The 53930-nt window shown below is 68.8% G+C and carries 52 protein-coding genes, 1 tRNA gene and 1 riboswitch (1 of these 54 running past the window's edge); of the genes, 21 read left to right on the top strand and 32 right to left on the bottom strand.

What is annotated here, in order from left to right; genetic code table 11:
• The 21 genes from BLP62_RS05570 to BLP62_RS05470 all read right to left on the bottom strand — a co-directional run.
• Positions 1-183: the 5' portion of a DUF2283 domain-containing protein gene (locus BLP62_RS05570; RefSeq protein WP_093006698.1), read on the bottom strand. 21 nt of this gene lie to the left of the window's left edge; the window shows 183 of its 204 coding nt (coding positions 1-183); the start codon lies at positions 181-183; its stop codon lies beyond the left edge, outside the window.
• Positions 180-446 (bottom strand): DUF4258 domain-containing protein, encoded by a 267-nt coding sequence (locus BLP62_RS05565; protein WP_218121478.1) that lies wholly within the window; start codon positions 444-446, stop codon positions 180-182. Before BLP62_RS05565 ends, BLP62_RS05570 begins: the two co-directional genes overlap by 4 nt.
• Before the next feature lie 97 nt (positions 447-543).
• The gene (locus tag BLP62_RS05560; RefSeq protein ID WP_093006695.1) at positions 544-1296 is read right to left on the bottom strand and encodes a WD40/YVTN/BNR-like repeat-containing protein; all 753 of its coding nucleotides are present in this window, start codon (positions 1294-1296) and stop codon (positions 544-546) included.
• A gap of 3 nt (positions 1297-1299) precedes the next feature.
• The gene (locus tag BLP62_RS05555) at positions 1300-1818 is read right to left on the bottom strand and encodes a CueP family metal-binding protein (RefSeq protein WP_093006693.1); all 519 of its coding nucleotides are present in this window, start codon (positions 1816-1818) and stop codon (positions 1300-1302) included.
• A 10-nt stretch (positions 1819-1828) separates the two neighbouring features.
• A complete protein-coding gene (locus tag BLP62_RS05550; RefSeq protein WP_093006691.1) occupies positions 1829-2950 on the bottom strand; it encodes a sensor histidine kinase in 1122 nt (373 codons plus the stop codon).
• Entirely contained in the window at positions 2934-3611 is a 678-nt protein-coding gene (locus BLP62_RS05545; RefSeq protein ID WP_093006689.1) for a response regulator transcription factor, read from the bottom strand. The genes BLP62_RS05550 and BLP62_RS05545 overlap by 17 nt, the downstream gene beginning before the upstream one ends.
• The gene (locus BLP62_RS05540; protein WP_019551341.1) at positions 3608-3820 is read right to left on the bottom strand and encodes an SHOCT domain-containing protein; all 213 of its coding nucleotides are present in this window, start codon (positions 3818-3820) and stop codon (positions 3608-3610) included. Before BLP62_RS05540 ends, BLP62_RS05545 begins: the two co-directional genes overlap by 4 nt.
• Positions 3821-3857: 37 nt before the next feature.
• On the bottom strand, positions 3858-6236 hold the full coding sequence (locus BLP62_RS05535) for a heavy metal translocating P-type ATPase (protein WP_093006687.1): 2379 nt from the start codon (positions 6234-6236) through the stop codon (positions 3858-3860).
• On the bottom strand, positions 6221-6721 hold the full coding sequence (locus BLP62_RS05530) for a DUF305 domain-containing protein (protein ID WP_093006685.1): 501 nt from the start codon (positions 6719-6721) through the stop codon (positions 6221-6223). The genes BLP62_RS05535 and BLP62_RS05530 overlap by 16 nt, the downstream gene beginning before the upstream one ends.
• 10 nt (positions 6722-6731) lie before the next feature.
• Positions 6732-7016, bottom strand: a complete 285-nt coding sequence (csoR, locus tag BLP62_RS05525; protein WP_093006683.1) for a metal-sensitive transcriptional regulator CsoR — start codon at positions 7014-7016, stop codon at positions 6732-6734.
• Between the two features lie 2 nt (positions 7017-7018).
• Positions 7019-7219 carry a CopZ family metallochaperone gene (locus BLP62_RS05520; protein ID WP_093006681.1) on the bottom strand — a complete coding sequence of 67 codons (201 nt, stop codon included), beginning with the start codon at positions 7217-7219 and terminating at the stop codon, positions 7019-7021.
• 118 nt (positions 7220-7337) lie between these two features.
• The gene (locus tag BLP62_RS05515; protein WP_093006678.1) at positions 7338-7640 is read right to left on the bottom strand and encodes a Rieske (2Fe-2S) protein; all 303 of its coding nucleotides are present in this window, start codon (positions 7638-7640) and stop codon (positions 7338-7340) included.
• Between the two features lie 2 nt (positions 7641-7642).
• Complete coding sequence (sufD, locus tag BLP62_RS05510; RefSeq protein ID WP_093006676.1) at positions 7643-8935, bottom strand: Fe-S cluster assembly protein SufD; 1293 nt, start codon at positions 8933-8935, stop codon at positions 7643-7645.
• 60 nt (positions 8936-8995) lie between these two features.
• Entirely contained in the window at positions 8996-10402 is a 1407-nt protein-coding gene (sufB, locus tag BLP62_RS05505) for a Fe-S cluster assembly protein SufB (protein WP_093006674.1), read from the bottom strand.
• The gene (sufC, locus tag BLP62_RS05500; RefSeq protein WP_093006672.1) at positions 10399-11151 is read right to left on the bottom strand and encodes a Fe-S cluster assembly ATPase SufC; all 753 of its coding nucleotides are present in this window, start codon (positions 11149-11151) and stop codon (positions 10399-10401) included. The genes sufB and sufC overlap by 4 nt, the downstream gene beginning before the upstream one ends.
• A gap of 86 nt (positions 11152-11237) precedes the next feature.
• On the bottom strand, positions 11238-14000 hold the full coding sequence (locus tag BLP62_RS05495; protein ID WP_093006670.1) for a tetratricopeptide repeat protein: 2763 nt from the start codon (positions 13998-14000) through the stop codon (positions 11238-11240).
• Positions 14001-14107: 107 nt separating this feature from the next.
• Complete coding sequence (aceA, locus tag BLP62_RS05490) at positions 14108-15424, bottom strand: isocitrate lyase (protein WP_093006668.1); 1317 nt, start codon at positions 15422-15424, stop codon at positions 14108-14110.
• A 96-nt stretch (positions 15425-15520) separates the two neighbouring features.
• Positions 15521-16852 carry an FAD-dependent oxidoreductase gene (locus tag BLP62_RS05485; protein ID WP_093006666.1) on the bottom strand — a complete coding sequence of 444 codons (1332 nt, stop codon included), beginning with the start codon at positions 16850-16852 and terminating at the stop codon, positions 15521-15523.
• A 47-nt stretch (positions 16853-16899) separates the two neighbouring features.
• Positions 16900-17583 (bottom strand): ABC transporter ATP-binding protein, encoded by a 684-nt coding sequence (locus BLP62_RS05480; protein WP_093006664.1) that lies wholly within the window; start codon positions 17581-17583, stop codon positions 16900-16902.
• Positions 17584-18726: an ABC transporter permease gene (locus tag BLP62_RS05475; RefSeq protein ID WP_093006662.1), complete on the bottom strand. Its 1143-nt coding sequence runs from the start codon at positions 18724-18726 to the stop codon at positions 17584-17586.
• Positions 18727-18771: 45 nt separating this feature from the next.
• A complete protein-coding gene (locus tag BLP62_RS05470; RefSeq protein ID WP_093006660.1) occupies positions 18772-19056 on the bottom strand; it encodes an NIPSNAP family protein in 285 nt (94 codons plus the stop codon).
• Positions 19057-19079: 23 nt separating this feature from the next.
• Between BLP62_RS05470 and alaS the strand changes: the two genes are divergently transcribed.
• The 4 genes from alaS to mltG are packed head-to-tail and all read left to right on the top strand — an operon-like array spanning position 19080 to position 23806.
• Positions 19080-21728, top strand: a complete 2649-nt coding sequence (alaS, locus tag BLP62_RS05465) for an alanine--tRNA ligase (RefSeq protein ID WP_093006658.1) — start codon at positions 19080-19082, stop codon at positions 21726-21728.
• A 9-nt stretch (positions 21729-21737) separates the two neighbouring features.
• Positions 21738-22424: a hypothetical protein gene (locus BLP62_RS05460; protein WP_093006656.1), complete on the top strand. Its 687-nt coding sequence runs from the start codon at positions 21738-21740 to the stop codon at positions 22422-22424.
• The gene (gene ruvX / locus BLP62_RS05455; protein WP_093006654.1) at positions 22405-22812 is read left to right on the top strand and encodes a Holliday junction resolvase RuvX; all 408 of its coding nucleotides are present in this window, start codon (positions 22405-22407) and stop codon (positions 22810-22812) included. The genes BLP62_RS05460 and ruvX overlap by 20 nt, the downstream gene beginning before the upstream one ends.
• Positions 22796-23806 (top strand): endolytic transglycosylase MltG, encoded by a 1011-nt coding sequence (mltG, locus tag BLP62_RS05450; RefSeq protein ID WP_176758148.1) that lies wholly within the window; start codon positions 22796-22798, stop codon positions 23804-23806. The genes ruvX and mltG overlap by 17 nt, the downstream gene beginning before the upstream one ends.
• Here the strand turns inward: mltG and BLP62_RS05445 are convergent.
• The gene (locus tag BLP62_RS05445) at positions 23791-24630 is read right to left on the bottom strand and encodes a carbohydrate ABC transporter permease (protein ID WP_093006650.1); all 840 of its coding nucleotides are present in this window, start codon (positions 24628-24630) and stop codon (positions 23791-23793) included. The two genes, mltG and BLP62_RS05445, sit on opposite strands and share 16 nt — an antisense overlap.
• Before the next feature lie 3 nt (positions 24631-24633).
• The gene (locus tag BLP62_RS05440; RefSeq protein ID WP_093006648.1) at positions 24634-25125 is read right to left on the bottom strand and encodes a bioflim formation protein; all 492 of its coding nucleotides are present in this window, start codon (positions 25123-25125) and stop codon (positions 24634-24636) included.
• A 32-nt stretch (positions 25126-25157) separates the two neighbouring features.
• On the opposite strand from BLP62_RS05440, the gene BLP62_RS05435 reads away from it, so the two are divergent.
• Together BLP62_RS05435 and BLP62_RS05430 are read left to right on the top strand one after the other, a co-directional pair.
• Complete coding sequence (locus BLP62_RS05435; RefSeq protein WP_093006646.1) at positions 25158-25877, top strand: DEAD/DEAH box helicase family protein; 720 nt, start codon at positions 25158-25160, stop codon at positions 25875-25877.
• A gap of 10 nt (positions 25878-25887) precedes the next feature.
• Entirely contained in the window at positions 25888-26973 is a 1086-nt protein-coding gene (locus BLP62_RS05430; protein WP_176758147.1) for an enolase C-terminal domain-like protein, read from the top strand.
• Here BLP62_RS05430 and BLP62_RS05425 read toward each other — a convergent pair.
• A complete protein-coding gene (locus BLP62_RS05425; RefSeq protein WP_093006642.1) occupies positions 26959-27585 on the bottom strand; it encodes an HAD family hydrolase in 627 nt (208 codons plus the stop codon). The two genes, BLP62_RS05430 and BLP62_RS05425, sit on opposite strands and share 15 nt — an antisense overlap.
• Complete coding sequence (locus BLP62_RS05420; RefSeq protein WP_093006639.1) at positions 27578-28627, bottom strand: MFS transporter; 1050 nt, start codon at positions 28625-28627, stop codon at positions 27578-27580. Before BLP62_RS05420 ends, BLP62_RS05425 begins: the two co-directional genes overlap by 8 nt.
• 38 nt (positions 28628-28665) lie before the next feature.
• Here BLP62_RS05420 and BLP62_RS05415 point away from each other — a divergent pair, with 38 nt between their 5' ends.
• The 15 genes from BLP62_RS05415 to BLP62_RS05345 all read left to right on the top strand — a co-directional run bounded on the left by BLP62_RS05415 (position 28666) and on the right by BLP62_RS05345 (position 48513).
• Positions 28666-29442: a YgfZ family protein gene (locus BLP62_RS05415; protein WP_176758146.1), complete on the top strand. Its 777-nt coding sequence runs from the start codon at positions 28666-28668 to the stop codon at positions 29440-29442.
• A complete protein-coding gene (locus tag BLP62_RS05410; protein ID WP_093006635.1) occupies positions 29415-30599 on the top strand; it encodes a CinA family nicotinamide mononucleotide deamidase-related protein in 1185 nt (394 codons plus the stop codon). Before BLP62_RS05415 ends, BLP62_RS05410 begins: the two co-directional genes overlap by 28 nt.
• Positions 30596-31189, top strand: a complete 594-nt coding sequence (gene thpR / locus BLP62_RS05405; RefSeq protein ID WP_093006633.1) for an RNA 2',3'-cyclic phosphodiesterase — start codon at positions 30596-30598, stop codon at positions 31187-31189. The genes BLP62_RS05410 and thpR overlap by 4 nt, the downstream gene beginning before the upstream one ends.
• On the top strand, positions 31140-32162 hold the full coding sequence (gene recA / locus BLP62_RS05400) for a recombinase RecA (RefSeq protein WP_093006631.1): 1023 nt from the start codon (positions 31140-31142) through the stop codon (positions 32160-32162). Before thpR ends, recA begins: the two co-directional genes overlap by 50 nt.
• The gene (gene rny / locus BLP62_RS05395) at positions 32163-33854 is read left to right on the top strand and encodes a ribonuclease Y (RefSeq protein ID WP_093006629.1); all 1692 of its coding nucleotides are present in this window, start codon (positions 32163-32165) and stop codon (positions 33852-33854) included.
• Positions 33855-33865: 11 nt separating this feature from the next.
• Positions 33866-34897 carry a rod shape-determining protein gene (gene mreB, locus BLP62_RS05390; RefSeq protein ID WP_093006627.1) on the top strand — a complete coding sequence of 344 codons (1032 nt, stop codon included), beginning with the start codon at positions 33866-33868 and terminating at the stop codon, positions 34895-34897.
• A gap of 5 nt (positions 34898-34902) precedes the next feature.
• Positions 34903-35328 (top strand): 3-hydroxyacyl-ACP dehydratase FabZ, encoded by a 426-nt coding sequence (gene fabZ / locus BLP62_RS05385; protein WP_093006718.1) that lies wholly within the window; start codon positions 34903-34905, stop codon positions 35326-35328.
• Entirely contained in the window at positions 35329-35967 is a 639-nt protein-coding gene (locus tag BLP62_RS05380; RefSeq protein ID WP_093006625.1) for an RNA-binding protein, read from the top strand.
• A gap of 179 nt (positions 35968-36146) precedes the next feature.
• Positions 36147-39506 carry a DNA-directed RNA polymerase subunit beta gene (gene rpoB, locus BLP62_RS05375; RefSeq protein ID WP_093006623.1) on the top strand — a complete coding sequence of 1120 codons (3360 nt, stop codon included), beginning with the start codon at positions 36147-36149 and terminating at the stop codon, positions 39504-39506.
• A 14-nt stretch (positions 39507-39520) separates the two neighbouring features.
• Complete coding sequence (gene rpoC, locus BLP62_RS05370) at positions 39521-44095, top strand: DNA-directed RNA polymerase subunit beta' (RefSeq protein WP_093006621.1); 4575 nt, start codon at positions 39521-39523, stop codon at positions 44093-44095.
• A 123-nt stretch (positions 44096-44218) separates the two neighbouring features.
• Complete coding sequence (locus BLP62_RS05365; protein WP_093006619.1) at positions 44219-44797, top strand: fuculose-1-phosphate aldolase; 579 nt, start codon at positions 44219-44221, stop codon at positions 44795-44797.
• Positions 44794-45033 (top strand): hypothetical protein, encoded by a 240-nt coding sequence (locus tag BLP62_RS05360; protein ID WP_093006617.1) that lies wholly within the window; start codon positions 44794-44796, stop codon positions 45031-45033. The genes BLP62_RS05365 and BLP62_RS05360 overlap by 4 nt, the downstream gene beginning before the upstream one ends.
• Positions 45003-45851 carry an alpha/beta fold hydrolase gene (locus BLP62_RS05355; protein WP_093006615.1) on the top strand — a complete coding sequence of 283 codons (849 nt, stop codon included), beginning with the start codon at positions 45003-45005 and terminating at the stop codon, positions 45849-45851. Before BLP62_RS05360 ends, BLP62_RS05355 begins: the two co-directional genes overlap by 31 nt.
• Positions 45852-45865: 14 nt before the next feature.
• A riboswitch (TPP riboswitch) is annotated at positions 45866-45958 on the top strand.
• Between the two features lie 31 nt (positions 45959-45989).
• Complete coding sequence (locus BLP62_RS05350; RefSeq protein WP_093006613.1) at positions 45990-47024, top strand: thiamine ABC transporter substrate-binding protein; 1035 nt, start codon at positions 45990-45992, stop codon at positions 47022-47024.
• 1 nt (position 47025) lies between these two features.
• The gene (locus BLP62_RS05345; RefSeq protein ID WP_420918351.1) at positions 47026-48513 is read left to right on the top strand and encodes an ABC transporter permease; all 1488 of its coding nucleotides are present in this window, start codon (positions 47026-47028) and stop codon (positions 48511-48513) included.
• Between the two features lie 35 nt (positions 48514-48548).
• On the opposite strand, the gene BLP62_RS05340 is transcribed toward BLP62_RS05345, so the two are convergent.
• The 7 genes from BLP62_RS05340 to BLP62_RS05310 all read right to left on the bottom strand — a co-directional run bounded on the left by BLP62_RS05340 (position 48549) and on the right by BLP62_RS05310 (position 53630).
• Positions 48549-49343, bottom strand: coding sequence for a DNA-formamidopyrimidine glycosylase (locus BLP62_RS05340; RefSeq protein ID WP_093006611.1), 795 nt, complete (start codon positions 49341-49343; stop codon positions 48549-48551).
• Positions 49336-49647 (bottom strand): DCC1-like thiol-disulfide oxidoreductase family protein, encoded by a 312-nt coding sequence (locus BLP62_RS05335; protein ID WP_093006609.1) that lies wholly within the window; start codon positions 49645-49647, stop codon positions 49336-49338. The genes BLP62_RS05340 and BLP62_RS05335 overlap by 8 nt, the downstream gene beginning before the upstream one ends.
• Positions 49631-50008, bottom strand: a complete 378-nt coding sequence (locus BLP62_RS05330; protein WP_093006607.1) for an acyl-CoA thioesterase — start codon at positions 50006-50008, stop codon at positions 49631-49633. The genes BLP62_RS05335 and BLP62_RS05330 overlap by 17 nt, the downstream gene beginning before the upstream one ends.
• 11 nt (positions 50009-50019) lie before the next feature.
• Positions 50020-50259: a 4a-hydroxytetrahydrobiopterin dehydratase gene (locus BLP62_RS05325; RefSeq protein ID WP_093006605.1), complete on the bottom strand. Its 240-nt coding sequence runs from the start codon at positions 50257-50259 to the stop codon at positions 50020-50022.
• A 51-nt stretch (positions 50260-50310) separates the two neighbouring features.
• Positions 50311-50387, bottom strand: a tRNA-Met gene (locus BLP62_RS05320).
• A gap of 9 nt (positions 50388-50396) precedes the next feature.
• Entirely contained in the window at positions 50397-51773 is a 1377-nt protein-coding gene (locus BLP62_RS05315) for an FAD-binding oxidoreductase (protein WP_093006603.1), read from the bottom strand.
• A 78-nt stretch (positions 51774-51851) separates the two neighbouring features.
• Entirely contained in the window at positions 51852-53630 is a 1779-nt protein-coding gene (locus BLP62_RS05310) for an ABC transporter ATP-binding protein (RefSeq protein ID WP_093006601.1), read from the bottom strand.
• Positions 53631-53930 lie beyond the last annotated feature (300 nt).

Raw genomic sequence — 53930 nt, 5'->3', positions numbered from 1 at the left:
AAACCTTTGCAGCTCCGCTTCAGGGGCCCGCTGGCTGAGGTAGAGTACCTCCACCCCCACGAGCCGGCCCTGCTCGTCGTAGTCCACGATGATCCCGGGGGCCACTTCCTCCGAGCGGCTGGCCGGTCCTTCAGTTAGCGTCAAGTAGAGCGCATCCGCTTCACGGTCTATCTTTAGCCTCATAAGACTACCCTCCGGTCCAAAAACGCCGTTACCACCCGCATGGGGTGGGACTTAGGGTTCACGACAACTCGGAGCACTTTCCCCCTCTCCGGAATCCGGACGAGGCGGTGCTCCAATGAGGGGTCTACCCGGTCCTTTTCCACGGCTTCTGGAAAGGCCAGCGCCCGCTCTATCCACTCTAGGGGGATGCCCCTCTTCTCCAGAACCTCCCGTGCGTGCTGGGTGAGGACGTACTCCGGGCTCCCCATGCCGGGCTTCGGCACCCTAAGGCTAGGGTAGCCTCCCTTGGGCTTCCCTTCAAGCAGAAGGAGATCTGGGGGCAGCCTTCGGGATCCTTGGGCTTTCGGCAGGGACGCGCCCTTACGGAAGCTTCCAGACCCGCCCTTGGCCGTCTATGAAGACGAGCCTTCCCGCCTCCTGGGGATGGGCGGCGAGGGCCAGGACCGTGCCCTGCCAGAGCCTTTTCCAGCCCGCCGGGGTCCTCTGCCAGAGGCCCGTCTTCCCTCCGAGATAAAGGGTCCCCGCCCCTGCCGCGAGGGCGTAGATCTCCCGCTCCGGGGTCGGTACCTGGGTGAAGGTCTGGCCGCCGTCTGGGCTTTGGTAGAGGCCCTGGCCCATGGGGGCCACGTAAAGGGTCTTCCCCTGGAAGACCATGGCCGCCATGCCCGCCTTGGGAAGCCCTTTAGGGGCGGTGGACTTGAAGGTTTTCCCGCCGTCTTCGCTGACGAAGTAGCCGTGGGTGGCCTCGAGGGCGAAGTGGAGGCCCCCTGAGGCGGCGTAGCCGTGGAGGTCCAGGGCGGGAAGCCCCCTGGGGCGGAGGTTCCGCCAGGTCCTGCCCCCGTTTCGGCTTTCCGAAAGCACCCAGTGTCCGGCGGCGAGGATGCGGTCCCTCTCCAGAACGAGGCCCATGGCGTCAAAGCCCGTTTTGCGCACCAGGTCCCGCCAGGTCCGGCCTTCGTCCTCGGAGGCCTGGATGCCATCGTGGTGGCCGAAGAGGAGGCGGCCGTCGGGAAGCCACAGGAGGGCGTGGACGTCCCGGGTGGCCACCTGGCCCACGGGAACCTGGGCCAGGGCGCCCAGTCCCAAAACCCAGAGGGTGAGGAGGCGCCGCATCCCTCACCTCCGGGAAAGCCTTAGCTCCGTGAGGCAGGTGGGGCTTTGGGCGAAGGTGGTGAGGGCACCTTGGGCCACCCAGTCCCCCTGGCGGACCTCGAGGGTATAGCGGCGGTTCCGGGGAAGCCAAAGCTCAAAGAAGCCGTCCTTGCCGGTGCGCACCTGGGCTTTTAGCACCTCCTTACCTTCCTCCAGAACCCGCACCGCAAAGGTTTCCTCCCGAAGCTCCGCCGTGCAGCTGGAGAAGTAGTGGACCTGGCAGGGGTGGGTCCTTTGGCGGTAGGGGGCCACGGCCACCAAGAACCGGTCCCCCAAGGCCACCTGGGCTTTGCGGCCGTCGGGGAACTCAAAGAAGAAGGCTTCAGGGGTCACGTAGCTTATCACCTGGGCGCCCGCTTCCCGGAAACGCTTGGCAAGGAGCAGGGCTTCCTCGGGAGAGGCGCCCCTTAGGGCCTCTGGAGAGAGGGTTTGGGCCAGCCCCAGGGCCAACGCCACGCCTAGGAACGCCAGGATCCTTCTCATGCCCCAAACCCTAACCCTTGAGCGTTAAGCCCGTGTAAAGGGGGAGGGTGAAGGTGAAGGTTGTTCCCTCGCCCACACGGCTTTCCACAAAGATCCTCCCCCCCATGGCCTCCACCAGGCCCTTGGCGACGGTGAGCCCCACCCCGCTTCCCCCTTCCTTGCGGCTACGCGCCTTGTCCACCCGGTAGAAGCGCTCAAAGATGTGGGGCAGGTGCTCCTCGGGAATGCCGGGGCCGGTGTCCGCCACCTCAAAGGCCACGGCCTCTCCCTGGCGGAAGGCCCTGAGGCGCACCTCGCCGCCTTGCGGGGTGTGGCGGAGGGCGTTGGTGAGGAGGTTGGCCAGCACCTGGAGGACCCTTTCCTCGTCGGCCCACACCTGGGGAAGGGGGTCTTGGGCCTCCAGGGAAAGCGCCACCCCCTTGGCCTGGAAGGCGCTTTGGAAGCGGGCCAGGGCCTCCTCGAGGAGGCCCTTGGGGTCCAGGGGCCTGGGACGGATCTCCACCGCCTTCGCCTCCACCCGGGAGACCAAGGAAAGGTCCTCCACCAGGCGGCGCATGGCCTTCACCTCCCGCAGAATCCCCTCCGCGGCCTTCTCCTTGGAAAGGACCCCGTCCATAAGCCCCTCCGCGTACCCCTGGAGGGCGGCCAGGGGGGTTCTGAGCTCGTGGGCCACGGTGCCGATCAGTTCGGCCCGGGTCTTCTCCACCTTCTCCAGGGCCTCGGCCAGGCGGTTGAAGTGGAGGGCGAGCTCCCCGAGCTCGTCCCGCTCCAAAAGGGGAAGGCGGACCCCGTACTCCCCCTCGGCCATCCGGCGGCTCCCCTCGGCGAGGAGCCTTGCGGTCCTGGCGAGGCGCAGGCTGGCGAAGGAGGCGGTGAGGAGGGCGCCCAGGGCGGCGAGGGGTAAAGCGGCGAGAAGGGCGGCGGTGAGGGTGGAGCGAAGCCCCTCCTCCAGGTCCCGCCTCAGGGCCTCGCCCATCATGCCGCCCCCCATCATGGAGAGGGCGTGGAGCATGCGCTCCACGTGCCCCCGGTAGAAGGCGGGGGCGAAGGCCTCCGCCAGCAGCAGGAGGAGCACAAGGGCAAGGAGGGCCACCAGAAGGTGGCTTAGGAAGAGCTTAAGGAAGAGGCGCATCCGGGTCCTTGAAGCGGTAACCCACGCCCCGCACCGTTTCAATGAAGCGGGGGTTTTCCGGATCGTCCCCGAGCTTTTTTCGGAGAGAGGCAATGTGCACGTCCACCACCCGGTCCACGCCCGGAAAGTCCGGTCCCCAGACCTTCTCCAAAAGCCTTTCCCGGCTGAAGACCATCCCCGGGTGCTGGGCGAGGGTCAAAAGGAGGTCAAACTCCAGCCGGGAAAGGGAGAGGGGTCTGCCCTCCAGGTAGGCCTGGCGGGCCTTGGGGAGGATGCGTAAGGGGCCGTAAACGAGCTCTTCCTTAAGCCCGGCCCGGCGCAACAGGGCCTTGACCCGGGCCACCACCTCCCTGGGGCTGAAGGGCTTGACCACGTAATCGTCCGCCCCAAGCTCCAGGCCCAGGACCCGGTCCTCCTCCTCCCCCTTGGCGGTGAGGATGAGGAGGGGAAGCTCGGGGCGCTCCTGGCGGATGAGGCGGGCCACCTCGAGGCCTCCCACCTTGGGGAGCATCAGGTCCAGGATGACCAGATCGGCCTGGGGAAAGAGTTCCAAGGCCTTTTCCCCGTCCTCCGCCTCCAAGACTTCAAACCCGGCCCCCCTCAGAAAGGCCCCGAGGACCTCGAGGATGGCCGGGTCGTCGTCCACCAAAAGGACCTTCATGCGAGGTCCCGCTTCATCCGCTCAAAGGTTTCCTTGTCGATCTCCCCCCTGGCGTAGCGCTCCCTTAGCACCTCTAAGGCCCGGTCCCGCCGCTCAGGGGCTAAGGTCCTGACGATCCAGTAGACCAAGAGGCCTAGGAGGGCGAACCAAAGGAGGCTTAAGAGGGGCCCCCACCAGCCCAGGTACCCACCGTGGTCGCACCACCACATACCTTTCACCTCCTAGTTCCAGCTTAGCCTCGGCGGATTAAGCTACGGTAAAGCTCCTTGGCTGGAACCCTTTTAGCCTCAAGGAGTTGCTGAGCACGAAGAGGCTGGAGAGGGTCATGGCACCGGCCGCCAGCATGGGGTTTAGCAGTAGCCCGGTGAAGGGGTAGAGGATGCCGGCCGCCACGGGGATGAGGAGGATGTTGTAGGCGTAGGCCCAGAAGAAGTTGAGGTAGATGGTCCGAAGGGTACGCCGTGCCAGAAGGATGGCGTCCACCAAGCTTTCCAGGCTCGGAGAAAGCAGGATGACATCCCCTGCCTCCACGGCGATGTCCGTGCCCGTGGCCAGGGCGATGCCCGCATCGGCCTGGGCCAAGGCGGCGGCGTCGTTGATGCCGTCCCCCACAAAGATCACCTTCCGCCCCTGGGCCTGGAGGTGCCGTATGGCCTCCACCTTACCCTCAGGGCGCACCCCGGCCAGCACCTCCTCTATGCCCAAGGCCTCGGCCACCCGCCTGGCCGGGATGGGGTGGTCCCCGGTGAGGAGGACGGGTTTGAGGCCCAGGGCCTTTAAAGCGGCCACCACCCTTCGCGCCTCGGGCTTGGGGGGGTCAAAGACCCCGAAGGCGGCCAAAAGCCTCTCCCCATCCGCCAGGTAAAGGGGAGTGTAGCCCTTTTCGGATAGCTCCCAGGCCTCCTTGGGAAGCGCCACCCCAAGCCTCTCCATCAGGGCTGGGCCCCCCAGGTAAAGCTTCTTCCCCTCCACGACTCCCTCGATCCCCTCCCCGGGAAGAGCCCGCACCGCCTGGGCCTCGGGTATGGAAAGGTCCTTGGCGGCATCCAAAACCGCCTTGGCGATGGGGTGTTCGCTCCCTCGCTCCAGAGCCGCGGCCAGCCGCAGGGCCTCGAGGGGGTCCAGGGCAAACCCTAAACGTTCCGTGAGGGTGGGCTTCCCTTGGGTCAGGGTCCCGGTCTTGTCCAGGACCACGGTATCCGCCCGGGCCAGGGCCTCGAGGGCCGTCCCCTTGCGGAAGAGGAGGCCGAGCTGGGCCGCCCGCCCCGTGGCCACAGCGATGGCCGCTGGGGTGGCGAGGCCCATGGCGCAAGGGCAGGCGATGAGGAGAACGGAAAGGAGGGCCACGAAGGCGTAGGAGAGGCCGGGGCCATAGAGAATCCAAAGGGTAAAGGTGATAAGGGCGATGATGAGCACGATGGGCACGAAGACGCTGGCGATGCGGTCCGCCACCTCCTGCACCCGGGGCTTGTAGGCCTGGGCTTCCTCCACCAGGCGGGCCATCTGGGCCAGGACCGTGGCCTCCCCCACCCGGCTTACCCGGATGAGGAGGGGACCTTCCCCGTTCACCGTTCCCCCCACCACCTCATCCCCGGGCTTTTTGGCCTTGGGGATGGGCTCCCCGGTGAGCATGGCCTCGTCCACGTGGCTAAAGCCCTCCACCACCACCCCGTCGGCGGGGATGCGCTCGCCGGGAAGGACCCGCACCAGGTCGCCAGGGATGAGGGCTTCGGCGGGGATCTCCTTTTCCTCCCCTTCCTGCACCACCCGGGCGGTCTTGGGCCTCAAGGCCAGGAGCTTGCGGATGGCCTCCGAGGCCTTCCCCTTGGCCTTTTCCTCCAGGTGCTTGCCCAAAAGGATCAGGGCCAGGATCACCGCCCCCGCCTCGAGGTAGAGGTGGCGGGCCTCCTCGGGGAAGAGGCCAGGCAAAAAGAGGACCAGGAAAGAGTAGAGGTAGGCGCTTCCCGCCCCCAGGGCCACCAGGGTGCTCATGCCGAAGGCGAGGTGGCGGGCCTCGGCCAGGGCCTGCCGGAAAAACCGCCTTCCCGCGTAGAGGACGGGGAGGGCGGCGAGGGCCTGGAGGAAGCCGGGGAAGCGGGGCAGGGGGAGGAGCATGGGCCCCATGGCGAGGAGGAGGGTGAGGAGGGCGAAGGGGAGGGCCAGGAGGAGGTCCTTGCGGTAGGTGGGCGCCTTTTCCTGCGCCTCCTCCGCGCCCTCCAGGGGCTCGTAGCCCGCCTCCCGGATGGCCTGCCGGATCCGGGCAAGGCTCACCGTGTCCGGCAGGTACTCCACGAAGGCCTTTTCCGTGGCCAGGTTCACGCTCGCCGCGAGTACCCCGGGAAGCTTGGCCAGGGCCCTTTCCACCCGGGCCACGCAGGCGGCGCAGGTCATGCCCTTCACGGGGATCTCGGCCCGGGCCACCACGGGCTCGTACCCGGCCTCCTCCACCCGCTTTAGGATTTTCCGGAGGTCCACGCCCTCCTGCAGGCGCAAGAAGGCCTCCTCGGTGGTGAGGTTGACCCGGGCCTCCTCCACCCCTTCCGCCCGCTTCAAGGCCCTTTCCACCCGGGCCACGCAGGCGGCGCAGGTCATCCCGCGGACCCCCACCTTCACTTCAAGAGCCATAGCCTGAAGGTGTGCATCTCCTTCGCCTGGGCCAGGACGATGTCCCGGGCCAAGTCCAAGACGCGGCGGTCCTTGGCGGTGGAAAGGGCTTCCAGGGCCATCTCCACCGCTCCTTTGTGGTGCAGGAGCATGAGGGCCACGAAGGTCCGGTCAGGGTCTTGGGCGGCCTTAAGCTCCTGGAGCATGGCCGCCATCTCCTTTTCCATGGCGGCGTAGGCCGCCTGGTCCAGTCCGCCCAGGCTCCCCAGCCAGCTTCGCATGAGGGCGATCTCCCGTCCTTGGTCCTTGAGGATGGCCTCGGCCCAGGCCCGGACTTCCCGGTCCTTGCCCTTCTCCAGAATGAAGCGGGCCATGGCCAAAGCCCCCTCGTGGTGGGCGATCATGGCGGAGAGAAAGGCCCTCTCCCCGGAATCGGCAGGGGCGTGGTGGGCGTGTTGGGCGAAAACGGGCACGAGCCAAAGGAGAACCAGGGTCAGGTGGCGCACGCTTGACCTCCTAGCGGTACTTGAGGGCTTCCATGAGCTCCTCTACGATCTCCTCCACGTCCCCCCGCTCGTGGGCGGTGGCCACGTGGTCCCTGAGGTGGGCCCTTAAGACCATCTCCCCCACGCGGTCCAGAGCCCCCTGGACGGCCTTGAGCTGCTTGAGGACGTCCACGCAGTAGACCCCCTCGTCCTCCAGCATGCGCAAGACCCCCTCCAGGTGCCCCTTGGCGGAGAGGAGGCGCCTTCTCGCCTCCTCCCTCACCTTGGGGTCCAGGTGCAGATGGGCATGGGGCATGGCTAGGCCAGGACCTCGGCCTTGTACCCCTCCTCCTCCACCGCCTGGACGAGGGCCTTGGGGTCGGCCGCCCCCTCCACCAGGGCCTCCCCCTTTTCCAGGGAGACCTCCACCTTCTCCACGCCGGGCACCTTCTTGAGGGCCTTCGCCACCGCCATGACGCAGTGGTTGCAGGTCATGCCTTCCACCTTGAGCCTGAGCATCCTTCACCTCCCCCCACCCCTGGTGGGGTGGGTATCTCCACCCTACCCCCTCTTGCCCGGAAAGGTCAAGGACAAAAGGCCCAAGGGAAACCCTTGGGCCTTCGCCACCGCCCTTGGGCTAAAGGTCCAGCAAGACGGTGTCCCCCTCCACCTTGGCCGGGAAGACCTTCACGGGCCTCGGGGCGGGGAGGGTCTGCCGCCCCGTCCTCAGGTCAAACCGGGCCCCGTGCCGGGGGCAGACGATGGCCCCGTCCTCCACCTCCCCCTCGTGGAGGGGGCCGTCGTCGTGGGTGCAGACGTCTTCCAGGGCGAAGACCTCCTCCCCCGTGTAGAGGAGGAGAATGGGCTTTTTGTGCTCGGGCCGCTTCACCACGAGGCGGCCGTTTCGGAACTCGCCGAGCTTGGCCACGGGGGTCCACATGGCTAGATCCGCACCTTCTCCTCAATGACCGCCTCAATGTGGGCCCGAAGCGCCTTCAAGGGGATGCGGGTGAGGACGTCCGCCAGGTGGGCCTTGACCAGGAGCTCCTGGGCGAGGCCTCGAGGAAGCCCCCGGGACTGGAGGTAGAAGAGCTGCATCTCGTCCACGGGGGCGGTGGTGCTCCCGTGGGTGCAGCGCACGTCGTTGGCCCCGATCTCCAGCTGGGGGATGGAGTCCACCCGGGCCGTGGGGGAGAGGAGGAGGTTGCGGTTCGCCTGGTAGGCGTCCGTCTTCTGGGCGCCCTTTTCCAGCCGGATGAGGCCGGAGAAGACCGCCCGGGCCTCGTCCTTCACCGCCCCCTTGTAGAGGAGGTCGCTTCGGGTGTGGTGGGCCACGTGGTGCTGCAGGGTGTAGTGGTCAAACTGCTGCTTCCCGTGGCCGAAGTAGAGGCCGAGCATCTCGCTTTCCGCCCCCGGGCCCAGGAGCTCCGAGGCCACCTCGCTCCGGGCGTAGGCGCCCCCGAGGTTCACCACGAGGTCGTTGAGGCCCGCGTCCCGCTCCAAGAGGGCCCTTTGCCGGTGGAAGTGCCACACCCCCTTGCCGAAGGTCTGGACGTGGGCGTGGCGCAGGCGGGCCCCGGGCCTCAGGACCATCTCCGTGGCGGAGAGGTGGAGGGTGGGAGGGAGGTCGGAGGAGAGGTACTCCTCAATGTAGGCGGCCTTGGCGTTGTCCTCCAGGAAGAGGAGGGTGCGGCCGAAGGAGGCCTTCCCTTCCGGGAGCACCTTGAAGACCCCCAGGGGCTTTTCCACCTCAAGCCCCGCGGGGACGTAGAGGAAGGCCCCGTGGGTGAAGAAGGCGCTGTTCTGTGCGGCGAACTTGTCCTCGGTGTAGACCGCCTGGAAGAGGGCCGCCGCCACCTTTTCCGGGTGGGTCTTCAGGGCCTCGGCCAGGGAGGTGAAGACCAGGCCCCTTTGCGAAAGCTCCTCGGGCACCTCGGCGTAGACGAGGTCCGGCCCCACGAAGACGAGAAACCCCGAGGCGTCCGTCTTCTCCAGGCGCTGCCGCACGCTTTCGGGAAGCTCGTCCCGGGAGAGCCTGAGCCCTTTAGGGGCTTCCGCCTCCTGCTCCAGGGGAGCCTCGGAGAGGTCGGTGTAGCGCCAATTCTCGTCCTTCTTGCTGGGGTAGGGGAGGCGGCTGAAGGCCTCGAGGGCCTTGAGCCTTTGCTCCAGCACCCAGGCGGGCTCGCCCAGGGCTTGGGAGAGGGCCTCCACTTGGGTTTTGTCCAGTACCTGCATCCTGCCTCCTTGCGCGGGAAGGGGGGAGGCCCGCAAGCCTCGCCCCCCGGACCGGGCCCCTTAGCCTACGGAGCCCTCCATCTCCAGCTCAATGAGCCGGTTGAGCTCCACGGCGTACTCCAGGGGGAGCTCCTTGGCGATGGGCTCAATGAAGCCGCGCACGATGAGGGCCGCGGCCTCGTCCTCCTTCAGGCCACGGGACTGGAGGTAGAAGATCTGCTCGTCGTTGATCTTGGAGACCGTGGCCTCGTGGCCCACGTGGGCGGTTTCCTCCTCAATCTCAATGTAGGGGTAGGTGTCGGTGCGGCTTTCGGGGTCAATGAGGAGGGCGTCGCACTCCACGTTGACCTTGCCGTGCCGGGCCCCTTCGGTCACCTTCACCAGGCCGCGGTAGCTCGCCCGCCCCTCCCCCTTGGAGATGCTCTTGGAGACGATGGTCCCCGAGGTGTGGGGGGCGGCCAGGATGAGCTTGCCGCCGGTGTCCTGGTGCTGGCCCGTCTTGGCGAAGGCGATGGAGAGGATCTCGCTCCTCGCCCCCGGCTCCAGGAGGTAGCTGGAGGGGTACTTCATGGTGACCTTGGAGCCCAGGTTGCCGTCCACCCACTCGTGGTAGGCCTCCCCGTAGACCAGGGCCCGCTGGGTTACCAGGTTGTACATGTTGGTGGACCAGTTCTGGATGGTGGTGTAGCGGCTCCGCGCCCCCCGCTTCACCACGATCTCAATCACCCCCGTGTGGAGGCTTTCCGTGGAGTACATGGGGGCGGTGCAGCCCTCAATGTAGTGGACCTCGGCCCCCTCGTCCACGATGATCAGGGTGCGCTCAAACTGGCCGAACTCGGGGGTGTTCACCCGGAAGTAGGCCTGCAGGGGGAGCTCCACCTTGACCCCGGGGGGCACGTAGACGAAGGACCCCCCGGACCAGGCGGCGGAGTTCAGGGCGGCGAACTTGTTGTCCTCAGGGGGCACCACCTTGGCGAAGTACTCCTTGAAGAGGTCCTCGTACTTCTTCATCCCCTCCTCAATGGCCACGAAGATGACCCCCTGGCGCTCAAGCTCCTCCCTGACCCGGTGGTAGACCATCTCCGAGTCGTACTGGGCCCCCACCCCGGCCAAGACCTTGCGCTCCGCCTCGGGGATGCCCAGGCGCTCGTAGGTCCGGCGGATCTCCTCGGGGACCTCCTCCCAGCTCTTGGCGTCCCGCACCTCGGCGGGCTTCACGTAGTAGACGAGGTCGTCCAGGTCCAGGCCCGAGAGGTCGGGGCCCCAGGTGGGCATGGGCTTCTTCTGGAAGATCTCAAAGGCCCGCAGGCGGAACTTCAGCATCCACTCGGGCTCCCCCTTGTGGTAGCTGATGGCCTCAATGACCCTGCGGCTTAGGCCCCGCTCGGCCACGAAGACCGGCTTGACCTCGTCCACGAAGTGGTATTTGTACTCCTCCCCCAGCGTCCTCAGATCGGCCTCGCTCATGCGCCCTCCTTCACCTTTTCCTTAAGCCACTCGTACCCCTTGGCCTCGAGCTCCAGGGCGAGCTCGGGGCCGCCCTCGGCCACCACCCGGCCGTCCATCATCACGTGCACCCGGTCGGGGACGATGTAGTTCAGGAGGCGCTGGTAGTGGGTGATGACCAACGCGCCGAAGTTCGGCCCCCGCATGGCGTTCACGCCCCGGGCCACCACCTTGAGGGCGTCAATGTCCAGGCCCGAGTCGGTCTCGTCCAGGACGGCGTAGGTGGGCTCGAGGACCAATAGCTGCAGGATCTCGTTCCGCTTCTTCTCTCCGCCGGAGAAGCCCTCGTTGAGGTAACGGGAGAGGTAGCTTTCGTCCCAGTCCAGAAGCTCCAGGGCCTTCTTCACCTTGGCCCAGAACTCCGCCACCCCCACCTCCCGGCCGAGCCTGGCCTGGAGGGCGAGGCGGAGGAAGTTGGCGATGGTCACCCCGGGCACCTCCACGGGGTACTGGAAGGCGAGGAAAAGCCCCTTCCGCGCCCTTTCGTCCGGGGAGAGCTCCAGGATGTTCTCCCCGTCCAGGAGGATCTCCCCCTTCTCCACGGTGTACTCGGGGTCCCCGGCCAGGATCTTGCCCAGGGTGCTCTTCCCGGCCCCGTTGGGGCCCATGAGGGCGTGGACCTCCCCCTTGGGAACCACCAGGTTCACGCCCTTGAGGATCATCTCCCCGTCAATGGAAGCCCAGAGGTCGCGGATTTCTAGCTGGTTCATCTTCCCTCCTGAGGTCGGGCCGGCCTCCTACTGCGACCCGTTCGCAAGTAGGAGTATACCGCCCTTCCCTCCAAAAGTATAGTGGTTTAGTCAGGATTGGCCAGGTGGAAGCCCAGGGCCTCGGGAAGGGCCAAGGGCGTGGGGGGAAGCCGCTTTCCCAGTTCCGGGCAGAACCGCCCCAGGGCGCGGCCAAGCTGGAAGCGGAAGGCCTGGGGGAGGGGGCTTTGCCGCACCTCCAGGAGCTTCTGCCAGGCCGCCTCCCGCTCCCCCAGGCCCAAAAGGGCCAGGACCTCCACCGCCCGGGCCTGGGCCAGAAGCCCGGGGTCCTCCAGAGGGGGGAGGGCCACGATCTGGGCCAGGGCCTCGCCAAGGCTTCCCTCCCGGGCCAGGCACTCGGCGTAGCCCAGGCGGGCCTGGGCCCGGAGGTAGGGGTTTTCCAGCTCCAGAAGGGGCTTTAAGAGGGCCTTCCCTTCTTCCGGGGGAAGGAGGAGGGCGAGGAGGCTTGCCGTGTCCAGCCTGAGGGCGGTGTAGCGGTCGGTGGGTTCCTCCGGGATCTCCGCCAGGAGGCTTTGGAGGAGGTTTTGGGCCGTGGGGGCGTTTAACCCGCCCAAGAAGGGGGCCCGGTAAGGTTGGCCCGCCTCCAGGAGGAGGTAGGCCGCCCCCAGGCGGAAGAGGGTGCGGAGGTGCCGGTAACGGGCCTCCTTGGGGCGCTCGGGGGTGGTGCGGAAGTAGGCCTCCGCGGGCACCAGGTGGGCCAGAGCCTCAAAGGGCCGGCCCCGGGCGGCCTCGAGGATGCCCGCCTCGCTTTGCACCCGGGCCCGGGTGAAGGGGTCCTCGGCCTCGGCGAGGGCCTTTTGGATGGCCTCCTCCGCCTCCTCGTAGAGGCCGAGGCGCCTTAGGAGGGTGGCGTAGCGGGCCCGCACCCGGGCCACCTCGTCCTTGGGGGCCCCTGCCTCTTCCAGGGCCTTCAGGCCCTCCTCCATGCGCACCTTGGCCTCGAGGCGGCCCAAGCGCATCAGGAGGTCCCCCATCTGGTAGCGGGCCCGGCCCAGGAGGAGAGGGTCGTGCCCCACCTGGCCGAGGGCGGCGAGGGCCTCCTCGTACCGCCCCAGGTCCTTGGCCACCAGGCCCCGCCAGAGCTGCACCCGGTCCTTGAGGAAGGGGGCCACGGGGAGCCCTTCCGCCTCGGCCACGAAGCGGGCGGCCCGCTCGTAGTCCCCCTTCCACCGCTCCACGGCGGCCATCACCAAGAGGCCTTCCGCCTGGGCGGTCTCGTCCAGGAGGGCCAGGTCCTCCTTGGGGGGAAGGAGGCCCTCCGCTTCCTTGTAGAGGGCGGCGTCCGCCTTGGCCTCCGCGGCCTTGATCCGGGCCCAGGTGCGCAAGGAGGGGTTTTGCGACTCCGAGAGCACCCGGAGGGCGGCCTCGGCCTCGGGGTGGGCGTACTGGCCGAGGACCGCCCGGTAGCGCACCACCACCCCCGCCAGGGCCTCCAGGTCCTCCCGGGGCCAGGCCTGGGCCTCCTCCCAGAGGCCGGGGAGGAGGGCCAGGCGGGCGGGGTCCTCCTGCAGAAGCTCCAGGAGAACCCCCCGCTCCCCCGCCTTCCGGGCGTGGTAGAGCTTGCGGAAGGTGTTCTCCCGGGGGAAGTGCTCCAGGGCCAGGAGGTGGAGGGCCTTCGGGGCCTCCTCCGGGAGGAGGCTCCTCAGGGCCGGGCGCACCAGGCCCTCCCCCACCCAGTCCAGGAGGGCCCGCTCCGCCTGGGAGAGCTTCTCCAGGGGTTTGCCCAGGGCCTTTTCCAGGAGGACCAGGGGGAAGGCGGGGTCGGCCTCGGGGCTGAAGGCGGCCAGGGCCTGGAGGAGGGGCCTCAGGGTGGGGTCGTCCTGCAGGGGGGTCTGGGGGTCGTGCTTGGCGGCCTCCAGGAGCACCAGGCGGGAAAGCTCCCCAAAGTTCCGCCCCGCCTGGTTCACCAAGGCCTCGAGGCGCTCCGGGGGCAGGTGGGGAAGCTTCTCCCGCACGAAGCGCCGGGCCTCCTCGCGGCTTGGGGGGGAGAGGGGCTGGTAGGGCAGGGTGGGCGGGGCCTCGGAGAGGGCGGCCAGGTAGGGCCCTTTGAGCTTGCGGAGGAAGGGCTCGAGCCAAGCGGCAAGCCCCCTCTGGCCCCCGTCGGGGCCCCGGAGGGGAAGGCCCTCCAGGGTGCCCTCCGCCTCGGCCCGGAGGAGGAGGGGGCGGCCCTCCCGGTTCAGGGCCTCGGCCAGGAGGGCGAGGACCTCCTGCTGCAAGGCCCCCTGGAGGGCGTAGGGCTGGGTGGGGGAGAGCTGGGCGAGGAGGGCCCGCACCTCCTCCCCCACCCCGAGGCCTTCCGCCAGGGGGATGAGGGCCTGGGCCACCTCCCCCCCCAGGTTGAGGACGTGGGGCTCCTGGTGGGGCAGGGCGGAAAGGGCCCGGGCCAGGGCGGAGAGGAGCACCCCCTTGCCCGTGGCCGGCCCCCCCACCACCACCATCTGGGGCCTTCCCCCCACCTCCAGCTCCCGGAGGAAGCGGCGGAAGATGCGGCGCTTGTCCCGGCCCAGCACCTTGCGGGCGCTTTCCAGGAAGAGCTCCGCCGGGGGGGGCGGGGGCTTGAGGCCCGCCTCCCGGTAGAGGTCGGCGATGAGCCCGTAAAGCCTTTCCTTTTCCTCCGGGCTTCCCAGGTCCTTGTAGAGGATGTTGCGCACCGTCCCTGCCCGGCCTCCCCGCTCGGCCATGAGGGCCTCGAGCCAGCGCAAGGACCCCCTCTTCCCCCGGTGGTCCTGGCCCCGGAGGTGGGGGCGGAGGACCTCCAGGTAGCGAAGCCAGGGTGTAGAAGCTTCGCGCATGATGCCTACACTCTATCTAGGCGGTGTGCCTTCATGCAACAAGGACTAGGGCCTGGGGTAGGAAAACCGCTCCCCGGGACCGGGGAGCGGCCTATGGGGAAGGGCCCTTAGTGCACGGGCTCGTTGAACTGGGCCTCCTCCGTGGAGCCCTTGAGGGCCAGGGTGGAGGCCTCCCCTTGGGTCAGGGCCAGGACCACCTCGTCAAAGTAGCCCGCCCCCACCTCCCGCTGGTGCTTCACCGCGGTGAAGCCCTGGGCCTGGGCCAGGAACTCCTTCTGCTGGAGCTCCACGAAGGCGGGCATGCCCCGGGCCTTGTAGCCCTTGGCCAGCTCCCAGGTGTAGTAGTTCAGGGTGTGCCAGCCCGCCAGGGTGATGAACTGGAACTTGTACCCCATCTCCCCGAGCTCCCGGTTGAACTTGGCGATGGTCTCGTCGTCCAGGAACTTCTTCCAGTTGAAGGAGGGGGAGAGGTTGTAGGCGAGGAGCTTGTCGGGGAACTCCCGCTTCACCGCCTCGGCGAACTTCCGGGCCTCCTCGAGGTCGGGCTTGGAGGTCTCCATCCAGATCACGTCGGCGTAGGGGGCGTAGGCCAGGGCCCGGGCGATGCCCGCCTCAATCCCGTTCTTGAAGCGGTAGAAGCCCTCGGGGGTGCGCTCGCCCGGCAGGATGAAGGGCCGGTCGCGCTCGTCAATGTCGCTGGTGATGAGGGTGGCGGCCTCGGCGTCGGTGCGGGCGATGATCACCGTGGGCACGCCCATCACGTCCGCGGCGAGCCTGGCCGCCTGGAGGGTGCGGATGTGCTGGCTTGTGGGCACCAGGACCTTGCCCCCCAGGTGGCCGCACTTCTTCTCGCTGGCCAGCTGGTCCTCGTAGTGGATGCCCGCGGCTCCCGCCTCAATCATGGCCTTGGTGAGCTCAAAGACGTTGAGGGCCCCGCCGAAGCCCGCCTCGGCGTCGGCCACGATGGGCACGTACCAGTCCCGGGTCACCTTGCCCTCGGAGCGCTCAATCTGGTCGGCCCGCATGAGGGCGTTGTTGATGCGCTTCACGATCTGGGGCACGGAGTTGTAGGGGTAGAGGGACTGGTCGGGGTAGGTCTGCCAGGCCAGGTTGGCGTCGGCGGCCACCTGCCAGCCGGAGAGGTAGATGGCCTCCAGCCCGGCCCGCACCATCTGCACCGCCATGGCCCCGGTGTAGGCCCCGAAGGTGTGGACGTAGGGGCGCTCGTGGAGGAGCCGCCAGAGCTTTTCCGCCCCTCGCTTGGCCAGGGTGTGCTCCACCATCACGCTGGGGCGAAGCCGCACCACGTCTTCGGGCCGGTAGTCCCGCTTGACCCCTTTCCAGCGGGGGTCGGTCTCCCACTCCTTGCGGAGCGCCTCGGCCTCCTGCCGCATCTCCGGGCTGAGCATGCTGAGGGGTTCCATAGCCCACCTCCAGGTTCCAGTCTGGAGGCGGGGGAGGGATTGGTGTAGGGTGTAAGCCCCGGGGCTTGACACCCTGGGGCCGTGTAGCTACACCACCTAGCGCACCTGCTGGGCGGCGATGAGGAGGGGGTCCCAGACGGGGCTAAAGGGCGGGGCGTAGGCCAGGTCCAGGGCCAAAAGGTCCTCCACCCTTCCTTCCCGGTGGAGGAGGGCGGCGAGGACGTCTATGCGGAGGGCGGCGTGCCCCCGGGCCACCACTGCGCCGCCCAGAAGCCTCTCCGTCCCCTCCTCGTAGACGAGCTCCACCCAGAGGGGCCCGCTTCCCGGGTAGTAGTGGGCCCCGTCCCGGCTTTGGATGAAGACCTTCTTGGCCCGGAACCCCTCCTTGAGGGCCCCCTCCAGGGAAAGCCCCGTGGTGGCCACGGCTAGGTCAAAGGCCTTGAAGATGGCCGTGCCCACCACGCCCAGAAAGCGGGCCTCCTTGCCGGCGATGACGCTTCCCGCGGTGCGGCCGTGCTTGTTGGCCACGTCCCCCAAGGGGAGCCAGTAGGGGCGCTTGAGGAGCCGGTGGAAGCTTTCCGCCACGTCCCCGGCGGCGTAGACCCCTTCCAGGTTGGTGCGCATCTTTTCGTCGGTGGCGATGGCCCCCGTGGGCCCCAGGGCCACCCCCATGGCCTGGGCGAGGGCGGTGTTGGGCCGGACCCCCGTGGCCACCAGCACCAGGTCCGCGGGCACCACCCCTTCCGAGGTCTCCACCGCCTCCACCTGGCCCGTTCCCCGGAGGGCCTCCACCTTCACCCCGGTCCAGACCTCCACCCCGTGCCGTTCCAGCTCCTCCTTGAGGAGGGCCCCCACCTCGGGGTCCCAGTGGGGGAGGGGGCGGTCCTTGGCCTCCAGGAGGGTCACCTCCAGGCCCCGCTTGCGGAAGGCCTCGGCGGCCTCGAGGCCGATGTACCCCGCCCCCAGGATGGCGGCCCGCCGGGCTTGAGGAAGGGCCTTTAGGAGCCTCTCCCCGTCCTCCATGCTCCTCAAGGTGTACACCCCCGCCTGCTCCGTGCCGGGGATGGGGGGGAGGAGGGGCCTTGCCCCCGTGGCCAGGACCAGGTGGTCAAAGCGGTCCTGGAAGGTCCTTCCCTCGGCGTGGTCGTGCACCGTGAGGGTGCGGAGCCCGTAGTCCACGTCCACCACCTCGTGGCGGGTGTGGACCAGGACGCCTTGCTTGCGGAACTCCTCGGGGGTGCGGGCCACCAGCCTTTCCAGGCGGGGGATCTCCCCGGAGAGCACGTAGGGCAGGCCGCAGGCCCCGTAGGAGACCCACCCCGACTTCTCGTAGACCACCACCTCCAGCTCGGGGTTTTCCCTCTTGGCCTTGGCGGCGGCGGAGGCCCCGCCCGCCACCCCGCCCACGACCACCAGGCGCTCGCCCATGGGGGGTATTCTGCCACGGAAGGGGTGGGCGGAATGTCCCAGGGGCCTTAGCCCTTGGCCTGAGGCGCCTCCTCCCGCACGAGCCGCCCGCCTTTTAAGTGGAGGATGCGCCCCGCCCTTTGGGCGAGTTCCAGGTCGTGGGTGACGAGGACCAGGGTACGCGCCTCGCCCAGGGCGAAGAGGAGGTTCGCCACCTGCTCCCGCGCCTCGAGGTCCAGGTTCCCCGTGGGCTCGTCGGCGAAGAGGATGGGGGGGTCCAGGGCCAAAGCCCGGGCCAGGGCCACCCGCTGCTGCTCCCCGCCGGAGAGGCGGCTTGGCAGGTGGTGGAGGCGGGCTTCTAGGCCCACCTTCTCCAAAAGCTCCGCCGCCCGCTTTAGCCTCGCCCTCCTCGGCCAGCCCGCGAGGAGAAGGGGAAAAGCCACGTTCTCCAAGGCGGTGAGGGTGGGGATGAGGTTCCACTGCTGGAAGACGAAGCCCATGTGCCTAAGCCGCACCCCCGCCCGCTCGTCCTCCGAGAGGGCGTGAAGGGGGGTGTCCCCCAGGTAGACCCCGCCCTCCGTGGGCAGGTCAAAGCCCGCGAGGAGGTTTAGGAGGGTGGTCTTCCCGCTTCCCGAAGGCCCCACCACCGCCGTGGCCCCCGGGGGGAAGGCGTAGGTGAAGCCCGAAAGGGCCACCACCTCCTTCTCCCCTTGCCGGTAGCGCTTGGTGAGGTTTTCCGCCCTTAGGGTCATCTACACCCTCCCCAAGGCCTCCACCACGGGGATGCGGCTTGCGTGGTAGGCGGGAAGAAGCCCGGCGAGAAGCCCTAGACCGAGGGCCACCCCCAGGGCGAAAAGCCCAAGCCTCGGGGTCACCGCGGAGAGGGCCAGGCCCACCTGGTCCAGGGTGTAGAGGTTGATGGCGTAGGACGCCGCCCCTCCCAGGCCCAGGCCCAAGGCCCCGCCCAGGAGGGCCAGGAGAAGGGCCTCCAGGAGCACCAGGCGGAAGATGAACCCCCGCCTCGCCCCCAGGGCCCGCATCACCCCGAACTCCCGCACCCGCTCGTACACGGACATCATCACGGTGTTGGCCACGAGAAGCCCCCCCACCACCAGGGCCACCAGGCTGATGCCGAAGCGCACCAGGTCGCTGATCCTTAGGGCGCGCTCGGCGAAGCGCATCACCTCGCTCGTGGTCTGGGCCTTGACCCCGGGCACCGCCTCCTCCAGGGCCCGGGCCACGGCTTCCGCCTTCTGGCCGGGGCTTAGGGCCACGAGCACCGCGGTCACGTTCTCCGTGCCCAAGGCCTCCTGGAGCACCCTCAAGGGGACGAAGATCAGGTTGTCGGCAAGACCACCCGTCTCCTCCAAGACCCCCTCCACCTCAAGCGCGAGCCTCGGGGAAAGCCTCAGGAGGCTTCCCAGGGCGAGGCCGCTCCGCTTGGCCACCTTGGCCCCCACCACGGCGCCCCCTTCCGAGGGGATGAGGCGGCCTTCCCTGGCCTTTAGCCCCGGGTAGAGAAGGTCCGGGGGGGTTCCCTCGGGCAGGCCCTGGAAGAGGAAGCTGGTGCTGGGGTCAAAGCCTCCCCGGGTGAGGAAGAGGGTGGGGACCACCGCCCGCACCCCCAGGGCCCTTCCCGCCTCCTCCAGGGCCTTCAGGGTCTCGGGGGAAATCTCAGGGAGGCCGCCGAAGACGAAGCCCTCCGCCCCTTCCGGCACCACCTGGATGGCGGGGCCCACCCGGGAGAGCTCCTGGAAGAGGGCCCGCCTCAGGCCCTCCCCGAAGGAGAGGAAGAGGACCATGCTCGCCGTGGCCACCAGGACCCCAAGCAGGGTGAGGAGGCTCCGGACGGGCCTCGCCAGGAGGTTGCGGAGGACGAGGAGGAAAAGCTCCATCCCCACCGAGCCTACCCCAAAGCGGGGCTTTAGGCGTGGCCCGGCCTACAGAAGGCGCTCCACGAAACGGGTCTCTATGGCCTCCAGGTAGGCCCTGGGGTCCACCTTCTGCCTTTCGGGGTGGGCGTAGTAGGCCTTCTCCGCCTCCTCAAAGGCCTCGTGGGCCACGAACCAGAGGAACTCCCGCTCCGAAAGCCAGTAGGCCCCGAGGACCCTAAAGCCCAGGGCCTGCCTCAGGGGGACGATGGTCTCCAGGAAGACCCTTTGGAAGGCCTCCTTGGCCCCTTCCTTCAGGGTGTAGCGGCGCATCTGGACCTTCATGGGGCCCATTGTAAGCCCCTATAATCAAAGCCATGCGCACGGCGGAGATCCGCGAGAAGTTCCTCTCTTTCTTTGAGGGCAAGGGGCATCTGCGCCTCCCCTCCTTCAGCCTCATCCCCGAGAACGACCCCTCCCTCCTCTTCACCTCCGCGGGGATGGCCCCCCTAAAGCCCTATTTCCTCGGGGCGAAGCCCATCTTCGGGGGCAGGGAGTGGCGCCGGGTCACCACCTGCCAGGAGTGCCTGAGGGTGGGGGACATAGAGAACGTGGGCCGCACCAGCCGGCACAACACCTACTTTGAGATGCTCGGCAACTTCTCCTTCGGGGACTACTTCAAGAAGGAGGCCATCCTCTGGGCCTGGGAGTTCCTCACGGAGCACCTCAAGCTGGACCCCGGGCGTCTTTGGGTCACGGTCTACGAGGACGACGACGAGGCCTACGGGATCTGGCGCGACCTCGTGGGGGTCCCCGAGGAAAAAATCGGCCGCTTCGGCGAAGACGAGAACTACTGGCCGGGCGGGGCCATCACCCACGGGCCCAACGGGCCCTCGGGGCCTTGCTCCGAGATCTTCTACGACCGCGGGCCCGCCTTCGGCACCCCGGACGAGACCGGGCCCAACACCGGAAGCGGGGACCGCTTTGTGGAGATCTGGAACCTGGTCTTCACCCAGTACGACCGCCAGGGGCCCATCCCGGGGCCCGGCATCCTCAAGCCCCTTCCCCAGAAGAACATCGACACCGGCATGGGCCTTTACCGGGTGGCGGCCATCCTGCAGGATGTGGAGGACTTCTACCGCACGGACACCTTTTACCCCATCATCGAGCGGGTGGCCCTCTATAGCGGCAAGCCCTACGAAGGCAAGGCCTCGGTGAGTCACCGGGTGATCGCCGACCACATCCGGGCGGTGGTGGCGGCCCTCTCTGACGGGGTGACCTTCTCCAACACCGGGCGGGGCTACGTGATCCGCCGCCTCCTCCGCCGGGCCCTGAGGCACGGCTACCTCCTGGGGCTACAGGAGCCCTTCCTCCACCGCCTGGCCCCGGTGGTGGCCGAGGTCCTGGGGGACTTCTACCCGGAGATGCGGGAGAACCTGGAGGCGGTGGAGCGGCAGATCAAGCTGGAGGAGGAGCGCTTCTTGGAAACCCTTGAGGGCGGGCTGAAGCGGCTGGACGCCCTTCTTTCCGGCCTCAAACCCGGGGAGGTCCTCCCGGGGGGGGAGGCCTTCCGGCTATACGACACCTACGGCTTCCCCTTAGACCTCACGGTGGAGATCGCCGCCGAGCGGGGGTTCGGCGTGGACACGGAGGGTTTCCGAAAGGCCTTAGAGGAGCAGCAGGAGCGCTCTCGGGCGGCCATGGCTTTTGAGCGGGACATCTTCAAGAAGGGGGCCCAGGTCCTCGAGGAGCTCTACGCCGAGCGGGGGGCCACGGAGTTTTTGGGCTACGCCGCCCTCGAGGCCGAGGCCGAGGTCCTGGCCCTCCTCGCCGGGGACCAAAGCCTTTTGGAGGCGGGGCCCGGCACCGAGGTCCAGGTGGTGCTGGACAAGACCCCCTTCTACGCCGAGGGGGGCGGGCAGATCGGGGACTTCGGCCTTTTGGAGTGGCCGGGGGGCCGGGCCCGGGTGGAGACCACGAAGAAGACGGAGGGGGGAATCTTCCTCCACAAGGCCCGGGTGGAAGAGGGGGTATTGAGGGTAGGGACGAGGGTGCGGGCGGTGGTGGACCCGAGGAGGCGGGACACCGAGAGGAACCACACCGCCACCCACCTCCTCCACGCGGCGCTGAGGGCCGTCCTCGGCCCCCACGTGCGCCAGGCGGGAAGCCTCGTGGCCCCGGATAGGCTCCGCTTTGACTTCACCCACCCCGAGCCCCTGAAGCCCGAGGAGCTTGAGCGGGTGGAGCTTCTGGTGAACCGCTGGATCGTGGCCGACTTCCCCGTGAGCTGGCGCTACATGCCCCTGGAGGAGGCGCGGAAGGAGGGGGCCATGGCCCTCTTCGGGGAGAAGTACGGGGAGGTGGTGCGGGTGGTGCGGGTGGAGGGAAGCCCCCTAGAGGGCCTCGAGTCCAAGGAGCTCTGCGGCGGCTGCCACGTGCGCCGCACCGGGGAGATCGGGGCCTTCCTCATCCGGAGCGAGGAGGCGGTCTCCGCCGGGGTGCGCCGCATAGAGGCGGTGACGGGGGAGGAGGCCATCCGCTTCGCCCGGGGGAGCCTGAACCGCCTGAAGGCCCTCGCCGAGCGCCTCGAGGTGGGGGAGGCCGCCCTGGAGGAGAGGCTGGAGAAGCTCCTCGCCGAGCTCAAGGAGAAGGAGCGGGAGGTGGAGCGCCTCAAGGCCCGCCTGGTCCAGGCGGCCTTGGGGGGCGGCGGGGGGCTTTCCCTGGAGGAGAAGGGGGGCCTCACCTGGACGGTGGCCGAGCTTCCCGGCCTGGACGCCAAGGCCCTCCGCCAGGCGGCGGACGACCTGGTGGCCCGGGGGGCGGACGTGGCCTTGGTCCTAAGCGAGGGGCAGGCGGTGCTGAAGCTCTCCTCCCGGGCCCTGGAACGGGGCCTCGAGGCGGGGGCCCTCTTCCGGGCCCTCACGGAGAGGGCGGGGGGCCGGGGCGGGGGCAAGGGGGCTTTGGCCCAGGGAGGCGGCCTGGACCCCAAGAAGGCCCGGGAGGCCCTCCCCGGTCTTCTCCCCTAGAATGGGGGCATGGTCCTCCTAAGCCTTTTGGCGGTGGCCCTCTCCTGGGCCCTCTTCGCCCTCACCTTCACCCGGTACCGCAGGCGCCCTAGCCTGCACAACGCCTTTTACTCCCTGGGCCTCCTCTTCTTCGCCCTCGGGGTTTCCGCCGAGCTCCTCGCCCGGCTCCAGGGGGCCTGGAGCCCCTTCCTCTACCGCCTCTGGTACTTCACCGGGGCCATGCACGGGGTGACCTTTTTGGGCTTAGGAAGCCTCGCCCTCCTCAACCCCAGGGCGGCCCGGGGCCTTTTCCTCGCCCTAAGCCCCCTCTTCCTCTGGGGCCTTTACCTGGTGGCCTCGGCCCCCTTGGACCTCGCCCGCCTCCCCGAGCCCTACGCCCCCCTGGGGGTGGCCTTCCCCCCGCCCGGCCTCACCTCGCCCAGGCTTTGGACCATCCCCTTTAACCTCCTGGGCACGGCCCTCATGGCCGGGGTGGCCCTCTACACCACCCTCCTCTTTTGGCGCAAAAACCCCTTGCGGGCCCAGGGCACAGCCCTCATCTTCCTGGCCGCCCTGGTCCTCGCTTCCACCAGCACCCTAAACCGCTTCGGGGTGGTGGGCCTCGAGGAGGCGGGGAGGGCCTTGGGCGTGGCCCTCCTCTACCTGGGGGTGGTCTTGGCGGACCGGAGCGTTCAGTATGCGGGTGGGCGCGCTTGACGTGGGGGAGGCCCGGATCGGCCTCGCCGTGGGGGAGGAGGGGGTGCCCCTGGCCTCGGGCCGGGGGTATTTGGTGCGCAAGACCCTGGAGGAGGACCTCGAGGCCCTCCTGGACTTCGTGCGGCGGGAGGGTTTGGGGAAACTCGTGGTGGGCCTCCCCTTGCGCACCGACCTCAAGGAGAGCGCCCAGGCCCAGAGGGTCCTTCCCTTGGTGGAGGCCCTGAGGGCCAAGGGGGTGGAGGTGGAGCTATGGGACGAGCGCTTCACCACCAAGCTCGCCCAGGAGCGCCTCAAGCACGCCCCCAAGCGGCTTCGCCGGGACAAGGGGAAGCTGGACGAGCTGGCCGCACAGGTGCTTCTGGAGGACTACCTTGCCCGAAGGGTCTAGAAGGTGGCTTTGGCGGGGGGTGGTGGCCCTCTTCCTCACCTTCGCCCTCCTCCTCCTCTACGCCCTCTGGCTCCTCGGCCCCACGGGCAAGGAGGCCCTGGTGCGCATTCCCCGGGGGGCCACGGGGGCCGAGGCCGCGCGGGTCCTCGAGGAGGCGGGCCTTTTGCGCTCGGGCCACCTCTTTTCGGTGTACCTCCGCTTTTCCGGGCGGGCCAAGCGCATCGTCCCCGGGGTCTACCGCCTGAGGGGCGAGGGGGCCTTCCGCCTGGCCCGGGCCCTCACCGGGGGGGAGAAGCCCCTAAGCGTCACCCTCACCTTCCCCGAGGGGGAGAGGGCGGTGGACTACGCCCGGAGGCTTTCCGGGGCGGGGCTGGACGGGGAGGGGTTCCTCAGGCTCGTGGAAGGCCCGGGGGCCCTCAAGCCCCCCTACGTGGAGGGGAAGACCCTGGAGGGCTACCTCTTCCCCGCCACCTACACCTTTGACCTCCTCGCCACCCCCGAGGAGGTGGTGCGGGCCATGCTCCGCCGCTTTGAGGCGGAGCTCACCCCCCCGGTGCAGAGGCTTCTATTGGAGCGGGGGCTTTCCGTCCACGCCTGGGTCACCCTGGCCTCCATCGTGGAGAAGGAGGCGGGAAGCGCCGAGGAGATGCCCTTTATCGCCGGGGTCTTCCTGAACCGCTTGGAGCGGGGCATGCCCCTCCAGGCCGACCCCACCGTGGCCTACGCCCTGGGGAAGAGGCTCCCCGAGCTTTCCCGCCCCGCCGGGGACTTCCAGGTGGACTCCCCCTACAACACCTACCGCTACCCCGGGCTTCCCCCGGGGCCCATCGCCAACCCCGGGCGGGCCGCCCTCCTCGCCGTCTTGAACCCCGTGCGCCGGGACGAAAGGGGCCGCCCCTACCTCTACTTCTTCCACGCCCGGGGGAGGCTTTACCTGAACACCGACTTTGAGGCCCACCTCCGCGAGCTCCGCCAGCGCTACTCCTCCCCGTGACGGAGGAGCCGGAGCTGGGCGTAGGCGAAGAGGAGGGTGAGGAGGAGGAGGACCACGGTGACCGCCGCAGCGTACCCCAGGCGGAAGTTCTCAAACCCCGCCTCGTAGAGGTAGTAGCCGAGGACCCGGGTGGCCCCGTAGGGCCCGCCCCGGGTGAGGAGGAAGACGGCGGCGTAGGACTGGAGGGCGAGGATGGTGCCCACCACCACCAAAAAGGCCACCGCGGGCCGCATCAGGGGGAGGACCACGTGGCGGAAGGCTTCAAAAGGCCCGGCCCCGTCCACGTAGGCGGCCTCCAGGAGGGTCTTGGGGATGGCCTTGAGCCTGGCCGAGGCCACCAGGACCCCGTAGCCCAGGTGGCGCCACAGGGTGAAGGCCACGACCATGAGAAGCGCCCAAAACCCCTCCCGGTCCCAGGGGGGGATGGGGAGGAACTGGGCCAAGGCCCCGTACTCCGGGGTGAAGAGGGTGTACCAGGAAAGCGTGGCCCCGCCCAGGGTGACGAGGCCCGGCAGGAAGAGGAGGCTTTTGGCGAAGCGCTCGTAGGGCAGGCCGTCCAGGGCCACGGCCAGGGCCAGGGAGAGGCCCACGAAGAGGGGCAGGGCCAGGAGCATGAACTTGAGGGTGACCCCGAGGCTTCCCCAGAAGGCGGGGTCTTGTAGGAGGTCCCGGTAGTTCTTGAGCCCCACGGGCCTGGGCTCGGAAAGCCCCGACCAGTCCCAGGTGGAGAAGCGGAGCACGTCCAAAAAGGGGTAGAGGACGAAGAGGAAGAGGGGGAGGAGGGCGGGGAGGGAGAAGAGGAGGAGGGGAAGCTTCTTCCTCACGGGCTACCAGAGGTAGAGGAGGGAGAGGAGGAAGGGGTGGCGGTCCGAGGCGGAGACCTCGAGGGCCAAAGGCTCCAGGTAGAGCCTGAACCCCGCCCCCCAGGCCAGGTGGAAGCCTCCCTGGTAGCCTAGGCCGAGGCCCAGGGAGAAGGCCCCCCCGGGAAGCTCCACGCTCGCCAGGGGGCCCAGGTGGACCCCGAAGGGGTAGCGGAGGTCCAGGCCCAGGCCCAAGGAGGTGTAGAGGTCCGCCAGAACGAGGCCGGGGAAGAGGTTGGCCTTGAGGAGGGCGTAGGCCTCGAGGCTTTGCGCCAGGAGGACCTGGAGGTCCAGGCCGGTGTCTATTCCCAAGGGGCTGAAGGGCAGGAGGGCGCTTCCCTGGAGGTAGATGCCCTTGTCCGGGGCGTAGCCCAGGCCCAGGGTGTTCTCCGGATAGGCGGGGGCCTGGGCCAGGGCAAGGCCCAGGGCGAGGCCGAGGAGGGCGAAAAGCCGCTTCATGGCCCCTCCATCCTACCAGGTAGCATGGGGGCATGGAGGTGGCCTTCTCCCTGGAGCCCGCCCCCTCCCTCGTCCCCGCGAGGGAGGCGCCTTTGCTCGTCCTCGTGGGCCTCACCGGGGTGGGGAAGAGCACCCTGGTGGAGGCCCTGGGCCTTCCCCGGCTCCCCGACCGCCGGGAGCTCGTGGACCGCTACGTCCTCCCCCGCTACGGGGCCACGCCCCCCATCCCCCGGGAGGAGCGCTTCCGCCTCACGCGGCGCTTCCGGGAGGAGTTCCCCGGGGGGGTGGCGGAGGTCCTGGCCCGGGGGTACGTGCCCCCAAGGCCCCTCCTCCTCTTTGACGGCCTGAGGGGGGAAGGGGAGGTGGCCTACGCCCTGGATAACCTCCCCAAGGCGCTTTTCGTCCTCCTCCACGCCCGGGAGGCCACCCGGCTCAAAAGGCTCCTTTCCCGGCGGGACGCCTTTGACCGCGTGGAGCTCCGCCCCGAGGAGATGGCGGAGCTAAAGGCCCTGGCGGAAGGCGTTCTCTCCCCGGAGGAGCTGGAGGAGGCCTTGGCCCTGGCCCCCCTGGAGGAGGTCCTCGCCAAGCTCAAGATCGTGGCCGAGGAGAAGCGGAACTACGACCCCCAAGGCCCCTTGCGCCTCCTTCAGGGCCACCCCCGGGCCCTGGTCCTGGACACGGAGGCCCTTTCTCCTGAGGAAGAGGTCCTGGCGTTGCGGGCCTTTCTCCGGGGGCACGGCCTCGGCCCATAGAATGGGGGCTATGCCGACGGTACGGGACCTGCGCCTCATCCCCTTCCGCATCCCCCTGAAGGCCCCCTTGCGCTGGGGGAAGGCTTCGGAGCTTGCCGCCTTGGAGCACGCCCTTTTGGAGGTGGAGCTCTCCGACGGCTCCCTAGGCCGGGCCGAGGTGGCCATCCGCCCCACCATCTACGGGGAGACCCTGGGGAGCGTGAGGGCGGGGTTGGACTACCTGAGGCCCAGGCTTTTGGGCCTCGAGGCCGACGACCAGGAGGGGATCCGGGCGGTCCTCGAGGGCTTCCCCTTTAACTTCGGCCTCAAGGGCGCCCTGGACACCGCCCTCTGGGAGGCCTGGGCGCGGAGCGAGGGGGAGGAGCTTCACCAGGTCCTCAAGCCCGCCAAGCACCGGGTGCGGGTGGCCTACATCCTGGGCCTCGGGGAGGAGGACGAGGTCCTGGAGGACGCCCGCATGGCCTTTGGGGCGGGGGTCCGGGTCTTCAAGGTGAAGGTGGGGCAGGACCTGGAGGCGGACACCCGCCGCATCCTCCGCCTGAAGGAGGCCTTCCCCGAGGCCGAGCTCTACGCCGACGCTAACGAGTCCCTTCCCCCCAAGGAGGCCGAGCGCTACCTTCTGGCCTGGAAGGCGCTCGGCCTCCGCTACGTGGAGGAGCCCTTGCCCGTGGAGGAGGTGGAGGCGAGGCGGGCCTTGAGGGAGAAGGGGATCCTCCCCCTCATCGCCGACGACGCGGCCATGACCCCGAAGGACCTCAGGCGGGAGCTTGCGCTCAACACCTTTGACGTCCTCAACCTTAAGCCCGCCCGCACCGGGGTCACCTGGACCCTGGAGATGCTCGCCCTCGCCCGGGAGAAGGGCAAAAAGGCCATGGTGGGGAGCCAGGCGCAAAGCGCCTTCGGGGCCTACCAGTCCGCCCTCCTCGCCTTCCAGCAGGGGGTGACGGAGCCTTGCGAGCTCGCCTTCCACCTCAAGGCCGAGGGCGGCTTCTTCCCCTTTCCCCCCTTCCGCGAGGGGTGGCTTTACTGGGAGGACCTGGTGGAGGGCCGCTTTGACGAGGAGGCCTTCGCCCGCTACGCCCTAAAGGAGGCCTAACGCCTCCCGGAAGTCCCGGAAAACCCCCCTCGCCCCCGCCTCCCGAAGGGCCTCCGCCTCGTGCCCCGTGAGGAGGCCGTAGGTGGGGATCCCCGCCCCCACGGCGCTTTTCACCCCGGAAGGGGAGTCCTCAAAGGCCAGGGCCTCCTCGGGGGCCACCCCGAGGCGCCTTAGGGCCACCCGGTAGGGAAGGGGGTCGGGCTTGCCACGGCCCACCTCCTCCGCCAGGACCAGGAGGGGAGGCCTCAGGCCCAGGGCCTTCAGCACGTGAAGGGCGTTCTCCTTGGGGGCGTTCGTCACCACGCCCCAGAGAAGCCCCTTTTCCTTGGCCTTCGCCAAGAGCTCCGGGAGGCCAGGGGTGGGCTTAAGCCCCCTGGCGAGCTCCCGGAAGCGGGCCTCCTTGGCGGCGATGAGCCTTGCCGCCTCCACCCCTTCCAGGCCCAGGAGGTCCCGCACGATCTCGGGGTTCAGCCTCCCCGAGATCCTCGCCCGGTAGAAGGCGGGGTCCACCTCCAGGCCGTAGGGCGCCAGGGCCTCCCGCCAGGCCAGGAGGTGCAGGGGGTCCGTGTCCGCCAGGGTGCCGTCCAGGTCAAAGAGGAGGGCCTTAAGCACGCCCTTCCCCCCTTTCCAGCCCCCGCACCAGGGCGAAGAGGCCGAGGACGAGGAGGAGAAGCCCAAAGGGGATCCCCTCCGGGGGCAGGAGGGCGAAGAGGGCGGGGATAAGGGTGCTTCCCGCCGCCCCGGCGTAGAGGAGCCCCCCCAGGGCCCGGTGGCCGAAGCGGGCCTGGACCAGGGCGAAGAGGGTGGAGAAGAAGGGCCCGAGGAGGAAGCCCGCCAGGGGGAAGAGGAGGGCGGTGGGGGGCAGGAGGTTGAGGCCGAGGAGGGCGAAGACCCCAAGGAGGAGGCCCCGGAGGGCTCCCAGGGGGCGCTTCGCCACCCGCTCCGCCAAAAGGAGCCTTCCCAGGGCCAAAAGGAGCCAGTAGAGGGAGAGGAGCACCCCGCCCACGCCCACGGGGTGGCCCAGGCGCTCCAGCCAGACCCGGTTCCAGGTGGCCAAGGACCCCTCGAGGCCCGTGTAGAGGGCCGCGGCCAGGAGGAAGGGCCAAAGGCGCTCCCCCTTCTTTCGGGGGGTGTGGGCCACCTCGGGGGCCCGCCAGACGAGAAGGGCCCCCAGGAGGGAAAGAAGGGCCACCAGGAGGAGGACGGAGGCGTAAGGCCCCAGGGTGAGGGCCAGGGGGGTGAAGACCGCCCCGAGCCCGAAGGCCACGTTGACGCGGTTCAAAAGCTCCACCCGCCTTTCCGGGTAGAGCTCCCCCACGAGGCTGTTTCCGTGGACGTTCATCACCCCCTCCCCCAGGCCCAGGAGGAAGGCCAGGGCCACCACCCAGGGGAAGCTCGGGGCCAGGGCCATCCCCAAAAAGGCGAGGCCCAGGAGGAGGAGGGCCCCCGGGAAGAGGGGGTGGCGCCTTGGGCCCTGGGCCAGGCGCACGCCCAGGAGGAGGCCGAGGAGCAGGGCGGCGAAGAACCCCGAGACCTCCCCTTCCACCCCGTACCGCTCCCGCCAGTGGGGGAGGGCCGCCCCGGGCAGGGCCACGACCACGCCCACCAGGAAGAGGGAGAGGAAGGCGCCAGAGAAAAAGCGCACGTCCGCCATTCTCCCCCGCCCTGACCCTTTGGTCAATAATGGGAGGCATGGACCCCCTTCTTCTTAAGGCCCTCTCGGGGGAGGGGTTCTTCGCCTTCCCCGGGGCGCTCCTCCTTCGGGGCCCCGACGCCTTTTCCTTCCTCCAGGGGCAGGGCACCCGGGACCTGCGACGGGTTTCGGGGCCTGCTGGGGTGCTCTTCCTCAACCACAAGGGCCAGATTGAGGAGGCGGCGACCCTCTTTTCCCACCCCGAGGGCTTCCTCCTCGCCCCTTGGGGGAGCCTCGAGGGCCTGGAAAAACGCCTCCGCCGCTACATCGTCTTTGACCAGGTGGAGCTTGTGGCGCTTCCCCTCTTCCGCCTCCTCTACGCGGACGGCCGCGAGGAGGTGGGGGAGAGGGCCGAGGGGGCGCTTCCCCCGGCGCTCTATCCCCTCTACACGCTGCTCAAGGGCCTCCCCCTCCTCTCGGACATCCAAGGGGAACTCCCCCAGAGCGTGGGCCTTCTCCACCTGGTGGACTACGGCAAGGGGTGCTACGTGGGCCAGGAGATCATGGCGAGGACCGAGGGGAAGGAGGTGCCCCACCGCCTCGTGGGCCTGAGGGCCCTAGAGGGGGGCGAGGCCCCGGCGGAGCTCTTCCTGGAGGGAAAGCGCGTGGGGGAGGCGAAGCGCCTTCTAAAGACCCCCTTCGGCCTCCTGGGCCTCGCCGTGGTGCGGAAGGAGGTGCCCGTGGGGGCGGTGGTGGAGGGGGGCGGGGGGAGGTACCGCGTGGAGGCCCTTCCCTTTAAGGAGGCGGCATGGAGCGAGCAGAGATCCTCGGGGTAGGCACCGAGCTCCTCTACGGGGAGACCCTGGACACCAACACGGCGGAGATCGCAAGAAGCCTCAAGCCCTACGCCCTCAAGGTGGAGCGGACCCTGAGGGTGGCGGACGAGGTGGCGCCCCTGGCCCGGGAGGTGGAGGAGGCCCTCGCGCGGGCCAGGCTCGTGGTCCTCTCGGGTGGCCTTGGCCCCACCCCGGACGACGTCACCCGGGAGGCGGTGGCCCTGGCCTTGGGGGAGCCCTTGGAGCTGGACGAGGCCGTGCTTGGGGAGATTGAGGCCTTCTTCCGCGCCCGGGGGCGCGCCATGCCCGAGGCCAACCGCAAGCAGGCCATGAAGATCCCCTCCGCCACCTGGCTCAAAAACCCCCGGGGCACCGCCCCGGGGTGGTGGGTGCGCAAAGGGGGTAAGGACCTGGTCCTCCTCCCCGGGCCCCCGCCCGAGTGGCGCCCCATGTGGCAGGAGGTCCTGCCCAAGCTTGCCCTCCCCCAGAGGCCCTACGCCACGCGGGTTTTCAAGACCTGGGGCCTAGGGGAGTCGGAGATCGTGGAGCGGCTTGGCCCCCTCTTTCTGCGGGAGGAGGAGGTGGAGGTGGGCACCTACCCCAAGCTCCACGGGGTGGAGGTGGTGGTGCGGGGCCGGGAGGATTTGGTGGAAGGGCTTTCGGAGCGCATCAAGAAGCGGCTTCTCAAGGAGATCTGGGGCGAGGGGGAGATGACCCTCGCCGAGGCGGTGAAAAGGCGCATGGAGCGGGAAGGGGCCACCCTCGCCACCATGGAGAGCCTCACCGGGGGGCTTCTGGGGGCGGAGATCACCCGCGTGCCGGGGGCGAGCCGCTTCTATTTGGGGGGCGTGGTATCCTATTCCGTAGGGGCCAAGGCCCGCTTCGGGGTGCCGGAGGAACTCCTCGCCAAGACGGTTTCCGCGGAGACGGCCAAGGCCATGGCGGAGGCCGCCCGCTCCCTGTTCGGGTCCACCTACGCCCTCTCCACCACGGGGGTGGCGGGCCCGGACCCTCTGGAGGGCGAGCCCGTGGGCACGGTCTACGTGGCCCTGGCGGGCCCCCAAGGGGTGGAGGCCAGGCGCTACCGCTTCCCCGGGGACCGGGAGGCGGTGAGGCTTCGGAGCGTGTACGCCGCCTTGGCCCTTCTGGTGACATGAGGCTTTTCTACGCGGTCTTCCTACCGGAAGAGGTTCGGCGGGCCTTGGCCGAGGCCCAGGAGAAGGCTTCCCGCTACAAGGGCTGGAAGGAGGTGCCCCCCCACCAGCTCCACCTGACCCTCCTCTTCCTGGGGGAAAGGCCGGAAGGGGACCTCGAGGACCTCTTCGCCCTGGGCCACCGCTTAGGCCGCCAGGTTTCCCCCTTCACCGCCTTCCTCCGGGGCACGGGCTACTTCCCCAACGAGGGCACCCCCCGGGTCTGGTTCGCCAAGGCCGAGGGGGAGGGCTTTGGCCCTCTGGCGGAGGGCCTTAGGGCCGGGGTGCGGGAGCTTTTTGGGGAGGAGGCCCTCCGGGCGGGGGGGGACAAGGCCTTTAAACCCCACATCACCCTGGCCCGGCGCAAGGCCCCGGCCCCCCGGGTGCCCCCCGTGGTTTTCGGCCTCTCCTGGCCGGTGCGGGAGTTCGCCCTGGTGCGCTCGGAGCTCAGGCCCCGGGGCCCCATTTACACCATTCTGGAAAAGTTTCCCCTGCGAGGTGAGCATGGACGAGAACAAGAAGAAAGCCCTGGAGAACGCCCTAAAGACCATTGAAAAGGAGTTCGGCAAGGGGGCGGTGATGCGCCTGGGGGAGATGCCCAGGCAGCAGGTGGACGTGATCCCCACGGGCTCCTTGGGCCTGGACCTGGCCCTGGGGATCGGGGGCATCCCCCGGGGGCGGGTCATTGAGATCTACGGCCCCGAGTCGGGGGGCAAGACCACCCTGGCCCTCACCATCATCGCCCAGGCCCAGAAAGGGGGAGGGGTGGCGGCCTTCGTGGACGCGGAGCACGCCCTGGACCCCGTCTACGCCCAGAAGCTTGGGGTCAAGGTGGAAGACCTCCTGGTCTCCCAGCCCGACACCGGGGAACAGGCCCTGGAGATCGTGGAGCTCCTCGCCCGCTCGGGGGCGGTGGACGTGATCGTGGTGGACTCCGTGGCCGCCCTGGTGCCCAAGGCGGAGATTGAGGGGGAGATGGGGGACCAGCACGTGGGCCTCCAGGCCCGGCTCATGAGCCAGGCCCTCCGCAAGCTCACCGCGGTCCTCGCCAAGAGCAACACCGCCGCCATCTTCATCAACCAGGTGCGGGAGAAGGTGGGGGTGATGTACGGCAACCCCGAGACCACCCCCGGGGGCCGCGCCCTGAAGTTCTACTCCAGCGTGCGCCTGGACGTGCGCAAAAGCGGCCAGCCCATCAAGGTGGGCAACGAGGCCGTGGGCATCAAGGTCAAGGTGAAGGTGGTGAAGAACAAGCTGGCCCCGCCCTTCCGCGAGGCCGAGCTGGAGATCTACTTCGGCCGGGGCCTGGACCCCGTCATGGACCTGGTGAACGTGGCCGTGGCCGCCGGGGTCATAGAGAAGGCGGGGAGCTGGTTCTCCTACGGGGAGCTCCGCCTGGGCCAGGGGAAGGAGAAGGCGGCCGAGGCCCTGCGGGAGCGCCCCGAGCTTCTGGAGGAGATCCGGGCCAAGGTCTTGGAGCGCTCGGACCAGGTGGTCCTGGCCGCAAGCGAGGAAGAGGGGGAGTAGATGAGCCCGCTGGACCTGGTCCTTTTGCTCCTGGTCCTGGGGCTTGGGGGGGCCCTCCTCTTTAGGCGCAAGGGGGAGGCCCAAGGGGCCCAGGAGGCCAAGGAGCTCCTCGAGGCCGCCCGGAAGGAGGCCCGGGAGATCCTGGAGGCCGCCCGCAAGGAGGCCAAGGCCCTTCGCGAGGAGGCCGAGGCCCGCGCCCAGGCCCTCCGCCAGGAGCTGGAGAAGGAGCTTCGGGAACGGGCCTCCGCCCTGGAGGCCGAGGGCAAGAAGCGCCTTTTGGAGGCCGAGGAACGCCTTAAGGCCGACCGGGAGGAGCTCAAGGCGGAAAGGGAGCGGCTTAAGGCCCTCCAGGAGGAGCTTAAGGCCGAGAGGGAGCGCCTTAAGGAGGAGCGGGAGGAGCTTCGCCGGGAGGCGGAGCGGCTTTCCAAGCGGGGGGAGGCCCTGGACGCCCGGGCCCTCAAGCTGGACGCCCTGGAGGAGGCCCTCTCCCAGCGGGAGGAGGCCCTAAGGGCCCGGGAGGCCCGCCTCGAGGAGCGGGAAAGGGAGGTGGAGGCCCGCCTCCACCAGGTGGCGGGCCTCTCCCCGGAGGAGGCCAGGCGGCTCATCCTGGAAAGGCTGGACCAAGAGCTGGAGGAGGAGAAGGCCCAGAGGGTGCGGGCCGCCCTGGAGCGGGCCCGCCTCGAGGCCAGAAGGGAGGCCCAGAAGATCCTGGCCCAGGCCATGCAGCGCCAGGCCTCGGAGACCGCGGCGCAACTTGCGGTCTCCGTGGTGCCCATCCCCTCCGACGCCATGAAGGGCCGGATCATCGGCCGGGAGGGGCGGAACATCCGCACCTTTGAGGCCCTCACGGGGGTGGACCTCATCATTGACGATACCCCGGAGGCCGTCCTCCTCTCCTCCTTCAACCCAGTGCGCCGGGAGATCGCCCGCATGGCCCTGGAGGAGCTCTTGAAGGACGGGCGCATCCACCCAAGCCGCATTGAGGAGGTGGTGGAGAAGGCCAAGCAGGAGATGAAGACCTTCATCTACGAAAGGGGGGAGGAGGCGGCCCTGGAGGCCGGGGTGGTGGGCCTGAAGCCCGGACTCATCCAGCTTTTGGGCCGGCTCCACTTCCGCTCCAGCTACGGCCAGAACGTCCTGAAGCACTCCGTCCAGGTGGCCCACCTCACGGGGATCATGGCCGCCGAGCTCGGCCTGGACGCCGCCCTCGCCCGGCGGGCCGGGCTCCTCCACGACATCGGCAAGAGCGTGGACCGGGAGGTGGAAGGAAGCCACGTGGAGATCGGCGTCGCCCTGGCCAGGCGCTTCGGGGAGCCCAAGGAGGTGGTGGACGCCATCGCCCACCACCACGACCCGGAAAACGCCGAGACGGTCTACGCCGTTTTGGTGGCCGCGGCGGACGCCCTCTCGGCGGCCCGCCCCGGGGCGAGGCGGGAAAGCCTCGAGGAGTACCTCCAGCGCCTCGAGGCCCTGGAGCGCATCGCCCTCTCCTTCCCCGGGGTGGAGACGGCCTTCGCCGTGCAGGCGGGCCGGGAGGTGCGGGTCATCGTCAAGCCCGACAAGGTCACCGACGCCAAGGCCACCCTCCTGGCCCGGGAGATCGCAAACCGCATAGAGCGGGAGATGAACTACCCCGGCCAGGTCCAGGTGACCGTGGTGCGGGAGACCCGGGCGGTGGAGTACGCTAGGTAGCGTGAGGCGCTATGCTTAAGGGCGAGGACATCGGGATTGACCTGGGGACGGCCAGCGTCCTCATCTACGTGCGGGGGAAGGGGATCGTGCTCCGCGAGCCCTCCGTGATCGCGGTGGTGCAGGGCAAGCGGGAGGTGAAGGCGGTGGGGGCCGAGGCCTACCGGATGCTCGGGCGCACCCCCGGGAACATCGTGGCCGTGCGGCCCCTTAAGGATGGGGTCATCGCCGACTACGCCCTCACGGAGAGGATGCTCCTCCTCTTCCTGCAAAAGGTCCTCTCCCCCATGAGCCGCTTCTTCAAGCCCCGGGTCATGGTGGGGGTGCCCTCGGGGGTCACGGACGTGGAGCGCCGGGCGGTGGTGCAGGCGGTCTCCGCCCTGGCCCAGAAGGTCTACCTCATTGAGGAGCCCCTGGCGGCGGCCATCGGGGCGGGCATCAACGTGGCCGAGCCCACGGGGAGCATGGTGGTGGACATCGGGGGCGGCTCCACGGACATCGCCGTCATCTCCTTGGGGGGCATCGTCCGCTCGGAAAGCCTCCGCATCGCCGGGAACGAGATGGACCAGGCCATCATCCGCTACGTCCGGCAGAAGTACAACCTCCTCATCGGCGAACGCACCGCCGAGGAACTCAAGATCCAGCTGGGCCGGGCTAAGGTCCTCCCCGGGGAGGAGAAGGAGGTGGCCGAGGTGCGGGGCCGCGACCTCGTCTCGGGCCTTCCCCGCACCGCGGAGATCCCCGCCGAGGACGTGGCCGAGGCCCTTAGGGAGCCCCTGGACAAGATCTTCCAGGGGGTGAAGGGGGTGCTGGAGACCACCCCCCCCGAGCTCGCCTCGGACATCTACGAGCGGGGCATCCTCCTCACCGGGGGCGGGGCGCTCCTTAAGAACCTGGACCTCGCCCTGCAGGAGGCCACCGGGGTGCCGGTGGTGGTGGCGGAAAACCCCATTGAGGCGGTGGCCCTGGGCACGGGGAAGGCCCTGGAGATGCTCCACGTGCTGGAGGACACCATCCTTTCCTCCGACGACGTGCTGAAGAGGTGAGGCCCGTGGAGATCGGGGAGATCCTGAAGCTCCTTCCCCACCGCTACCCCTTCCTCCTCGTGGACCGGGTCCTGGAGGCGGACGAGAAGCGCTTTAGGGCCCTCAAGAACGTCACCTTCAACGAGCCCCACTTCCAGGGCCACTTTCCCGGCTACCCCATCATGCCCGGGGTCTTGATCCTCGAGGCCATGGCCCAGGCGGCGGTGGGGACCATCGCCCGCCAGCCCGGCTTCAAGCCCGGGGGGCTGGTCTTCCTGGTGGGGGTGGAGGAGGCCCGCTTCAAAAAGCCCGTGGTCCCCGGGGACACCCTCATCCTAGAAGGGGAGCTCCTTTTCTTCCGGAGGGGCCTCGGCAAGGTGGCGGCGCGGGCCTTGGTGGAGGGGGAGGAAAGGGCGAGCGCCACCTTGAGCTTCGCCCTAAGGGAGGGGTAGGTGGCGGACCTTCTGGCCTACCTCAAGCGGGCGCGGGGGGGGCGGGTGGTGCAGACGGGCTTCCTCACCCCCGAGGAGCAGCAAACCCTCGCCCAGCTGGCGGAGAAGGAGGGGATCCGGGTGGCCTTCTTCGGGGGGCTTCCCCTGGCCGAGCGCAAGGTGGCCGTCCTCTACCCCCCCGAGGTCCCTTCCGTCCACGACCCGGTGGCCGTCTTCTTCCTGGAGAAGGAGCCTTTGGACCTGGGGGAGGCCCTGGGGGACGTGGAGCCCTGGGAGGAGGGGTACCTGGTGGCCCTCCTTCCCCAGGGCAGGAAGGCCCTCGAGGCCCAGGGCTACCGCCTCCTCCCTCCCCCGGAGGGGGCCTTGCGGCCCCCCAGGGAGCGGGTGCGCACCCTGGTGGTGCCCTCTTTGCGGGTGGACGCCGTGGGGGCCAAGGGGTTTGGCGTGTCCCGCACCTACTTCGCCCAAGGGGCGAAGGCGGGGAAGGTGCGGCTTCGGGGCAAGGTGGCCTCCCCCAAGGAGGAGATGGCCCCGGGGGACGTCCTCCTGGCCGAGGGCCTGGGAAGCCTCACCCTCTTGGAGGTGCTTGGCAAAACCGTGCGGGGCAACTATAAAATCAAGGTGGAGGTGGAGCGCTAGAGGAGGCTTTGGGCGCGAGGCTTGACGGGATTAGGGTGTGCCGTATAGGCTAAGGTTTGTGCTCTTTGGTCGGGCCAAGGGAGCACGGTAAGAGCCAGCCGCCGCAAGGGGAAGGCCCCTTGCGGAAGAACCCTGTTAGCTTACCTCGGGCGGCCCGCTTTTCCCAATAGAGGTGACGCATGGAGATTAAGCGGTTCGGTCGCATCCGAGAGGTCATTCCCCTACCCCCCCTTACGGAAATCCAGGTAGCCTCCTACCGGAAGGCCCTCCAGGCGGACGTGCCCCCCGAGAAGCGGGAGGACGTGGGCATCCAGGCCGCCTTCAAAGAGACCTTCCCCGTGGAGGAGGGGGACAAGGGCAAGGGCGGCCTGGTGCTGGACTTCCTGGAGTACCGCATCGGCGACCCCCCCTTCTCCCAGGAGGAGTGCCGGGAGAAGGACCTCACCTACCAGGCGCCCCTCTACGCCAAGCTCCAGCTCATCCACAAGGACACGGGCCTCATCAAGGAGGACGAGGTCTTCCTCGGGCACATCCCCCTCATGACCGAGGACGGCTCCTTCATCATCAACGGGGCCGACCGGGTCATCGTCTCCCAGATTCACCGCTCCCCCGGGGTCTACTTCACCCCCGACCCCGCCCGGCCCGGCCGCTACATCGCCAGCATCATCCCCTTGCCCAAGCGGGGGCCCTGGATTGACCTCGAGGTGGAGGCGAACGGGGTCGTCTCCATGAAGGTCAACAAGCGCAAGTTCCCCCTGGTCCTCCTCCTGCGGGTGCTGGGCTACGACCAGGAGACCCTGGCCCGGGAGCTTGGGGCCTACGGGGAGCTGGTCCAGGGCCTCATGGACGAGGGCGTCTTCGCCATGCGCCCCGAGGAGGCCATGGTCCGCCTCTTCACCCTCCTCCGCCCGGGCGACCCCCCCAAGAAGGACAAGGCCCTGGCCTACCTCTTCGGCCTCCTGGCCGACCCCAGGCGCTACGACCTGGGGGAGGCGGGCCGCTACAAGGCGGAGGAGAAGCTGGGGATCCGCCTCTCAGGCCGCACCCTGGTGCGCTTTGAGGAGGGGGAGTTCAAGGACGAGGTCTTCCTCCCCACCCTGCGCTACCTCTTCGCCCTCACCGCCGGGGTCCCGGGCCACGAGGTGGACGACATTGACCACCTGGGCAACCGCCGCATCCGCACCGTGGGGGAGCTCATGGCCGACCAGTTCCGGGTGGGCCTGGCCCGCCTCGCCCGGGGGGTGCGGGAGCGGATGCTGATGGGCTCTCCGGACGCCCTGACCCCGGCCAAGCTGGTGAACAGCCGCCCCCTGGAGGCCGCCCTCCGGGAGTTCTTCGGCCGGAGCCAGCTTTCCCAGTTCAAGGACGAGACCAACCCCCTCTCCTCCCTGCGCCACAAGCGCCGCATCTCCGCCCTGGGCCCTGGGGGCCTCACCCGGGAGCGGGCGGGGTTTGACGTGCGCGACGTCCACCGCACCCACTACGGACGCATCTGCCCCGTGGAGACCCCCGAGGGGGCCAACATCGGCCTCATCACCTCCCTGGCGGCCTACGCCCGGGTGGACGACCTGGGCTTCATCCGCACCCCCTACCGCCGGGTGAAGGACGGGGTGGTCACCGAGGAGGTGGTCTACATGACGGCCACCGAGGAGGACCGCTACACCATCGCCCAGGCCAACACCCCCTTGGAGGGCGACCGCATCGCCACCGACCGGGTGGTGGCCCGGAGGAAGGGGGAGCCCGTGATCGTCTCCCCGGACGAGGTGGAGTTCATGGACGTCTCCCCCAAGCAGGTCTTCTCCGTGAACACCAACCTCATCCCCTTCCTGGAGCACGACGACGCCAACCGGGCCCTCATGGGCTCCAACATGCAGACCCAGGCGGTGCCCCTCATCCGGGCCCAGGCCCCCGTGGTGATGACGGGCCTCGAGGAGCGGGTGGTGCGGGACTCCCTGGCCGCCCTCTACGCCGAGGAGGACGGGGAGGTGGTCAAGGTGGACGGCACCCGCATCGCCGTGCGCTACGAGGACGGCCGCCTGGTGGAGTACCCCTTGCGCCGCTTTGCCCGCTCCAACCAGGGCACCGCCTTGGACCAGCGCCCCCGGGTGGTGGTGGGCCAGCGGGTGCGCAAAGGGGACCTCCTGGCCGACGGCCCCGCCTCCGAGGAGGGGTTTTTGGCCCTGGGGCAGAACGTCCTGGTGGCCATCATGCCCTTTGACGGCTACAACTTTGAGGACGCCATCGTCATCAGCGAGGAGCTCCTCAAGCGGGACTTCTACACCTCCATCCACATTGAGCGCTACGAGATTGAGGCCCGGGACACCAAGCTCGGCCCCGAGCGGATCACCCGGGACATCCCCCACCTCTCCGAGGCCGCCCTTCGCGACCTGGACGAGGAGGGCATCGTGCGCATCGGGGCCGAGGTCAAGCCCGGGGACATCCTGGTGGGCCGCACCAGCTTCAAGGGCGAGCAGGAGCCTTCCCCGGAGGAGAGGCTCCTCCGCTCCATCTTCGGGGAGAAGGCCCGGGACGTGAAGGACACCTCCCTCCGGGTGCCCCCCGGGGAAGGGGGAATCGTGGTGGGCCGCCTGCGCCTGCGCCGGGGGGACCCCGGGGTGGAGCTCAAGCCCGGGGTGCGGGAGGTGGTGCGGGTCTACGTGGCCCAAAAGCGCAAGCTCCAGGTGGGGGACAAGCTCGCCAACCGCCACGGGAACAAGGGCGTGGTGGCCAAGATCCTCCCCGTGGAGGACATGCCCCACCTGCCGGACGGCACCCCCGTGGACATCATCCTGAACCCCCTGGGCGTCCCCAGCCGCATGAACCTGGGCCAGATCCTGGAGACCCACCTGGGCCTCGCCGGCTACTTCCTGGGCCAGCGCTACATCTCCCCGGTGTTTGACGGGGCCACGGAGCCCGAGATCAAGGCCCTTCTGGCCGAAGCTTTTGACCTCTACTTTGGCCGGCGCAAGGAGGAGGGCTTCGGCGTGGACAAGCGGGAGCTGGAGGTCCTGGCCCGGGCGGAAAAGCTCGGCCTGGTGAGCCCTGGCCGAAGCCCCGAGGAGCAGCTCAAGGAGCTCTTCCTCCAGGGCAAGGTGGTCCTCTACGACGGCCGAAGCGGCGAGCCCATTGAGGGCCCCATCGTGGTGGGGCAGATGTTCATCATGAAGCTCTACCACATGGTGGAGGACAAGATGCACGCCCGCTCCACCGGCCCCTACTCCCTCATCACCCAGCAGCCCCTGGGGGGCAAGGCCCAGTTCGGCGGCCAGCGCTTCGGGGAGATGGAGGTCTGGGCCCTCGAGGCCTACGGGGCCGCCCACACCCTGCAGGAGATGCTCACCCTGAAGTCCGACGACATTGAGGGCAGAAACGCCGCCTACGAGGCCATCATCAAGGGGGAGGACGTGCCCGAGCCCAGCGTGCCCGAGTCCTTCCGCGTGCTGGTGAAGGAGCTTCAGGCCCTGGCCTTAGACGTCCAGACCCTGGACGAGAAGGACAACCCCGTGGACATCTTTGAAGGCTTGGCGTCCAAGAGGTAAGCCCCGGAGGAAAGATGAAAAAGGAAGTCCGCAAGGTCCGCATCGCCCTGGCCTCCCCGGAGAAGATCCGCTCCTGGAGCTACGGGGAGGTGGAGAAGCCCGAGACCATTAACTACCGCACCCTCAAGCCCGAGCGGGACGGCCTCTTTGACGAGCGCATCTTCGGCCCCACCAAGGACTACGAGTGCGCCTGCGGGAAGTACAAGCGCCAGCGCTTTGAGGGCAAGGTGTGCGAGCGCTGCGGCGTGGAGGTGACCAAGAGCATCGTCCGCCGCTACCGCATGGGGCACATTGAGCTCGCCACCCCCGCGGCCCACATCTGGTTCGTCAAGGACGTCCCCTCCAAGATCGGGACCCTCTTGGACCTCTCCGCCACGGAGCTGGAGCAGGTGCTCTACTTCAACAAGTACATCGTCTTGGACCCCAAGGGGGCCGTCCTGAACGGGGTTCCCGTGGAGAAGCGCCAGCTCCTCACCGATGAGGAGTACCGGGAGCTCCGCTACGGCAAGCAGGAGACCTACCCCCTGCCCGTGGGGGTGGACGCCTTGGTGAAGGACGGGGAGGAGGTGGTGAAGGGCCAGGAGCTCGCCCCCGGGGTGGTGAGCCGCATGGACGGGGTGGTCCTCTACCGCTTCCCGCGCCGGGTGCGGGTGGACTACCTCTACAAGGAGCGGGCCGCCCTCAGCCTTCCCCTCTCCGCCTGGGTGGAGAAGGAAAGCTACAAGCCGGGGGAGGTCCTGGCCGAGCTTTCCGAGCCCTACCTCCTCCGGGCGGAGGAGGAGGGGGTGGTGGAGCTTAGGGAGTTTTCGGAGGGCGCCCTCCTCTACCTCCGCCAGGGGGAGGAGGTGGTGGCCCGCTACCTCCTCCCCGTGGGCATGACGCCCCTCGTGGTCCACGGGGAGATCGTGGAGAAGGGCCAGCCTCTGGCGGAGGGGAAGGGCCTCCTCCGCCTCCCCCGGCACATGGCCGTCAAGGAGGTGGAGGCCGAGGAGGAAGGGGAGGCGGTCTACCTCACCCTCTTCCTGGAGTGGACCGAGCCCAAGGACTACCGGGTGGCCCCCCACATGAACGTGGTGGTGCCCGAGGGGGGCAGGGTCCAGCCGGGGGACAAGATCGTGGCGGCCATTGACCCCGAGGAGGAGGTCATCGCCGAGGCCGAGGGCGTGGTCCACCTCCACGAGCCCGCAAGCCTCCTGGTGGTCAAGGCCCGGGTCTACCCCTTTGAGGACGACGTGGAGGTCTCCACCGGGGACCGGGTGGCCCCGGGGGACGTCTTGGCGGACGGGGGCAAGGTCAAGAGCGAGATCTACGGCCGGGTGGAGGTGGACCTGGTCCGCAACGTGGTGCGGGTGGTGGAGTCCTACGACATTGACGCCCGCATGGGGGCCGAGGCCATCCAGCAGCTCCTCAAGGAGCTGGACCTCGAGGCCCTGGAGAAGGAGCTTCTGGAGGAGATGAAGCACCCCTCCCGGGCCCGTAGGGCCAAGGCCCGGAAGCGCCTGGAGGTGGTGCGGGCCTTCCTGGACTCCGGCAACCGCCCGGAGTGGATGGTCCTCGAGGCCGTCCCCGTCCTGCCCCCGGACCTCCGCCCCATGGTCCAGGTGGACGGGGGGCGCTTCGCCACCAGCGACCTCAACGACCTCTACCGCCGCCTCATCAACCGCAACAACCGCCTGAAGAAGCTCCTCGCCCAGGGGGCCCCGGAGATCATCATCCGCAACGAGAAGCGCATGCTCCAGGAGGCGGTGGACGCGGTGATTGACAACGGCCGCCGGGGCACCCCCGTGACCAACCCTGGCTCCGAGCGGCCCCTCCGTAGCCTCACCGACGTCCTCTCCGGCAAGCAGGGCCGCTTCCGCCAGAACCTCCTGGGCAAGCGGGTGGACTACTCGGGCCGAAGCGTCATCGTGGTGGGGCCCCAGCTCAAGCTCCACCAGTGCGGCCTTCCCAAGCGCATGGCCCTGGAGCTCTTCAAGCCCTTCCTCCTCAAGAAGATGGAGGAGAAGGGCATCGCCCCCAACGTCAAGGCGGCGCGGCGCATGCTGGAGCGCCAGCGGGACATCAAGGACGAGGTGTGGGACGCCCTGGAGGAGGTGATCCACGGTAAGGTGGTCCTCTTAAACCGCGCCCCCACCCTGCACCGCCTGGGGATCCAGGCCTTCCAGCCCGTCTTGGTGGAGGGGCAGTCCATCCAGCTCCACCCCCTGGTGTGCGAGGCCTTCAACGCCGACTTTGACGGGGACCAGATGGCCGTCCACGTCCCCCTCTCCTCCTTCGCCCAGGCCGAGGCCCGCGTCCAGATGCTCTCCGCCCACAACCTCCTCTCCCCGGCCTCCGGGGAGCCCCTGGCCAAGCCCAGCCGGGACATCATCCTGGGCCTTTACTACATCACCCAGGTGCGCCGGGAGAAGAAGGGGGCGGGCCTGGAGTTCGCCACCCCCGAGGAGGCCCTGGCCGCCCACGAGCGGGGGGAGGTGGCCCTGAACGCCCCCATCAAGGTGGCGGGGAAGGAGACCAGCGTGGGCCGGCTCAAGTTCGTCTTCGCCAACCCCGACGAGGCCCTTCTCGCCGTGGCCCACGGGCTTTTGGACCTCCAGGACGTGGTCACGGTGCGCCACCTGGGCAAGCGCCTGGAGACGAGCCCGGGCCGCATCCTCTTCGCCCGCATCGTGGGCGAGGCCGTGGGGGACGAGAAGGTGGCCCAGGAGCTCATCCAGCTGGACGTGCCCCAGGAGAAGAACTCCCTAAAGGACCTGGTCTACCAGGCCTTCCTGCGCCTGGGCATAGAGAAGACCGCCCGCCTCCTGGACGCCCTCAAGTACTACGGCTTCACCCTCTCCACCACGAGCGGCATCACCATCGGCATTGACGACGCCGTCATCCCCGAGGAGAAGCAGAAGTACCTGGAGGAGGCCGACCGGAAGCTTCGCCAGATTGAGCAGGCCTACGAGATGGGCTTCCTCACCGACCGGGAGCGCTACGACCAGGTGATCCAGCTCTGGACGGAGACCACGGAGAAGGTCACCCAGGCGGTCTTCAAGAACTTTGAGGAGAACTACCCCTTCAACCCCCTCTACGTCATGGCCCAGTCCGGGGCCCGGGGCAACCCCCAGCAGATCCGCCAGCTCTGCGGCATGCGCGGCCTCATGCAGAAGCCCTCGGGGGAGACCTTTGAGGTGCCCGTGCGCTCCTCCTTCCGCGAGGGCCTCACCGTCTTGGAGTACTTCATCTCTAGCCACGGGGCCCGCAAGGGCGGGGCGGACACCGCCCTCCGCACCGCGGACTCCGGCTACCTCACCCGCAAGCTCGTGGACGTGGCCCACGAGATCGTGGTGCGGGAGGCGGACTGCGGCACCACCAACTACATTTCCGTGCCCCTCTTCCAGCCCGACGAGGTGACCCGCTCCTTGCGCCTCAGGAAGCGCTCGGACATTGAGGCGGGGCTTTACGGCCGGGTCCTGGCCCGGGAGGTGGAGGTCCTGGGCCGGCGGCTGGAGGAGGGCCGCCACCTTTCCCTGGAGGACGTCCACTTCCTCATCAAGGCCGCGGAGGCCGGGGAGATCCGGGAAGTGCCCGTGCGTAGCCCCCTCACCTGCCAGACCCGCTACGGGGTCTGCCAGAAGTGCTACGGCTACGACCTCTCCATGGCCCGGCCCGTCTCCATCGGGGAGGCGGTGGGGATCATCGCCGCCCAGTCCATCGGGGAGCCCGGCACCCAGCTCACCATGCGCACCTTCCACACGGGGGGCGTGGCCACGGGCACGGACATCACCCAGGGCTTGCCCCGCGTGATTGAGCTCTTTGAGGCCCGCAGGCCCAAGGCCAAGGCGGTGATCTCCGAGATTGACGGGGTGGTGCGCATTGAGGAGACAGAGGAGAAGCTTTCCGTCTTCGTGGAGTCCGAAGGCTTCTCCAAGGAGTACAAGCTCCCCAAGGAGGCGCGCCTTCTGGTGAAGGACGGGGACTACGTGGAGGCGGGCCAGCCCCTCACCCGCGGGGCCATTGACCCCCACCAGCTCCTGGAGGCCCGGGGCCCCGAGGCGGTGGAGCGCTACCTGGTGGAGGAGATCCAGAAGGTCTACCGGGCCCAGGGGGTGAAGCTCCACGACAAGCACATTGAGATCGTGGTGCGGCAGATGCTGAAGTACGTGGAGGTCACCGACCCCGGGGAAAGCCGCCTCCTCGAGGGCCAGGTCCTGGAGAGGTGGGACGTGGAGGCCCTGAACGAGCGCCTCATCGCCGAGGGCAAGGTGCCCGTGGCCTGGAAGCCCCTCCTCATGGGGGTGACCAAGAGCGCCCTCTCCACCAAGAGCTGGCTTTCCGCCGCGAGCTTCCAGAACACCACCCACGTCCTCACCGAGGCGGCCATCGCCGGGAAGAAGGACGAGCTCATCGGCCTCAAGGAGAACGTCATCCTGGGCCGCCTGATCCCGGCGGGCACGGGTTCGGACTTCGTGCGCTTCACCCAGGTGGTGGACCAGAAGACCCTGAGGGCCATTGAGGAGGCCCGCAAGGAGGCGGTGGAGGCCACCCGGGAGGCCCCGGTCCGCCGGGCTCCCCGCCGGGAGCAGCCGGGGAAGCAGGCCTAAGGTACCCTGCTCTGGCTTTCGCCAAAGCGGGGGCCCAAAACCCCAAGCCCCATGCGGGTTTAGGCCCGCATGGGGCTTCCCCGGGCCCAAAGGGAAGGGGAAGCCAGGGTGCATAATGGAGCCATGCTGGCCCGCGTCTTCACCGCCTTTCGCCAGGTGGGGGAGGACCTCTTCCGGCAGCGCCTCATCTCCGCCACGGCGGGGAACTTCTCCGTGCGCACCAAGGAGGGCTTCCTCATCACCAAAAGCGGGGTGCAGAAGGCCCACCTCACCCCGGAGGACCTCCTGGAGGTGCCCTTGGAAGGGCCCATCCCCGAGGGGGCGAGCGTGGAGAGCGTGATCCACCGGGAGGTCTACCGGAGGACCGGGGCCCAGGCCCTGGTCCACGCCCACCCCCGGGTGGCCGTGGCCCTTTCCCTGGAGCTGGACCGGATCCTTCCCCTGGACCTCGAGGGCCAGTACTACCTCAAGGAGGTGCCGGTCCTCGCCCCGAAGACGGTCTCCGCCACGGAGGAGGCCGCCTTGAGCGTGGCCGAGGCCCTGGCGCGCCACCCGGTCTGCCTCCTTCGGGGGCACGGGGCCTTCGCCCTCGGGAGCAAGGAGAAGCCCGAGGAGGCCCTTCTCCAGGCCTACAGCCTCATGACCACCCTGGAGGAGAGCGCCGAGATCCTCCTTTACCGCCGCCTTTGGGGGCGAGGATGAGGGTGCTTTTCGTGGAGGGCAAGGACCTTCCTCCCCTCCTGGCCCTGGCCCGGGAGCTTCCCCACCCCTACTGGCTCCTGGAGGGGGAAGGGGTCTTTCTGCTCCAGGTCCTCGGGGCCTCGGCGGAGGCGGAGGCGCGGGCCCGGGAGGTCCTTGGGGTCAGGGTCTGGGCCTTCCGCCTGCGGGATGGGGTAGTGTATAGGGGATGCGGGAGGAAATCGGCTACATCCCCGTAGGGGAGGCGGAGCTTTACGTGGAGGACGTAGGGGACGAAAGCGCCCCGGCCCTTCTCGTCCTCCACGGGGGGCCCGGGGGCAACGCCTACCCCCTCCGGGAGGGCCTCCAGGACTACCTGGAGGGGTTCCGGGTGGTCTACTTTGACCAGCGGGGCTCGGGGCGGAGCCTGGAGCTTCCCCCAGACCCCAGGCTTTTCACCATAGACGCCCTGGTGGAGGACACCCTCCTCCTGGCGGAGGCTTTGGGCCTAGAGCGCTTCGGCCTTCTGGCCCACGGCTTCGGGGCGGTGGTGGCCCTGGAGGCCCTCAGGCGCTTTCCCCAGGTGGAAGGGGCCATCCTCCTCGGCCCCTGGGTCAGCTTCCCTTGGCTCGCCGCCCGCCTGGCGGAGGCGGCGGGGCTTTCCCCCCTCCCAGACCCCGAGGAAAACCTCCGCCAGGCCCTGGAGAAGGCCGAGCCCAAGGCCCTTTTTGACCGCCTCATGTTCCCGAGCCCGAGGGGCCGGCTGGAGTACGAGTGGGTGGTGGAGGGCTCGGGCATCGTGGGCCCCGAGGCCCCCGCCCTGGCCTTCCTGCAAAACGGCCTCTGGCGCCTGGACTACACCCCCTACCTTTCCCCTGGCCGCAGGCCGGTGGCGTTGGTGGTGGGGGAGAAGGACGGCACCAGCTACCCCTACGCCGAGGAGGTGGCCGAGCGCCTCAAGGCCCCCATCCACGTGGTCCCCGGGGCGGGCCACTTCCCCTGGATAGACCACCCGGAGGCCTTTGAAGGGGCCTTCCGGGAAGCCCTGGCCGCCTTGCCCTTGGCGGAGGCCAGGTAGGGGTGCTAAGCTTAGGGCGTCACCGGGGGTGCCCAAAAAGGGCTGAGAGATACCCTTGGAACCTGATCCGGGTAATGCCGGCGTAGGGAAGGTGACGGAAAGGAAGCTTTCCGCGAACCCCGGTGGCAGGGGGTTTTTATGTTGCGCCTTTTGGTCTTTGCGGTGGCCTTGGCCTTCGGCTTTGCCCAGGAGATCACCGTCCTCACCCACGAGAGCTTCTCCCTGGACAAGGGGCTCATCGCCCGGTTTGAGCGGGATACGGGCTTAAAGCTCCGGTTCCTCAAGGCCGGGGACGCCGGGGAGGTCCTGAACCGGGCCATCCTCACCAAGGGGGCCCCCATCGCCGACGTGATCTACGGGGTGGACAACACCTTCCTCTCCCGGGCCCTCGAGGCCGACGTTCTCCTCCCCTACCGGAGCCCGGAGGTCCGTAACCTCAAGGCCACCCTCCTCCTGGACCCCACCTTCCGGGCCCTTCCCGTGGACTACGGCTGGGTGAGCCTGAACTACGACAGGGCCTTCTTCCGGGAAAGACCCCTCCCCAAGACCCCCCAGGACCTGGCCCGGCCCGAGTACGCCAGGCTTCTGGTGGTGCAAAACCCCGCCACCAGCTCCCCGGGGCTCGCCTTCCTCATGGCCACGGTGGCCCGCTTCGGGGAGGACGGGTACCTGGACTTCTGGGCGAGGCTCCGCGACGGCGGGGTGCGGGTGGCCAAGGGCTGGAGCGAGGCCTACTACACCCACTTCAGCCTCTACAAGGGGGACCGCCCCCTGGTGGTCTCCTACGCCACCTCCCCCGCCGCCGAGGTCTACTACTCCGAGGGCAAGTACAAGGAGCCGCCCACGGGCAACCTCTTCCCGGAGCTCGCCTTCTTCCAGGTGGAGTTCGTGGGCATCCTGAAGGGCACCAAGAACCTGGAGGGGGCGAGGAAGGTGGTGGACTGGTTCCTCTCCAAGCCCGTGCAGGAGAACCTGCCCACGGAGATGTGGATGTACCCCGCCCGCCGGGACGCCCGGCTCCCCGAGGTCTTCCGCTTCGCCCCTGAGCCTTTGGGGAGCGTGCGCCTGGACCCCAAGGTCATGGCGCAAAACCGGGAGCGCTGGATAGAGGAGTGGACCAAGGTGGTCCTGCAGGGGCAAAGCCCCGAGGCGGTGCGCCGGGCGAGGCGGTAGGGTGGTCCGGCTGGCGGGGGGGTTCCTCCTCCTCTTCCTGGGCCTGGCCCTCTTCTACCCCTTTGGGCGGATCCTGGCCCTGGGGGTAGGGGAGGGGTTTTCCCGGGCCCTCACCAACCCCTACTACTGGGGGCGCTACCTGTGGAGCCTGGAGTACGGCTTCCTTTCCGCCCTCCTCACCCTCCTCTTGGCCCTTCCCCTGGCCTTCCTCTTCCGAAGGCGCTTTCCCTTTAGGGAGGGCTTCCTCGCCTTGGCCACCTTGCCCTTCGTCCTTCCTACCCCGGTGGTGGCCTTGGGGTTTTTGGCCCTCCTGGGGCCCAGGGGGGTCTTGGGGGTGGACCTCTACGGCACGAAGGCCCTCCTTCTCCTCGCCGCCCTCTTCTACAACCTGGGGCTGGCCCTCCGCGTCCTCCTCCCCGTGGCCCTGCGCCTGGAGGGCCCCATGGGGGCGGCCAGGGTCTTAGGGGCCACGCCCCTTCGCGCCTTCCTCCGGGTGGGGCTTCCCCTCCTCCTCCCCGCCCTGGCCTCCGCGGGGCTCCTCGTCTTCCTCTACACCTTTTCCGCCTTCGGCGTTCCCCTCCTCCTGGGGGGGCCCAGGTACGCCACCCTCGAGGTGGAGGTCTACACCCTCCTCGCCCAGCGCCTGGCCTTCGCCGAGGCCAGCGGCCTCATGCTCCTGGAGCTTTTGACCCTGGGCCTTTTGGCCTGGCTCTACCTGAGGGTTCCCGCCTATCCCCTGGGGCCTTCCAGGCTCCTCCCCTCCCGGCGCCCCTGGGCCTTGGCCTTGGGGATGGGGGCCTTGTTCCTCCTCCTTTACGCCCCCCTCTTCGCCCTCCTCGCGGAGGTGCGCCTCGAGGCCCTGGCCCAGGCCTGGGGCTCCCAGGACTTCACCCCCCTTCCCCAGGCCCTGGGCAACAGCCTCCGCTTCGCCCTCCTGGCCTTTCTCCTCGCCCTGCCCCTGGGGGTGGCCTACGGGGTGGCGGCCCGGGGGAGCCCGGGCTTGGACCTCTTGGGCCTCCTCCCCCTCATGGTGAGCCCGGTGGCCGTGGGCCTGGGCTACCTTCTGGCCTACCCCGGGCTTCGGGGCTCCCTCCCCCTCCTCCTGGGGGCCTACGCCCTCCTGGCCTACCCCCTTTTGGCCCGGGCCCTCCTCCCGGCCCTAAGGAGCCTCCCCCCAAGCCTCCTCGAGGCGGCCAGGGTCCTGGGGGCCACGCCTCTTCGCGCCTTCCTCCGGGTGGAGCTTCCCCTCCTCCTCCCCGCCCTGGCCTCGGGAAGCGCCCTGGCCCTTTCCGCCCTTTTGGGCGAGTTCGGGGCGAGCCTCGTCCTGTGGCGGCCCGAGTGGACCACCCTCACCCTGGCCATCTACGAGCGCCTGGGAAGGCCCGGAGAGGGGCCCTACCGGGAGGCCCTGGCCCTTTCCGCCCTCCTCGCCTTCCTTTCCACCGCCCTCTTCTACCTCTTGGACCGGGGCCGGGGGGGCTTCCGCTAAGTACCCCAAAAGAGGCTTCTCCCTACGGGCACCCATCACCCCTGGCACCGGGGGCAGAAGTGGGTGCTCCGGCCCGCCACCACCCGCCTTTCCACGGGGTGGCCACACCGGGGGCAGGGGAGGCCCGCCCGGCCGTAGACGGCGTGGCGCTCCTGGAAGCCCCCAGGGAGGCCGTCGGGCTGCCGGTAGGTGCGGTCGGAAAGGGTGCTCCCCCCAAGGGCCACCGCCTCGGAGAGGACCTCGCGGAGGGCCTGGAAGAGCCTCCTCGCCTCCTCCTCCCCCACCTCCTTCCCCCGGCGCAAGGGGGAAAGCCCCGCCCGGAAGAGGGCCTCGTCGGCGTAGATGTTCCCCACCCCGGCGGCCAAAGTCTGGTCCAGGAGGAGGGCCTTGAGGGGTCTTGAGCTTTCCTTCAGCCCCCGGAAGAACTCGGGGAAGGCGAAGGCCTCCGAGAGGGGCTCGGGGCCGAGGCGGAGGAGGAGGGGGATCTCCCGGTAGTCCCCCCGCTCCACCACCCAGATGCGCCCGAAGCGCCGGGGGTCGTGGAAGTGGAGGGTTCGGCCCTCCAGGAGGAAGCGGGCCCGGGTGTGGGGGGTGGGCTCGAGGCGAAACCCCCCGGTCATCCCCAGGTGGAGCACCAGCTCCAGGCCCCCGGAGAGGGGGAGGAGGAGGAACTTCCCCCGCCTCTCCACCCCCTCTATCCGCCTGCCCGCCGCCCGCTCCGTGTGGCGGTAGCGCAGGTGGTCCTGGTGGCGGACCTCCAGGAGGCGCTCCCCCAGGAGGAGGGGGAGGAGCCTCCGCCTCGTGGTCTCCACCTCGGGGAGCTCAGGCACGCCGCCTCCTTTGGGCCAAGAAGCGGTAAAGCCCCTCGCCCACCCCGAAGGGGACGAGGAGGAGAAGGAAAGGGTAAAGGGGCCAGAGGAGGGGAAGCCTCCGGGCCAGGGCCAAAAGGGCGGCGTAGCCCCGGTGGGCCCTTTTCCCCTCCAGGACGTGGAGGGCCTGGAGGAGTTCCGCCTGGGGGAGGTCCCGGGCTTCCTGAAGGGCTTCCACCCGGAGGGTGCCCCCGAGGTCCAAGGCCTTCAGGCCCCGCCCCAGGGCCCGGCAGAGGGGGCAGGCCCCGTCAATCAGCACCCGCATGGGCCTCCACCGGCACCGGTTCTCCCTTCTCGTTCACCGCCACGTAGGTGAGGGTCCCCTTGGTGGCGAGCACCCGGCCGTTCTCCTCCCCGAAGCGCTCCTTGTAGACCTCCACCTCCACGGTGAGGGAGGTGCGCCCCACCCGCACCACCCGGGCCACCACCTCCAGGAGGTCCCCGGTGCGGATGGGCACCTTGAACTCCACGCTCCCCACCGCCACGGTGACCACGGGCTTCTTGGCCCTCCGGGCGGCGGCGTAGGAGCCCACCTTGTCCATGAGCCCAAGGACGAAGCCGCCAAAGGCGGCCCCCAGGGGGTTGGTGTGCTCGGGGAAGACGAGCTCTAGGGTCCGCGCCTCCATACCCCTTCAGGCTACCCCAGGAGGGCCTCGGTGAGGCGGGCCATCTCCCGGTCCTTCTCCGTGACCCCGCCCGCCGTGTGGGTCCACCACTCCACCGTGACCTTCCCCCACTCCACCGTGAGGCGGGGGTGGTGGTTCTCCCGTTCGGCGAGCTCCCCCACCCGGTGGGCGAAGTCCAGGGCCTCCCGGAAGTTCCTGAAGGCGAAGGTCTTGACGAGCCGTTTGGGGTTTTCCCGCTCCTCCCAGTCCATGCCCTCAGCCTAGGGCAAAACCCCCGGGCCTAAAGTGCCCGGGGGAGGGTTTGGTTGCGGGGGCGGGATTTGAACCCGCGACCTTCGGGTTATGAGCCCGACGAGCTACCAGGCTGCTCCACCCCGCGTCGCCATCCTTAACTATAGCCGGAAGGGGAGCTTATGTCAAGCACCTTGCCCGGGTTCAGGAGGCCCTCGGGGTCCAGGAGGGCCTTGATCTTTCGCATCCAATCTAAAGAAGCCCCATGCTCCTTGGGGAGGAACTTCTTTTTCCTGAGGCCCACCCCGTGCTCGGCGGTGCAGGTGCCCCCAAGCTCCAGGGCCTTTTCCACGAGCCTTTCCGCGTAGGCCTCGGCCTTGGGGTAGTCCTCGGGGAGAGTGGGGACCAGGGTGTGGAAGTTCCCGTCCCCCACGTGGCCCAGGATGTTCCCGGTGAGGCCCATCTCCCCTAGGAGCCCTTGGGCGAAGCGCACCATCTCGGGAAGCCGGGAGAGGGGGACGGCGGTGTCGGTGATCACGAAGCGGTGGCCGGGGAAGAGGTGGACCAAGGCCCAGTAGGCCTGGTGCCGGGCCTCCCACTGGCGGCGCCTCTCCTCCTCCGTTTTGGCCGCCTCCACCTCGAGGGCCCCCGCCTCCCGCACGAGCTCCAGGGCGAGGGCCCTCTCCGCCTCCAGGGCCTCCTTGGTGGAGGCGTGGAACTCCAGGAAGAGGGCCGGGCGCTCGGGGAAGCCCGCCTTTAGGTACCGGTTCAGCGCCCGCATGGCGAGCTCGTCCAGAAGCTCAAGCCTTGCCACGGGAAGCCCCGAGGCCATGACCCGGTAGCTCGCCTCCGCCGCCTCCTCCACCCCGGGGAAGAAGACCCTTAGGGTGTGGACGTGCTCGGGGAGGGGGTGGAGCCTAAGGGTGAGGCGGGTGATGACCCCTAAGGTGCCCTCGCTTCCGATGAAGAGGTCCTTGAGGTCGTAGCCTGCGGAGGTCTTGCGCACGCCCCGCCCGAGCTCTAAGACCTCGCCGCTTGCCAGGACCACCTGGAGCGCCAGGACGTTTTGCCGCATCCCCCCGTAGCGCACCGTGGTGGTGCCGCTGGCGTTCGTGGCCGCCATGCCTCCTAAAGAAGCGTCCGCCCCCGGGTCCACGGGGAAGAAGAGGCCCGTGCCCTTCAGGGCCTCGTTTAAGGCCTTGCGGGTGAGGCCGGGCTCCACCACGCAAAGGAAGTCCTGGGGCCTCACCTCCAGGACCCGGTTCATCCGGCTCAGGTCCAGGCTGATGGCCTCCCTGACGGGGTAGAGGTGGCCCTCGAGGCTCGTCCCCGCCCCGAAGGGGATCACGGCCACGCCCCACGCCCGGGCCCACTGGAGGGCCTTCTGCACGTCTTCCACGCCCTCGGGGTAGACCACGGCCAGAACGGGCCTCGCCTCGGGATAGCCCTCGTCCCTCCCGTGGCGCAGGCGCTCGCTTTCCGAGAGGTCCACCTTCCCCGGGAAGAGGCGCTTTAGGGCTTCCAGCTTGTCCACGCCCTTGAGTTTACGCCTTGCCCAGGAAGGGGACCGCGCCCAGGGGGAAGGGGAAGCCTCACCCCGGTCAAGATCCCCTCAGGTTTCGTAAAGTTGGGCCTGGAGCCGCCAAAGCTCGGCGTAGGCGCCCTTCCTCCGCAACAACTCCTCATGGGTCCCTTCCTCCACCAACCGGCCTTCCTGGAGGACGAGGATCCGGTCCGCCATGCGTACCGAACCCAGGCGGTGGGTGATGAGGATGACCGTCTTACCCCCGGCCATCTCGGCGAAGCGCCTGTAGAGGTGGGCCTCCTCTTTGGGATCCAGCGAGGCCGTAGGCTCGTCCAAGACCAAAAGCTTGGCCTTGCGGAAGAAGGCCCGCGAGAGGGCGACTCGTTGCCACTCCCCCAGGGAAAGCTCTGTGCCGCCAAAGGCCTTGGACAGGAGGGCCTGGGGGCCAAGCCGCTGGAGGAGCTCCCAGGCCCCGCCTAAGCGTAAGGCCTCTGCGACACGGTTAGGGTCGGGCTTCACGTCCGGGTCGGAAAGGGCGACGTTTTCCTCGAGGGTTAGGGCGTAGCGGCCAAAGTCCTGGAAGACTGCGGCGATGAGGGCGCGCCAGGCCTTCAGGTCTATTTCCCGGAGGTCAATCCCGTCCACCAGGATGCGGCCCTCCGTGGGGTCGTAGAAGCGGAGGAGGAGCTTTACCAGGGTGGTCTTGCCCGCCCCGTTTTCCCCCACCAAAGCCAGGCGCTCCCCCCGTCGGAGGGCAAAGGAGACTCCCGCAAGCGCCCGCTTTCCGTTGGGGTAGCAGAACCCCACCCCTTCAAACCGGATCTCCTCAAAACCCTGGACCTTCCTGCCCGGGCCAGTCTCCGCCATGGAAGCGGGCCTGGCTAGGAAGCTTTCCAGCTTTTCAAAGTACAACAGGCTTTCGTACAGCATGCCCCCGTCCTGGACTAGGGCGTAGAGGTTTTGCTGGAGGCTTCCCACCGACTGCAAGAGGAGCACCAGACTGCCCAGGCTCCCTCCCAAGAGGGTCTGGCGCAGCCCCAAGAAGAGGGCAAGAGCCGTGAAAAGGGCGCTCAGTAGCACCAGCAGGCTGGTCCCTAGGGCCTGGCGGCCTCGAGCACGGCGCAGGCTTTGGTAAAGGCTATGGAAGGCCTCGAGGTAACGTCTGCGGAAGAAGGGCAAAAGACCGAATAACCGCACCTCTTTGGCAGTCTCGGGGCTCAAGAGCACCTCGGCGAAATAGCGCATTCGCCGGGCCTCGGGGGCCCCGAAGAGTAGGGCCTCCCACACCCCCTTCTGGAGCCGAAAGGTGAGCCAGGCTTGGGGCAGGGTGGCCAAAAGCAGGAGTAAGGGGAAGAAAGGCGCCAGCCCAAATAGCAGGAGAAGAACCCCGAGAGCGGCGAGGACCTCCCGGAAAGCGTTGCCCAGGAAAACCAGCAGGTTGAGGGGCTGGTAAGGGGCCTGGTCGCGTAGCACCTGAAGCTCATCGTGAAAGCGGGGATCCTCAAAGGGGGTCAGGTCCGGCGTGCCGGCCACCTTCTCCATGAGGAGCAGGTGAACCCGAGCGGTGAGCTTTTCGTTCACCGAACCTTGCAGGTAGGCCACCCAAGGGGTGAGGAGGAAGTCCAGGCCAAAAGCCAGCGCTAACCCCACCAGCGGCCAAAGGAGGGTTGGGGTAAAGGGGCTACCCCCCAGTGTGGTCGCCAGCTGGTCCACCAGGGCACGGGTGAAGCCCAGAACCGCCACTGGCACAAGCCCTCCCAGGGCCAGGAGCCCAAGCAAAAGGGCGCTCTCCCTGGGGCTTGCGCGGAAGATGTGCCGCAACGCAGGGAGCAGCAAGTACCAAAGGGGTCTTTTACCCAGCCCCAACCACCTCCTGCGGACGGGTCGTGTCAAGAGTTATGTGTAAGAGTCTGTGTACGGGGGCTCAGTACACGTCAAAACGTGGGACCACCCCTTTAGGATGGACCTGCGCCCACGTGGATGGGCAGGTACCCATAGGAGGTGGTCCCCATGGAACAGCTTACCCCACTCATCAACGCCTTGAAGCGATACTGGAAGGCCGACCTCAGGCGCCTCACCTTCCTGGCCGCCCTGGTGATGGCTCTGGTCACCGCCCGCACCACAAGCGGCCCCAGACTCGCTCTTTCCCTCGGCTCCATAGCCAGC

This window comes from Thermus arciformis (assembly GCF_900102145.1).
In the GTDB taxonomy this organism is placed as follows: Bacteria; Deinococcota; Deinococci; order Deinococcales; family Thermaceae; genus Thermus; species Thermus arciformis.
Note: the sequence above shows the minus strand (reverse complement) of the source record. Positions and strands in the feature narration are given on the sequence as shown.

What these genes read in the sequence shown, in the direction of transcription:
- BLP62_RS05410 (WP_093006635.1), top strand. Translation starts at nt 29,415, where the DNA reads ATGGAGCGAGCAGAGATCCTCGGGGTAGGCACCGAGCTCCTCTACGGG.
- BLP62_RS05430 (WP_176758147.1), top strand. Translation starts at nt 25,888, where the DNA reads ATGCCGACGGTACGGGACCTGCGCCTCATCCCCTTCCGCATCCCCCTG.
- sufC (WP_093006672.1), bottom strand. Translation starts at nt 11,151, where the DNA reads ATGAACCAGCTAGAAATCCGCGACCTCTGGGCTTCCATTGACGGGGAG.
- rpoC (WP_093006621.1), top strand. Translation starts at nt 39,521, where the DNA reads ATGAAAAAGGAAGTCCGCAAGGTCCGCATCGCCCTGGCCTCCCCGGAG.
- BLP62_RS05440 (WP_093006648.1), bottom strand. Translation starts at nt 25,125, where the DNA reads ATGAAGCGGCTTTTCGCCCTCCTCGGCCTCGCCCTGGGCCTTGCCCTG.
- BLP62_RS05535 (WP_093006687.1), bottom strand. Translation starts at nt 6,236, where the DNA reads ATGGCTCTTGAAGTGAAGGTGGGGGTCCGCGGGATGACCTGCGCCGCC.
- BLP62_RS05520 (WP_093006681.1), bottom strand. Translation starts at nt 7,219, where the DNA reads ATGCTCAGGCTCAAGGTGGAAGGCATGACCTGCAACCACTGCGTCATG.
- aceA (WP_093006668.1), bottom strand. Translation starts at nt 15,424, where the DNA reads ATGGAACCCCTCAGCATGCTCAGCCCGGAGATGCGGCAGGAGGCCGAG.
- mreB (WP_093006627.1), top strand. Translation starts at nt 33,866, where the DNA reads ATGCTTAAGGGCGAGGACATCGGGATTGACCTGGGGACGGCCAGCGTC.
- ruvX (WP_093006654.1), top strand. Translation starts at nt 22,405, where the DNA reads ATGCGGGTGGGCGCGCTTGACGTGGGGGAGGCCCGGATCGGCCTCGCC.
- BLP62_RS05330 (WP_093006607.1), bottom strand. Translation starts at nt 50,008, where the DNA reads ATGGAGGCGCGGACCCTAGAGCTCGTCTTCCCCGAGCACACCAACCCC.
- BLP62_RS05540 (WP_019551341.1), bottom strand. Translation starts at nt 3,820, where the DNA reads ATGTGGTGGTGCGACCACGGTGGGTACCTGGGCTGGTGGGGGCCCCTC.
- BLP62_RS05475 (WP_093006662.1), bottom strand. Translation starts at nt 18,726, where the DNA reads ATGGAGCTTTTCCTCCTCGTCCTCCGCAACCTCCTGGCGAGGCCCGTC.
- BLP62_RS05495 (WP_093006670.1), bottom strand. Translation starts at nt 14,000, where the DNA reads ATGCGCGAAGCTTCTACACCCTGGCTTCGCTACCTGGAGGTCCTCCGC.
- sufD (WP_093006676.1), bottom strand. Translation starts at nt 8,935, where the DNA reads ATGCAGGTACTGGACAAAACCCAAGTGGAGGCCCTCTCCCAAGCCCTG.
- BLP62_RS05550 (WP_093006691.1), bottom strand. Translation starts at nt 2,950, where the DNA reads ATGCGCCTCTTCCTTAAGCTCTTCCTAAGCCACCTTCTGGTGGCCCTC.
- BLP62_RS05415 (WP_176758146.1), top strand. Translation starts at nt 28,666, where the DNA reads ATGGACCCCCTTCTTCTTAAGGCCCTCTCGGGGGAGGGGTTCTTCGCC.
- BLP62_RS05355 (WP_093006615.1), top strand. Translation starts at nt 45,003, where the DNA reads ATGCGGGAGGAAATCGGCTACATCCCCGTAGGGGAGGCGGAGCTTTAC.
- BLP62_RS05555 (WP_093006693.1), bottom strand. Translation starts at nt 1,818, where the DNA reads ATGAGAAGGATCCTGGCGTTCCTAGGCGTGGCGTTGGCCCTGGGGCTG.
- BLP62_RS05360 (WP_093006617.1), top strand. Translation starts at nt 44,794, where the DNA reads ATGAGGGTGCTTTTCGTGGAGGGCAAGGACCTTCCTCCCCTCCTGGCC.
- rpoB (WP_093006623.1), top strand. Translation starts at nt 36,147, where the DNA reads ATGGAGATTAAGCGGTTCGGTCGCATCCGAGAGGTCATTCCCCTACCC.
- thpR (WP_093006633.1), top strand. Translation starts at nt 30,596, where the DNA reads ATGAGGCTTTTCTACGCGGTCTTCCTACCGGAAGAGGTTCGGCGGGCC.
- BLP62_RS05435 (WP_093006646.1), top strand. Translation starts at nt 25,158, where the DNA reads ATGGAGGTGGCCTTCTCCCTGGAGCCCGCCCCCTCCCTCGTCCCCGCG.
- BLP62_RS05335 (WP_093006609.1), bottom strand. Translation starts at nt 49,647, where the DNA reads ATGCGGGTGCTGATTGACGGGGCCTGCCCCCTCTGCCGGGCCCTGGGG.
- BLP62_RS05460 (WP_093006656.1), top strand. Translation starts at nt 21,738, where the DNA reads ATGGTCCTCCTAAGCCTTTTGGCGGTGGCCCTCTCCTGGGCCCTCTTC.
- BLP62_RS05420 (WP_093006639.1), bottom strand. Translation starts at nt 28,627, where the DNA reads ATGGCGGACGTGCGCTTTTTCTCTGGCGCCTTCCTCTCCCTCTTCCTG.
- csoR (WP_093006683.1), bottom strand. Translation starts at nt 7,016, where the DNA reads ATGCCCCATGCCCATCTGCACCTGGACCCCAAGGTGAGGGAGGAGGCG.
- BLP62_RS05485 (WP_093006666.1), bottom strand. Translation starts at nt 16,852, where the DNA reads ATGGGCGAGCGCCTGGTGGTCGTGGGCGGGGTGGCGGGCGGGGCCTCC.
- BLP62_RS05560 (WP_093006695.1), bottom strand. Translation starts at nt 1,296, where the DNA reads ATGCGGCGCCTCCTCACCCTCTGGGTTTTGGGACTGGGCGCCCTGGCC.
- recA (WP_093006631.1), top strand. Translation starts at nt 31,140, where the DNA reads ATGGACGAGAACAAGAAGAAAGCCCTGGAGAACGCCCTAAAGACCATT.
- BLP62_RS05480 (WP_093006664.1), bottom strand. Translation starts at nt 17,583, where the DNA reads ATGACCCTAAGGGCGGAAAACCTCACCAAGCGCTACCGGCAAGGGGAG.
- rny (WP_093006629.1), top strand. Translation starts at nt 32,163, where the DNA reads ATGAGCCCGCTGGACCTGGTCCTTTTGCTCCTGGTCCTGGGGCTTGGG.
- BLP62_RS05470 (WP_093006660.1), bottom strand. Translation starts at nt 19,056, where the DNA reads ATGGGCCCCATGAAGGTCCAGATGCGCCGCTACACCCTGAAGGAAGGG.
- alaS (WP_093006658.1), top strand. Translation starts at nt 19,080, where the DNA reads ATGCGCACGGCGGAGATCCGCGAGAAGTTCCTCTCTTTCTTTGAGGGC.
- sufB (WP_093006674.1), bottom strand. Translation starts at nt 10,402, where the DNA reads ATGAGCGAGGCCGATCTGAGGACGCTGGGGGAGGAGTACAAATACCAC.
- BLP62_RS05325 (WP_093006605.1), bottom strand. Translation starts at nt 50,259, where the DNA reads ATGGACTGGGAGGAGCGGGAAAACCCCAAACGGCTCGTCAAGACCTTC.
- BLP62_RS05350 (WP_093006613.1), top strand. Translation starts at nt 45,990, where the DNA reads ATGTTGCGCCTTTTGGTCTTTGCGGTGGCCTTGGCCTTCGGCTTTGCC.
- BLP62_RS05545 (WP_093006689.1), bottom strand. Translation starts at nt 3,611, where the DNA reads ATGAAGGTCCTTTTGGTGGACGACGACCCGGCCATCCTCGAGGTCCTC.
- BLP62_RS05515 (WP_093006678.1), bottom strand. Translation starts at nt 7,640, where the DNA reads ATGTGGACCCCCGTGGCCAAGCTCGGCGAGTTCCGAAACGGCCGCCTC.
- BLP62_RS05365 (WP_093006619.1), top strand. Translation starts at nt 44,219, where the DNA reads ATGCTGGCCCGCGTCTTCACCGCCTTTCGCCAGGTGGGGGAGGACCTC.